The following is a 52,822-nucleotide window of genomic DNA, read 5'->3' on the forward strand; positions in this document are numbered from 1 at the left end:
TCAAGTAGCTCAAAATAAGAAAATGGCAAAAGGGTTAATAAGGCAACTCTTCCCGCCAACGACTGCGTGATTTTTTGTATGAGCAAAAAGTTCTGTGAGCCCGTCAAAACATACTCTCCTGTTCGGTTACGCTCATCAGTGAACACTTGTAAGTACGAGAATAAATCGGGGATATTCTGTACTTCATCCAAGATAACGCGGTTTTGGTACCGCTCCAAGAAACTACGCGGGTCATTTTGAGCCAAGGCTCTATTGTCAAGCAGCTCCAGGTTGACATACTGATAATCAGAAGCAAACAATTTAGAAAACGTGGTTTTTCCCGATTGTCTCGGCCCAGAGATAGATACCATCGGAAACTTAGTCAGCAGCAATTGTGCTTTATGGGTCAGTGCTCTCGGAATCATTTATGTAAATTTAAAATACAATTGTAAATTTACATAAAATTCTATAAAGTTCAAATAATCAATGTTTTAACTCTCGATTTATATTCTACTGGAAACGGATTGGCGCAGCAGTAAGGTTGTTACAAGTCCTTCCAAGTTTCAAAAACTTGGAAGGACTATCTTAATTCTTATTCTAATAGATACGGTGCTATTTTCATCATCAATAGGTTAAATGGAACACAAGATGGCAAGTTACAAGTTACTTTGTAATGATGTTAAAAGCGGTCTTAATAGTCAATTTGATAGTTCCCGACAGAGTAAGTATCCGTTTTGAGATAAAGCTTTTGTTTATGTGCCTCAAAGCGAAAAGTGATGGTTTTTCCGTCTAGGGTTACCGTTTTTGGGGCTTTGGCAGCATGAATGGCAAGGATGTGTGGCACGTGTTTTCCTGTCAACGAAAGGGTGAGACTAGTGGCATGTTGTGCTACTCGAAGTGTTGTAGGGGTTTGATTTTGAGGGTCATAGATACTAAACTCATTACTTCCTGCGGGATAAACCAGCCACGTGAGGTAGTTGCGGGAGGTAGAATCACCAATCCCCGTATATGCGCGTTCGATTCGCAACGGAATAATGCTGCCTTCTTTGATGTAAACGGGAAATTCTTCCAGTGGAAACCGTTTGGTAAACTTTGTATTGCCTTCCAACAGTTCATGGTCGTTAAACCAATACCGCCATTTACCAGCGGGCAAGGTTACTTCGTTGTCGAGTTGGTCTTGGTAAATGGGCGCTACCAACAAATGGTCGCCAAACATATAATGATACTTGCCTTCCGTAGGTTGTTGTAAGCGCGTACCTCCTCGGTGGGCCGATACAACATAGCTGTACATGTAGGGAACCAATTCGGTATGCAGCCACGAAAAACGCCGAATGATGTCTAATTCTTGGGCACTTCGTTTCCAAAGGGCTCGTTCGCCGTGGCCACCGTTGAGAAACAAGCCGCAAAAAGTCGAAAATTGAGCCCATCGAATGTACAGTCGCGGAGGGATGGAGTCGCCCGAAAAGCCCGCTATGTCAGAGCCAATGACGTTATAGCCCCTTTTGGCACTTCGTAAAATGCTTTGAATCGCCGACTCAAATCCTTGTACTCCGTCCAAAGCGATGTCTTTTTCTTTGCCGTTACTTGAAAGTGCTTCTGGACTTCTCCAATGGTGTTTTTGGTCGCCTACCCAGTTGACGGGGGAGGCGTCGATGGGGGCGAAGCCTTCGGGGTGAAACCAACGATCCATGGCGCGGCTCAACGTTACAAATTCAGGGTTGTGGCGGAGGCCATTGGTATATTCCTCCCGATAGTACCAGTCCATGTATTGGCGTGTACTCATCCAACCCGAGTGCGTTTTTTGGTACAAAAAAGGCAAAAAACCTATTTGTTGCCGAAACAAAGTAGCTGTTCCGTCCAATTTCCAGCCGTCTATTCCGTACTGAAGCACGTTTTTTTGCAACCCTTGCCACCAGTTCCGAGCGTCGGGGTTAGCGTAGTCGATAAAACCTCCTTTGCCCTTCCACCATTTGATTTCGTTGCCGTTTCCGACCAAATAACCGCGTTGTTTTGCGTTTTGGTAAAAATCTTGCGATGCCGTGAGGCGGGTGTCTTTGCTATAACTGTCCACCATCGAAGTCATCCAAAGTACCACACGGTAACCTTTCTCCTCTAAGCCCTTGAACCATTGGGCGGGTTTGGGATAACGCAGCGTATCGACCTCAAAATCATTGTATCTCAAACTCCACGGACTGTCAATCAACAGTGTCCGTACGGGGATGTCGTGCTTCGCGTAGCCTGCCAGCAACGAATCTTCGTAGGCGGCAGTGTTTTTATCGTCTTCCCAAAGCCAACATTCCAACGCCCAAGCGGGCGTAAGGGGAGGGTTGCCGTGACGTTGGGCATTAAAAGGGATTCCCCAAAAAGGAAGCACGAACAAAAAATAGGCAAGAATAAGCAGCACAACGGTACTGTATCCTACGATTTTGAGCAATTTTTTGACAAAAACCATCTTCTAAATGTGAAACAAAAACTCCGACGAATTGACAAGCGTATGGACAAGGGCCGCGTAAAATACGTTTTGGGTTTTGAGGTAGGTATAGCCATACGCCCAACCCGCCACACTGGCAAGCCCCACAAAAAGCATAGAACCCGCGTGAAAATGCACAAGTCCGAAAAACACACTGGTGATAGCAAGGGCAGTATAGGTGCCTAATTTTTCAAACTTCTGTCTTTCTATCAAATACGCCGCGCCAAACAGCAAGGCAGTGGTGAGCATGGGAAACCAAGTAAGTTTGGGCTCGACCAAACAGCCTGTGACAAACGATAGCACAAAAAAGAAGATAAAACCCCATTTCAAATAGGCATTCCAGCGGGGGCTGTTGGTGACTTTGCGGGTGATTAAGTTTTGCAAAATTCCCCGTAAAAATAATTCTTCAAAAAGCGCCGTTCCGCAAAAGATTCGCACAAAATCCTTGAGGTATTCGTACATGAAAGTAGAAGAAAGAATATCGTGCCCCGTTAGGTTTAAGAATTTGCCAAAATAACCAAGCACTGCCACCAACAGCAAAAACGATAACCAAGCACCGAGGGCAATGAAGAGGTAATTCCACCGAAAAGTGAGGTAAAAGCCGACGTTGGGCAAGCGACGAACGTACGAAAAGCCATATACGGCCGAAATCATAATCACCAACCGCATGGCGTTGCTAAAACCTGATCCTTTGAAGGGCAACGACGTCCCGACGCCAAACGAAATACTGGTGGCGGGAATCACAATCAGCAGCAAAAAAATGACATCCGACCAAGCTACGGGGGCATCAGCGCGTTGTAAGGCAATAAAGCCGAGCGTGGGGAATATCAAAAAAAAGATAAACAACCCCGCCGAACCTTGAAATGGACTGTGACCGTGGACGATGAGATAAGCATACAAAATGATAATCAGCAAAGCAGGAAAAAGCAGCGCCCGTTGTCCCGAAGCGGTAAGCCGAGGTTGCCAGCGTGCCACCACTGCAGGATGCCCAACGGTAAAAAGTAGAAAGAAAAGTACAACAAAAAAAGGACTGTCTAGGGCAAGTTCTGTGGCTGAGAGTTGACGGTTGAAAGTGAGGCAAAGCCCTAAAAATAAGGCAGTCAACAAGCCACTTTTGACCAAGGTAGGTGAGTAGGAGGTAGTAGGATTCATAATGATTCAATACTTTGAATGTACTACTTTCAAAGTATTGAAAAGACTATTCTACCGAGGCATATTTTGAGGGAAGACCGTAAAATAAGTTTTTTGATAAAACAGGTATTTTTACGCTAAATCATTTCAAGAAAAGTCCGCTATTTTGTAGCCTGAAAACTCTTAAACTTTACCACATTATGAAACCAGTAAAAAGCTACCGCATCATGGAAGAAAAACGAACCCCGTTGGTGTTGGACCAAACGATTTGGCTAGCTGGCTTAACTCTCTTGATTTTTGGTTACATCGTATTTCACTACTTGTACCCAATGATTAGCAAAGGGCTATTTTTCTAGCTTTTAGCAGCCAAGACAAACATTTTCCATAAAAAAAGCGAGCCTAAGCTCGCTTTTTTGTTTTGTGATTCAACAAAGGTTTTGCTTCTCCGAAGCTGTAAAATTTTATTTTTTGCCTTTCGTAAGATAATTCTCAAACAAATACACTCCGTTTTTATTGGCAATGACGATGTCTAAGGTCTTGTCGTTGTTCATGTCCTTTACCGTAACGTTCAATCCCGACCCCGAATCGTTGTCTATCAGGTGTTCTTTCCAGTAGGGGGCTTTACCTGGGGTAAACGCTAGCCAGAATAAAATAGAGGCGTCGGCGTCGCCTGGGTCGCGGCCGTGGTGGGCCAAAAAGCGTTTGCCCGTGATGTATTCTTTTTTGCCGTCGCCGTCTAAGTCGGCCATGATGGAAGAGTGCGTTTGGGCGGTGGTAGTACTGATGAGGTGGGTTTTAAAGTTGAGGTTGCCTTGGGCATCCGTGATTTGTTGGTGCCACCATACCCCCAATGCGTGTGCGGAGGCGCTTACCACGTCATTTTTACCGTCGCCATCCACGTCCAAAATCTGCATGTGCGAGCAGGGGTCGCCGAGGTTGGCAGGGTGAAATTTCCAGTTGCCCGAACCAAGGTCTTTGGTTCCTTCAAACCATCCTTCCCGTACCACAATGTCGTTCAGCCCGTCTTTGTTGAGGTCGCCGTAGCCAATTCCGTGCGAAAAATTTTCGGTTCCAGCTACTTTTTCGCCCGTTAGAGGAAATCGTTGCCATTTGGTTTCGCCTTTTTTGGTGGGGGCTTTAAGCCAAACAATTTGTTTTTTGGCGGGGTCGCCGCACAAAATATCAAGCCGTCCGTCTTTATCGATGTCCACAAACGCGGGCGATTCGTTGGATACACCCATCGAGTCGGCGATGATGTGTTTCGTCCAAGCTTTTACTGCCTTGTTCTTAGGGTTTTCAAACCAAAAAGCGGGTTTTCCTGGAAAATCAATGATGACCACATCGTCCCAGCCGTCCAGATTAACGTCCATTCCTAAATTCAGAAACGAATTGCTGTATTCTTTTCGAGGGTTAAACACGTTGGAAAACATCCCGAAGCCCACGGCGGGCGACTCAGTTTGTTTGGCGTCGGCGGGGTGCATTTGGTGGACTTTCCAAGTGGGAGCTTCAAACCAATAATACCCCGCCACAATGTCCATTTTACCGTCGCGGTTCAAGTCGGCGACGGTCGCCCCCTCCGAAATAAATTCGCGGGTGAGGGTGGTCTTCTTAAAACCCGAAGGCAGCATGGTGGTGACGGGTTGTTGTGCCCAACTACCAAAACTGACGATGAAAAGAAACAGTATAAAAGCCCTGAAAGTCATGTTTTTAGAGAGGGTAAGGGTTTGTAAATAAAAGGTTGATTCTAAAAGTGAACCCCAACCCGCTTTTACTTTATTGTCGCCGCGTGCCCCTAGGTTTTATGGCCTTTAAGTACAATTTCGTGGTCGCCTGCCCATTGAGCCATGTCTTGTTTACTGATGGCGGCGGCCATCATGTCTGGAAAAAGGTCGGGGGTACAGGCAAATACGGGAACACCCAGCGAAGCTAAAAATTTGGCGTTTCCTTTTTCATAGGAAGGTGTTCCATTGTCGTCTAAAGCAAGCAAAACAATTAACTGAACGCCATCGGCCACCAATTCTGTCATCCGCATTCGCATTTGCTTTTCGGGCTCTCCACCCCCTTCGTACAAATCACTTATCAAAACGAGGATGGTTTCGTCGGGTTTGGTAATTATTTTTTTGCAATAGGTTAATGCTTTGTTTGTGTCATTACCGCCTCCCAATTGGACTCCAAAAAGTAAGTCTATGGGATCTTTCAAATCCTCGGTTAAATCAACCACTTGCGTGTCGTAGGCTACTAATTGGGTTTTTATCTGGGGCAAAGAAGCCATTACCGCGCCAAAAATCCCTGTATAAACAACAGAAGTTCCCATCGAACCACTTTGGTCGAGGCAAAGAACCACGTCTTTGAGCGAGCGTTTGCTTTTGCGCCCATACCCAATGCGGGTTTCGGGGATAATCGTTCGGTACTCGGGTAGATAATGTTTTAGATTTTTACGAATGGTCGTGTTCCAGTCGATTTCATTGTAACGTGGCCTTTTGTTACGGCTGCTGCGATTCAACGCCCCCGTGATGGCCTGAACCGTTTTTTGTTCCAACTTTTGAATAAGCTCTTCTACGACTTTCTGAACTACCCGACGGGCGGTATCTTTGGTTTTTGAGGGAATAAGTTTGCCCAATTCCATTAAACTCGCCACGAGCGCCACGTTTGGAGTAGCTTGTTCTAAAATTTCGGGTTCGAGCATCAGTTTTTGTTGTAGAACGGGCTGCTTAAGGGCATCTCCCTGCATTACTTGGACCACCGACTGCGGGAAATAATTGCGGATGTCGCCCAGCCAACGAGCAATATCGGGTTGCGATTGTCCACGCCCTACTTTTGAATTATCCTTTTCAATGTATTCAAACCGTTGCTTTCGTTCAAATTCATAGAGTGCCGAAAGGGAAGCATCAATTTGTGCATCCATCCCGCTGAGTTGGCAGTCGGTTCCGTCGGCCTCGTCACCGCCGAGAATAAGCCGCCAACGGCGTAAGTTTTGAGAATCAGTGTTTGACATTGGCTTTTTCGTTGGATTGGCGTGTGTCATTTTCTTTAAAAAACTGCATATCAGACATTACTTCTGAATAAACGATGGGGGGGACATTTTCAAACGAGATAAGTCGTGTATCGTTTTTGTTGGAAGGCTCATCGTAAACGTAACTACCAAATTGTACGCTTTTTTTGCTCACAAACATCAGTCCACCAATTTCGGCATTGTCGTCCAAATAACCGACCCCAATACTTCCTTCCTGCATCAGAATGGCCGTAATTCCAAGTTCTGAAAAGTCTTTGTAATAACTTGAAATGCCGCCGCCGTCCACAACGGAGCCTCTAAACCAACCCGATTTTTCGAGTCTTGCCACAAAAGCGTAGCCTCCCATTTGGATGCCCTGAAATTGTAGCGAGAGGGTAATCCCCGTATCTTTTTCGTCAAATGGGATGATAGCTCGTTGAAGCTGAGGGAAAATCGGTGATAAGTCAGCGTCATAGAGGGCTTCCGTCCAGTACGTTAGTTGGTCTGGGCGCAACTGAAGGGGATGAACCATGCCAATAAAAAGGTCTTCGGCTAGGTCAATTTCGTCGCCTTCTTCGTTGATAAGGGTTTGGTCTTCATCGACTTTGAAGGTAAAAAGCAATTGCTGGTTTTCGTCGTACGCTCCCCAAATCAACCGAATCGCATAGACAAACATGACGGGGTTGGTCAAAAAAAACGCCTGCCATTTTTCAGAAGCCCATTTTCGTTGAATGACCAAATACTGTTCAAGACGGCTCGATTGGGATTTGACAATGTCCCGAATCTCTTTCCCAATTTCTTTGAATTCGTCTTGCACTTCCTTAGTGGTGCCTTTGGGGAGTGATTTGAAAACTTTGTTGTCTTCGTTTAAAAAAGCAAGTTTGAAATCGTTGCCGATGAAAGCCCGAAAAGTATCTCCCTGAACGTCAAAAGTTTTGAAAAGTCCGTCAAAGCCAAAATCAGGGATGATGGCATCGGCAAGGTCATAAGGCGAAACGCCAAGTTCGTCGGCCACCAGACCAAAGGATTCGTTGGCTGCCGCTCCGATGTTTTTGTTCTTGTTTTTGTACTTTCTGGAGAAAAACTCCACGCCTCGGAGGGCTTTGGTACTACCGTTGAGGGCAAGGGCTTTGACGGCATATTCGGCCATTTTTCCCCGACCTGCTTCGGCCCATTCGTTTACTTTTCGTTTGAGGAGGTCTATTTCATGATCGCCGCCTAAGATACTGCCGATGGTTAGGCAAAACTTTTGTTTGGAGTCGGCGCCCCCAAGGGAGAAATAGTTGTGAAGAATTGCTTTGGCAAAAGGCTGGGCTTGGGTTTTATCAAGGAAGTCCAAAAGTGCCTTGGCTTCGAGGTCGATACGAATTTCTTTGGCTCGACTCATGCGATAAAGCAAAAACCGCGTCGCGTCTTGCTCCAGCAACGTGCCGTCGAGGTAGCTTAGGGCAGGAAGCTGGGCATCATCAAGCCACGTTTCCAAAGGGCCGTCGATTTTACCTCTCTCTTTGGCTTTTTGAATTTTTTCCTGAATCTGCTTTTTAGTGGGAGGGGCCGACAATAACCCTTTTAAGCCTTCGAGCATTAGGTCGCGGGCATCGTCATTTTTTTCGGTTTCGAGCGCATTATTGAGAATGGCGATAGCTTCATCGGTTTTAATAAGTGATAAAATCAAAGCCCCCACTTGTCGAACATCGGCTTTTTTGTGTTGAAGCAAAACCGTCGCTTTGGAAATGGAGCTGTTACCTAGTTTGCTGAGGGTTACTGCGGCCAATTCGCGTATTTTCTTGGTTTTATGCGCGCTAAGTGCCCATACTTCCTCTTCGTATTTGCTAAAATCGAGGGTGCCTAGTAGCTTAAAATATTCTTTAAAAGAATGCGTGTTTTCCCAATTTAGGTTTTGAATATTCATTCTTAACCCTTCCATGATGAGGTCTAGGCCGTTTTGGCCTAAATGCAAGGCAATTACCTTGGTGACTTCAATGGGTATCCGATAACATTTTTTGAGAACGTTGTGAATAATCGCTTCGGCACCCTCAATGTTGTTTTTGAGAAGGTAGTCAATGCTCGTTTCAAGAAAAGTGACATGTCGTCCAAGTGATTGATGGTAGGTGCTGCTTGGATTGTAATGGAGGCCTGCCGATTGCATGATATGATGCTCTTTAGACAATACGTTGAACATCAATTCAGTTGTGCGAGGTTGGTATTTTTCGGGAAAATGAGCCAGCAGTAGGTTATTAATGGCGATTAGATTTTCCGACTTTTTGACCGTTTCTACCCGTTTTTCGATGAAAGGTTCGTAGAGTTCAGCATTGAATGCTAGTAATTTTTCAAAAACAGGAATTTGGTTCTCGAATTGTAGAAATGTACTAACGTGCCCGTGGACAAAGTCGGGTTGGGTCGCTAAAAGTAATGTTAGAAACGGCAGAAAGTCGGGTTGAAAAGCTTGAAAGTAAACTTGTTTTTTCTCCGTTAAATTTTCTAAAATAAATTGACCTAAACCAGTGGGCTTGGCCGAAGTATCTAATAGCTTAGCGTACCCAAACACGAGTCCATTGATGAAGAAAGGCAAGGTGATTTGGTATTTTTGGGCGTGGGCTTCGAGTTGTTTTACTAAATATAATTGATTTTCGCCTTCAAGTTGACGAACCATCCAGCGTACAAAATAATTGTAACAACCATAATGGTAGTCTTTAATAGATTTTGGAGCTTCCCAGATGGTTGGATGGGTCGCAATATCCATCACGCGGTCATGTAACTCGTTCCAATCGGTTAGTTTGGAAGGAAGAAGGGTAAGTAACTCAGAAAAATACCAATAACTGGTACTGCCTAAGTGGGGTTTTCGGTCGGTTTCGCCGTTTAGGTAGGCAAAAACCTGGTCAAAGGTCGCTTGGTTATAGCTATAGGAATAGCCTTCTTTGACAGAGTTGATGTAGTTTTGAAGCTGAACGTGTTGATTCATAGCTGTTTGTTTTAATTTAATCCCAATAATAACTGCAACATGGGTAAAACTTCCTCGGCGCGTTGGTGATCGAAATCCGTTGTATCGGTGGGTTCAAGAACTATTGTTTGTTCTACATTAGCTCCTTTTTTGGCTTTTTCACCCAGTTGTTTGCGCTCCGAGGGCTCAAATTTGGAAAAGGTTCGGCGGAGGATTGGAAGCAATTCAATAAAATAGTCTTCTGAAAGTTCAAAAACCCAACGGTAGAGCAGGTTCCAAAGCACGTTATCGTACAGCAGAATCATGCCACTTCCTTTAAGAAAACCTTCAACCCATCCTGCGGAGTAAATAGGGTCATTTCCCTTGGACAAGGCCAGTTCAAACCGTTGGGCAGTTTGTGCTTCGTTCAATTCGCTGGCATCAAACAAGAGTCGGCAGGTACAACCCAAAATGAGCGAATTGAGGCCCTCTTTGTCGAGTAAAAGGTGTAATGTACTTCGCCATTGTTGGGTAAGTGTTTCATTCTCAATGAGACGTGTGGCTTCGTTGACGCTTTTGATGTAATCAAAAACCTTTCTTGAGTTTTCGTCATCGAGGCCGTAGCAAGCATTGGGCAATCCGATGCAAATTCGGGTGAGAAGACCTTCTACCAATTGATTGATAGCCGACAAATCCGTTTTTCGAACGTTCCCGTAGCGACTCACTTCGACCAAAGGAGGAAGCGCCGTCATCAGTTCAATAATGTCGGATGAAACCGTGGCAACCTCGCTGATTTTACGCAATAGTTGCTCTATGGCTCCAAACAATTCGGCGGGAATGGCCTGCTGAATCAGGTCGGCAAGGTCTTTGATATCGTTGGTCTTTTGACTTTTGTCCACCAAAAACTTGGTACAGGCGTCTTCCACCGTATTTCCCCATATTCCTTTTTCGATTAGGTGGATAAACATTTCGGGCTGCCAACGAAGCGTCCACGCCTCCTTGAATGTTCCTTTGGTTCGAGCGGCCAACTGCGTGCCCCATTTGATGTCCAAAATGGCAAGTCGGTAGATGAGCTTACTGCGATTTAAATCGGTCTCTTTGCGCAGGTCAAGTTCATAGTCTTTCTTTTCGGCCGTAATGGGCAATCGGTAGCTTTTGGCTAGCTTTTCAAAGTTTTCTTGCAGAGGTAATTTAGGAAGCTCGTCGGGGACTTTTCCAATGCGTTGGGCAACAATCAACTCTTTTTTGACCAATTCGAGTAAGATTCCATCGCCCATGCACATGACGGTCTGGGTAGCTTCGTTGAGTTCGTGAAGTCCCACCCGCGACAGCGCCCGCAGACTCGCCAGCGTTTCTGCCAACCGAAAGGCTTCGATGACGTGCGCGGTAGAAATGTCCATTTTTTTCTGACGAAACAGCCAAGCTACTTTCGTTAGCCAGCGCGAGCCATCGTCTTTTTGGCCGTATTTCCAAAGGTGTTCGTACCATCCTGGAGAGGTAATTCCCGCCCCGTAGCCCGAAAACATCGAAAGGCGGTCGTTGGTCCAAGGAATCCACGTACAGCCAACTTTAATTTTTGTTTTGGGCAACGCTTTCAACAGTTTGGCGTCCTGCTTCGCCGTGGCTTCGACGTCGAGGAGGGCAGGAGCGTGCCAGGCACCACACACCACGACAATGTTGGTATAGAGTTCGTTTTGAGCTTTCCGAATCAGTTCTCGCATGTACGCTTCACGTGCCACGTTTTCTTGGTCTAATGCAGATTTTACCTGGGCGGCACGAAGTTCGCTCATCATCAACAACACCGCTTCAAAATGTTCTTGCGCGTTGTTGGGAATGTATTTTTGCTCAAAGTGATGTTCCCACCAAAGTTCCGAATTGTCGTAACCTGCTACGTCAGCAAAGTAAGAAATGGGGTCTTTGAAGGGAAGCAGGAACTCCTGTTTTTCTTCTTGTTGCTCCACTGTTTGCTCTTTTTGAGCCGCTCGTTGGTTGATTTGTTCTTGAAAAGAAATAGCCAGAGGCAAATCGACCATGCGAACGGGAAGCTGTTGGGCATGGGCGTACGAAATAGCTTGCCATTCGGGAGAAAATTCGGCAAAAGGATAAAACGTAGCTTGCTGAGGGTCGTCGAGATTATACCCCAGCACGGCCACAGGCGGTTTTAAACCACTTTTTCCCACCCACTGAACGATGGGGTCGAGTTCGGGCGGGCCTTCCACCAAAATAATATCAGGCTGTATCTGCGCCAATCGCTCAACGACATTCTTGGCCGAACCCACCCCGTGATGACGTATTCCTAAAATATGAAGCGGCATTTCGTAAGTTTATTAATTTCCCGTTTTGAGTAGTTAAAAGGTAATTTCTAAACGGCATTTATTAATCGGTAAATATCAAATAACACTTCTGAAAAGAAAACTGGGGGTATATCTTTCAATGATAACGTATCATTCCACGATTTTCCTCTAAATGAAATATTATTCATAGTAGCTTTGGCATTCCCACCTTGATACCAAGCATAGACACCTTCTATTTCGGCATTTGCCTGAATTGAAGCGGTTTGATGTTTTTTAATGAGTTCAAGATGTCCACCATCACCCGTACTTTTAATCCATCCATATTTTTCAATGGTACTGCTTGCATAATCAGCTCCTTTGGGAATATCCTGATTCTGGAAAATACGCGTATAGCTCAGTTCGAGTTCACCCGTAGATGGAGTAAAAGTTTTTCTTTCTAATTGACTAAAAACTGGCAGAATACTGAGCTCGTAAACTTTGCTCTGCCAAGCTTTGATTTGTTCTTGAGTTAGATAGATAGGGTGTAAAATAGAAATATAATCACCCTCTTCAAATTCTATTTCTTCGTCATCAAGGTTCAATAATGAAGTGTCTTCTTGGCAGTAAAATACCTCTTTAAATTCTTTCTCTTTGTTAAAAATGCCCCAAAGTAGCTTCATCGCATAAACAAACATGATAGGGCTTTCCAAAAAAGCAGCTTGCCATTGACCAATAGACCATTGACGTTCTTCAATCATGTATTTTTCAAGACGGCCACTTTGGGTTTTTATGACGTCTCTAATTTCTTTCTCAATTTCTTTAAATTCCTTTTTGAGGTCTGACGAAGCTGATTTTGGAAGGGATTTTCGCATTTTATTGTCTTCATCAAAATAGCAAAGTGTAAAGTCTGAATTGACAAATGCTCTGTATTCATCTCCATCAACCTCAAACGATTTAAAGAGCCCTTCAAATTCAAAATTTGGAATGATTCGGTCCGCTAGTTCGTCGGTTGTTATGTTTAATTCAAGAGCAGCAGCGTCCAAGGCTTTAATGGCGCGGTCACTAACTGTGGGTCTTTTACTTACATATTTTCTTGAAATTACCTCAATACTCCGAAGAGCCTTGTTGGTTCCGACTTGCATCATGGCATCAATGGCGTATTCGGCCATTTTATACCTTTTTTCATCCATGTTATATTTGAAAATACCTTTTAAGGTTGTCAAGGCTTCATCACCGCCCAACATTCCTCCAGTTGTTAAGTAGTACTTGAATTTTGAATTGGAACCAGAGTCAGCAAACGCTTTGAGTAGCGCTTTGGCAAACCCTCCTGATTGATTTCGGTCAATTAAAGGTAATAATTGTCTAAGTTCGATGTCAGAATTTAAACCCTTACCTCGTGGCATTCGATAGAATAAAAACCTTACCTCTTCTTTGGAAAATGCCCCCTGATTGTTTTTCCAATAAATAGGCGGGAGTTGAGACTCATCGATCCATTTTTCGGAAAATTTGGAAAGTTTGCCCCGTTTTGAAGCATTTTGAATAATCGTTTTTGCTTGTGTTAGAGAAATTGGATTCGCGAAAAGAGTTTCTTCTAGTGCCTCAAGGATAACATCACGAGTATCATCATTTTTCTCAACTTCTAATACCGCATTTAAAACTCGCTCAGCATCTTCTGTCTTTAATTTTGACAGTACAAGCGCTGCTACAATTCTTGTATCGGCGGTTTTAGCTTGTAAAAAGTTTTTGGCTGTTTCAAACGATTCGTCGCCCAATTTTGCAAGGGTACTCGCCGCTAAGTTTCGAGTGTTTTTGGTTGCATTATGAATTGCATACTCCCAAACTTTAGGGGCAATGGACGAAAAATTATATTGATCAATTAATGAAAAAACGACGTCGTGGAAGTTTTTTTTGAGGTATTTTGGATTTTTGGTTAAAGCAATAACAAGAAATTCAAGCGAATCACTTCCAAAATGTTCACTTAAAAATCGAGGGAATTCTGGGTAAAAAAAGTCACTAACTTCGAGGTAATTTCGTATCCGTTCTTTAGCTGTATTTTCGTCTTTTTTTAACAGCCATTTCGCGATAGCCACACTGGAAGGTTGTCCATTTGCATAGGATTCAATTAAATAACTGGAATAAACTTGCCCTTCTGCAATGCATTGTTGAGTATAATATTCATTTATAAACTGCTCAATTTTATCATTGTATTTATTAGGTATATATTCGTCCATTTTAATATACACACTAAATCGGTTATATGGCTCCGTGTGTATATCTTTCATAACCTCTACTACATCTTGCTCAAAATTAACTGCTTTTTTATCAATGAGATACAAGATATTTTCTATATCTAATTTTTTACAAGGTAGATATGCAGAAATTGAATTGTCATAAACACTATCCATTCTATACATAAATTTAACGTATTGATTTTCAAGTGCTTCTTGATGATAGGTGAACAAAAAATCTAAAATATGAGATTTTAAATTACGGTAACCTCCAAAAGCATTTTGAAAGACAATCTCTAAAAGTTGTTGTGATTCTTCTGTTTTTGTCGTTTTTAATTGTTCGAGAAGGTATTTTCCGTATATAGAAAGTTGTTTTATTCTATCTTGAAAATAAAATAAAACTGAGTGATTACCGTTAGAGAATAAAATTTGACATATATCAGTATCTTTAAATCCTTGTTTCTTAAAAAAGTTGAGATATTTGTTGAACTCTTCTTCAATTAGTTCACTGTAACTTGTCAATTTAGACCTTATAAAATTCCATATAATCCTCTTATAAATAGAATTGTCAGAGACAGGTCTGATGAGTTGATGAATCACAATATCCTCTATTGTCCAAAGCTCATTTTTTTTAATAATGGCCCAGTCTAAAAAATCTACACCTCTATATTCGACCGATTCAAGAATAGAAATGTCATTTTTTTGTAATAAAAAATCTAGGACTAAGCTGATTTGTTGGCTATACCTAAGGGCGTAATTTGGTTCACGTTTTTCTACATTTTCAATTCGCCCTTGAGCAGCATTAATTAAAATATTTGTTCTTGAATCCATGTCTTTATTAAGGTTTTTGTGTTTTAATATTAGTGTTTTGTTAATTTCTATGACTAACAAAACACTAGTTGATTGTCGGTAGTTACAAAGTGATTTCCTTACAAGCCCGATACACGTCTTTCCATTCGGCGCGAGGTTTGACGACGGTTTCGAGGTATTCGTTCCAGACTACTTTGTCCTGAACAGGGTCTTTGACAACCGCACCTACCAAACCTGCAGCAACGTCTTGGGCATTTAGGCGACCGTCGCCAAAATGAGCAGCCAGGGCAAGTCCATTGTTGACGACCGATATGGCTTCGGCGGTGCTCATGGTACTGGTGGGTACTTTGATTTTGGTTTTCCCGTCGGCTGTCACTCCCGCGCGTAATTCGCGGAAAATGGTCACAATGCGTTGAATCTCTTTCAAAGAAGGTGCTTCTGCGGGAAGTTCAAGGGCTTTTTGCAAACTTGAAACACGGTGCTGAACGATCGAAATTTCTTCTTCCATCGAATCGGGCACGGGAAGAATGACGGTATTAAAACGTCGTTTCAACGCCCCCGAAAGCTCATTTACTCCTTTGTCGCGGTTGTTGGCCGTCGCAATGACGTTGAAACCCGAAACAGCCTGCACTTCCATGTTGAGTTCAGGAATGGGTAAGGTTTTCTCGGACAAAATCGTGATGAGCGTGTCTTGGACGTCGGCGGTGATACGCGTCAACTCCTCGATGCGGGCAATTTGCCCCGTCCGCATCGCATACATCATGGGAGTGGTTACGAGGGCGTTTTCGGTGGGGCCTTCGGCCAATAGGCGAGCATAGTTCCAGCCGTATCTTATGGCTTCTTCGCTCGTTCCTGCCGTCCCTTGAATAAGTAAGGTCGAATTTCCTGAAACGGCCGCCGCTAAGTGTTCTGCCACCCACGACTTGGCCGTGCCAGGAAGCCCATAAAGCAACAACGCGCGGTCGGTCGTAAGGGTAGCCACGGCAATTTCCATTAATCGTCGGCTTCCGATGTACTTGGGGGAAATTTCAAACCCGTTTTTCAATTTTCCGCCCATTAAGTATTGCACCACGGCTTGGGGCGACAATTTCCAGTTGGTAGGGCGTTTGTGGGCATCTTGTTTGCCAATTTCTTCCAATTCAAGCGCAAACTGTTGTTCGGCATGTTGTCTTAGTACGTTCATAGTGCTGTTATTTGTTCTATTTCTTCTTTTATTTCTAGGTGTTTAAAGAGAATGTCGGCAACGTGGGTGTTCCAATAGTTTCGTTGCCAATCTTGGGATAATTCATTTTGAAGTGAGTAAAGCAGGTCTTTGGAACTGACGTGTAATTTCCGCCCCAACTGATTTAAAAAATTTCGGTCGGAAAAAACGTAGTAATAGTTTGAACCATCAAGCTCTTTCACTAACGCGGACAACGCCTTTTTTGAAAATTGAGATGACCAATTTTGCGGCGGACCTTCCGTTGTGAAGGCTTTTACCAACGCAAACGAAAGTTGGAAATGATGTAACAACAGTTCTTCTTGGTCGGGCCAAGGCAAACGTTGAAGTAGGTCTGTTTTTTGTACTTCTAAGTGGGCAGTTACTTTCAAAAAAGCATTGATTTCATCGGGCGACGCAAACGCCATTGCTTCACTGAAGGCGTATAAATACGCCGCTGTATTTTTGCTTTGAGTGTTGATAAAAAACTCGACCAATCGTGACAGGTTTCCTTCAAAAAAAGTGATTAAATGACTTGGATGTAGCCATCGAAGCAACGATTGTAGCCAGTATTCGGCGTCCGAAACGCCTTTTTGAGAGCTTAATTTGTCGAATCCAAAGCATTGGTTCATTTCGTCCCCGTTCCAAAAATCCACCTCTGACTCAGGAAGTTGAAGCTGATAATTGGCTGATGAAAAGCCAATTGCGGAAAATAAACCCTTCTTTTTTGTGATACACTTGGTAATTTGCTCGGCTACCACTTTGCCGAATCGACTCCCTTGAATGGAAAGCCGTAATTCGTTGATGAGGTGAATGGTCTCAAGGGTAACAGGTTTGGGCGAAGTCAGGTTTTTGGTCAGTTCCTTATGAATTTGTTCTAAAAAAGGTTCATCGTCGGCCGACAAACCAATTTTTAACGTGGACAATAGATTTTTTCGGTCTTTGGCCGATTCGTTGGGCCAAGCCTGAGCCAAAAGTGACAACGCCTCGGCTGGATTTTGGCGTCGAAGTTCGCTCAAAAATGCCTTTCGTTCGGTAGATTTTCCTTCTTCCCACTGCGTAATGCTCAGCGAAGCGTCCGCGATTTGCCAAGATTCATTGAACTTTGCCAGCCATTTTCCACGCACACCAAGGAGAAGGTGGAGCTGAGGAAGGAGCTGTTTGGGGGTATTGCTCAATGCGTTCACAAGCAAGTCATCGGTCAAAACCCACTGTTTTTGGTGGCATTTTTGAAGGAACAATTCCAGTAAATAGGGGTTCGCTGGCGATAAATCCAACACTTTTTTCCAAAGGGCAACCGTTTTGGGCGGACAGAAATTCGAGGTCTCAGTGTCCTCCAAAGCCAAATTGGGGAGGGTAATTTTGGTCGGATTTTGCCCCACACGACTGTAATTATATAGAACCGCCGCCGCTTTTAGGAAATAACCTTCAGCATCATTTTTATTGCTTTTGGCTAAAATTTCTTGAATGGAGGCAGGGAGTGATTCGGTAGGTAGGGGGTGCCTTTCGGTACCCAATAGGGCGGTTTTTTTTAATAATTCCCAATGAAACATCTGATAATGAATGGAAAAGGCTGTTAATGTTTATAATAGCTGATACGAAAAATTTTGAAAGATACCCAAAGGCCAAACCGACGTGGATTGCCGCAACAGAAAAAGAGAAGTAGGTTGTCCAGCGGTAAAAGCCAATAATTTCCAAATGATGGCTTCTTCAAACGAGTCATGGATACGCATCACTGCCCCTGTGGCGTCTTGAAGATACCAATGGGTTTGGTGCTTGGTGATTTGAAGGTGTTCGACCAATTGAGGGATGTCATCAGCCCAGGGGTTTTGGGCAATGGCACGGGTGTATTCTAGTTGCGAATGGTGCCAGCTTTCAAGTCCTTCCAGCGAGGTAGGAAGAAATGATTTACTTTCTAAGTGATGCTTTACCAATGCACGAAAGGGACTGTGGCTTGGATAAAACACCAAACGAGCTTTGGAGGTATTGCCAGGCACAAGCGGGGTTTCAATGGCAGCGGTTTTGTAAGCAAAATTGAGCACCAACGCAAAACGCTTGGAGTTACACCCGTATAACCAATTTCGTTGGAGGAGAATATCCTCTTCTTGGGTGCTACGTCTGCCAATCACAACCCATTCATCATCAATGGTTTCGGCTTCCTTGTTTTCAAGGAGTTCTTTTTGTTGAACATTCCACCCCACCCGACTTTTCACTTCCTCTTGTACAAGCGGAGGGAGCTGGTCGAGGTTTCTAAATGCCTCGATTTGTAAGTGTATTTTTGCCGCAATTTCGAGGGCTTGGGGTTGCCACGAATCGCCTTTGTAATAGTTGATTTTGGTAAATTCTTTGACCAACGAGGCAAAACCCGTCGCTTGGGCATCCACCATGCGGGCGGCCATTTTTTCAAAGTAGGTGCTACCTTTTTCGGGCAACGCCAATAACCCGCCTCTCACCATGTCTCGAAGCCAAAGGTCAAGCTCGGCAATGCCTGCTTCAACTTTCAGCAAACGGTCGTTTTGGCGCTTTTCCTTGTCTTTGGCTTGTTTGTCTGTTTTTTCTGAATCCTGTTCCTCACTTATTGGCGGCTGTATTTTGGCTTCGGCTTTTTCGGAACGTTTGTTGATCCATTCGCTGACCCAACTAGGCTCGGTCGTGAGCTGAGGAATGTCACCGTTGCGGCGTGCAACCAAAAACAACAGTCCTAAACCGTGTTTGCACGGAAATTTTCGGCTAGGGCAAGAGCATTTAAAGGCGGTATTTTGGAGGTCGATTTGGGTTCGGTAGGGGTCTTTTCCACTTCCTTGCACTTCTCCCCACAGTACCCGCTCGTTGGATTGGTAATTTAACCATTTGCGTTCATTGGCTAAGTCTTTTCCCGCTTTAAGCGATGAAGCATCGGGCGCAAGCTGGTTTACCTGGTCCTCGTTTAGAAAATTCATAGAAAACCTGATTTTTTAGGAAATGCAATTAACGAAAAAATAGGTTTATGTGAAATAAAAATAGATAATCTATCGGAAAAATTTTATTATTCGGTTTCTCTGCCTTCATTCAAATCACGAAATTCAGCCGAATAAATTGTGGGAAACAAAAAAAACGTAGTTGTTAAAATCAATTTTAACAACTACGTTTTACTCCCTCTAAAGGGAAATCAGGAAAAAGAGAGCCTATTTTTTCGTGCTCTTCATACTTTCATCAATCGCCATAATGACTTCGTGGGATTGGTGGTTGTGCTCTTTTTCGAGGCGGCTCTTCAAGTTGGTTAGTAGCGAGCGACTTTCATCGGTATTTAAGGCCGAAACTCTCCGTACCATAAACTCTAAGTGCTTGTCCATCACCGATTTTTCAGCAAGTGCTAGGGCGCGTTTGGCGTCAAGAGCGGCCAACGGCTCGACCGCATACCACAACATAAGGGGCATATTATGGTCGCCTTTGTCGCTGGTTTTTTGAACAAGTGCTTCCACTGCTTCCCAGCGCTGAGCGGGAGAAATTCGCAACAAAGCAGAGGTCAAGTACAACCGAACCAGTGGAGAATTATCGTTTTGGGCTATGCTTACAAACTGTTTGAGGGTTTCGTCCGAAATGGTTTTGCCTTCCGTCATCAATTGTAAAGCCCAGCTGCGTACGTACTCACTTTCGTGGCTGAGTAAGGCATTCATTTCTGGTTGGGTCAATCCCTTGGTCACGTGCAATGCCCACAACGCCCGAAGTTTGCGGGTGACGTCAGGGTTGTTAGTAAGAATTTCTTTCAATGCTTTGTGGACTTTTTTGTTTGGCCCGCGCTCTTGTAACAATGTTCTTGCCTGACGTACGTACCATTCGTTGGGGTGTAATTGGTAATTGACCAGCTCTTTATCTGAGGCTTTCGATAAGTCAACTTGTACCCATTTGTCGTTTTCGTGGGTGATTTTGAAAATCCGCCCCATTGTTTTATCGTGCACGTCGGGGTTAGAACTGTGGCATTGGTTTTTGTCGTACCAGTCAATGGCAAAGACTGAACCACTGGCGTCGTATTTGAAGTTCAACCACTGCGACCAGGTATCATTCATGGCCATAAAATCGTCGCGGTGGCGCACTACGTAGCCTGAGCCAGCGCGTTCGGGATGGTCACGGTTGAAGCGCGCACCGTTGATGTTGTTCATAAAAATATCGTTGCGGTACTCGCTAGGCCAGGTGTGCCCCAAATACACCATGGCTCCCGCGTGGGCGTGTCCGCCTCCCTTTGGTCCCGACCGAAAGTTACCCGCGTGCGGGCCGCGTTCGCCAATCCAGTGTACGTGGTCGCCTGCGGTTTTTATGTCATCGTACGTGTAAGGGTTAAAATGTTTTCCCGCTTGGCGCTGATAGCGGGCATTGTGAATGATGTGGTACATGTGCGGAATCACGCAAGCCGTGATAAAGGCGTGGCCATAATCATTGAAGTCAATACCCCACGGGTTGCTTGTACCTTCGGCAAACACCTCAAACGTGTGTGCTGTGGGGTGATACCGCCACACGCCCGCGTTGATTTTGGTACGTTCTGAGTCGGGAGCGCCTGGTTTTCCTACGTTTGAATGCGTAAAAACACCGTGCGTTCCGTAGAGCCAGCCATCAGGCCCCCAGCGGAGGCTGTTGAGGGTTTCGTGGGTATCTTGAGTACCCCAGCCGTCTAATAATTTCTGAATAGGCCCCGCAGGTTTGTCGTTTTTAAAATCGGCAGGAACAAATAACAAATAAGGAGCTGCGCCCAACCAAACTCCCCCCATGCCTACCTCAATACCGCTGACGAGGTTGAGCCCATCCATAAACACTTTGCGGCTATCGAGTGTGCCGTCGCCGTTGGTGTCTTCTAAAATAAGGATTCGGTCGCGGCCTTGTCCTTCGGGAGCAGGAACGGGATAGGTATGGCCTTCCACGACCCACAAACGGCCACGGTAATCAATAGTAAAACAAATCGGACGAACCACGTCGGGCTCGGCAGCGGCCAACGAAACTTTAAAACCTTTGGGTGGCGTCATGGCAGCGGCGGCTTTTGCCCCCGACAAACCCGCGTTGATAACGGGGTCGAGTGGCGGTAAAATCACAATGTCGCTTTGTTTCAATTCATTGGGAAACTCGGGGCGGGTGCTGTGGAATAAAAAATCGTCAAAATTGAGGTGAGCCCATTTGTCGTGGGGGATGTACGGAATTTGTGAAATACCCGTCTCGTTATCAATGAGTTTGATGTAAATATCTTTGTTGAGGTACGCCTGCAAATCCACTACCACGGGTTGCAACGTAGCCCGCCCCTGTCCTGTGATGGAGAAAATAACCACATCACTGCCCGTTTGACGAATCTCGACGCGGGTATCCTGCAACGCACCACCCGAAACTTTAAATGAAGCATAGGGCTGAGTAACTGTAAATGGAACGGAAGTAAGCGTACCGATTTGCTTGGCATTGGTTATCCCACCACTAGAAACGAAAAACTTGCCATCGAACCCAATGCGCATTTCTTTTTCGTGCAGGGGAGAAGGGTCGGCTGAGATGAGGCCGTTGGCGAAAGCATCGCCCGTGGCAGTCCAGTCTTGGAGGGTGCCCGTTTCGAAGTTTAGGTTAAGGGATTGGCCGTTTTTCTGGGGGATTTGTCCCGTAATAACCTTGGCAGTAACGTCATTTTCCGATACTTCCAATTTCCCCACCATGCCAGCCGCGCGGTGACCAGGCACGGAACAGTAGTAAATATCGTTTTCTTGGGCAACGAAAACCAGCGTGGCACTGGCTCCTTTTTCGAGAATGGTTTTACTTTTAAGTGCCAATTTCTCAAGGGCAATGTCGTGGGTCATTAACTCCCCATTGACAATTTTGAGGCGAATCCGTTCGCCTTTTTTGGCACGAAGCGTTGGGTTTTTAGCACCATCGGGCGCAAAGTACCCAAGCATGGTCGCTTCGAGGGTAAATTCACGGTCGATTTTTTCGGAATCTTGAGAAAAACTGGGGAGAGAGAGGCAAAAGAATGCGCAGTAAATAAATATCAAGAGGCGTGAGGCGTACATGAGGAAAGGAAACAGTTAGGTTTTATTTTATCTTTTCTAAAAATAATATAAAAAACAACTGTTCCCTAAAAATTACTCATTTATTGCTTTTCTATTCTTGTGCCTTCGTCGATGTAGATAATGTAAGGGATACCACCCTCGCTTTTAATGGCTTCGGCAACCGCTTCAGGATTTTCGGGGGCGTACATAAACATGCAGCCTCCTCCGCCAGAACCGTTGATTTTGCCACCCAATGCCCCCGCTTTCATGGAAGCTTCTACCATGCGGTTTATTTTATCGGTGGAAGTGCGCTTGTGGTCGCGCAAATTGGCAAAGTGGCGGTACAATAATTGTCCAAATTGTTGGTCGAAGTGGGGGGCTGTACCGTTTTGGGATGCCAACATCAATTGTTTTCCCTCAATCAAAATATCACGGTCTTCGAGGTTTGCCTTCAACAACCCCAATTCATCCAAACTCAAATGTGCTTTATAGTCATCGGCTTGGGCAAGGGGAGTGGTGAAGATGGAAAACGTCGGATCAACTTGCTTTACTTTGGCAATGATGGCTTCCATTCCGTACCGACAGCGGGCAAGGATGCCGAGGGTATCTTTGGGCTGCAAAGAATCGCCAAGAACAAACGCACCTAATTTGGGCTGAAGACCTTCAACGTGGATTTTTGGAACAGATTCTAAATAAATCACATTTCCGATTGCGGTCGAATAATGATCCATCATGCCACCAGGCTCGCCAAATTCGAGTACTTCTGCTTCGTTGGCAATTTCTCCCAGTTCTTTTGAGCTTAATTCTTTGGGATTATCGGCTAATCGGGTCAAAAAGTTGGCCCATGTCACAATCAAAGCCGACGAACTTGACGTACCCGAATTGATGGGAATATTGCCGTGAATAGTCACGTCAAAACCTTGTCCAAAGACAAAACCACGGCGACGAAGTACGTTGATGGTACTTCTAAAATAATCACGTTCTTTTACGTAAGGAAGAGGCTCTTCCAGTAAAAAAGCCTCTTCTTCATTCAAATCGGGGAGGTGTAAGCGAATCATATCGTCGCTACTTTTGCCCCCCTCAATGCTTATTCGTCTTGAAATCGCCGCTGCCACAACAGGTAACCCAAGGTAATCTTGGTGTTCCCCAAATAAGCAAATTCGGCCTGGTGTTGATATTTTCAAAATCGTAAATGTTTAATTGGTAATTACCAGCTACGTTTTTTGTAACCAATCAATGAATAATACAAAAGGAAAGCGTAGAGCGGTAAAAGCAGCCAGTAAGCTTGCTGTGTGCTGTGGATTGAATCGGCTAGTTTTCCGTAAACGAGCGGTAGGATTGCACCTCCTGAGATACCCATAATCAATAAGGCTGAACCGATTTTTGTGAATTTGCCAAGGCCATCTAGCGCAAGTGGCCACATGGCAGGCCAAACAAGGGCGTTGGCAAAACCTAAAATGGCGATGCAAATGACAGACGTAAATCCTGTGGTCATGATGGCTAATACCGTCACGATGAGTCCTAAAATAGCCGATACTTTCAAACACATACCTTGAGAAACGTATTTTGGAATCAAGACAATGCCGAGACCGTAGGCCGCAAGCATGAGCCAGAGGGTGTAAGTTCCAAAGGTACTTGCTTCGCTTTCGGGAAAACCGAGCGAAACGCCGTAACTAATGATGGTATCACCCGCAATTACTTCGGCGCCTACGTAGCAAAACAAGGCAATTACCCCTAAAACGAGGTTAGGAAACGCAAAAACACTGTTGTGCTTGGCGGTCGCCGAATTTCCTCCTTCGTCTTCTTGTTCTTCGCTTACTTCTGGAAGACCTTTTGACATTTTGATAACAACCGCCAACACCACAAGTACGGCCGTAAGAATCATGTACGGTACTTCAACTTTTTGGAGTTCATCAGTTGGTGCGGCTGCGGCGCCACCTGCTAGAAGTAACCCGCCAAAGGTCCATTGGCTGATGATACCCGCCAATTTGTTGGCAATTCCCAAGAAACTGATGCGTTGGGCGGCACTTTCACGCGGGCCGAGAATCGTTGCATAAGGGTTGGAAGCCGTTTGGAGCAACGTCAAACCGATACCAATGGTAAATAACCCGACCAAAAATAAAGGGTACGAGGCGATTTGTGCCGCAGGAATAAAAATAGCGGTACCAACGGCCATGATGGCTAATCCCAACGACATTCCATTTTTGAAACCTGTACGTTTCAACACTTCCGATGAAGGAATCGCCATCAACGTATAAGAAATGAAAAAGGCGAAGGTAACAAGGTAAGAGCTGGTGTTGTCCAAGCTAAAGGCTTTCTTGAAGAAGGTGATGAGTGTACCGTTTACCCAAGTAACAAACCCGAACACAAAAAACAATAAACCAATGATAATCAACGGCCCTACGTAGCTTTGATTTTGTTTTGACATGAGAAATAGGAGGTTTAGAAGGTAAATTCAGTCCCGAAAAAATGAAAAAAAACGCGGGATTAAAAATTTATGTTAAGTTATTTTTAAATTATTTTAAAAAATGGTAAAACTAGAATGCTGCTAAAAACCATATACTGTAAAACCACCGTCAACGGCTATTATCTGTCCACTAATATAACTAGCGGCAGGAAGACATAAAAAAACGATGGCATTGGCTACTTCTTCGGGCTGGCCCACCCGTTGCATGGGCGTTCGGCGTAAAATGTCGCTTAATGCCTCAGGATTAGATAGAACCGACTCCGTCAGTGGCGTTGCAATGTACCAAGGTGCAACGGCGTTGACCCGAATATGGTCCTTGGCCCATTCACAAGCCAAATTTCTAGTAAGTTGGTTCAACGCACCTTTGGTCATTCCGTAAATTGAACCGCTACGCAAGGAGGTTAATCCCGCAACGGAAGTAACGTTAACCACACAGCCTTTGGCCAATTGCAAAGCAGGATACAAGGCTTGAGTAAGCAGAAAGGCCGAACGGAGATTGGTGTTGAGGATATGGTCGTATTCGTCGTAAGAGTATGAGTCGGTGGGCTTACGAATGTTTGTGCCTACGTTGTTGATTAGAATATCAAGTTTTTTCCAATGGGTTTGAACAAATTGGCCAAGTGATTCGATGGCCTCCGTGTTTCCTAAATCCAGCGCCAAGCCCGTCACGGGAAAACCTTGCTCTTGATAATCACCCACTTGTTGGGCTACTTCCTCTGCGTTTCGGGCCACTAGCAAGACCTCCGCACCCATTTTTAGAAGAAGTTGGACCGTGGCGCGTCCGATACCCTTGGTTCCGCCCGTTACGAGGGCGCGTTTTCCACCTAATTGCCAGTCGTTAAGCATTTTTGATTTATGTAAAACTTTCGATTAAATTGGTACGTTAATATACATATAAAAAAACAACCAAATCGCCTATCACCTATGAACCGTCGCTCATTCATTCACACACTTATTGGTACGTCGTTAGTGAGTCCACTAGCATTTTCGCAACAACAATCCCAAGACCTCAAACGGGTGGTCAAAACCGATGCAGAGTGGAAAAAAATCCTGACGCCTATTCAGTTTTACGTAACCCGTCAAAAAGGAACGGAACGTGCCTTTACGGGGCCTTATTGGAACAACAAAGAAAAAGGCGTCTATAAATGCGTTTGTTGCGGAACTCCGTTGTTTGCTTCCGATACCAAATTTGACTCGGGTACGGGTTGGCCTAGTTTCTACGCGCCAATCAATAAAAAAGCTTTGAAAGACGAAAAGGACAAGAGTTTCGGCATGGAACGTGATGAGGTGATTTGTGCCGTCTGTGATGCGCACCTTGGACACGTTTTCGACGATGGCCCTCGTCCAACTGGTTTACGCTACTGCATGAACGGCGCAGCGCTGGCGTTTGAAAAAAAATAACGTTAGGGCCTCGAAAATAACTCAATCCAATACCCATCGGGGTCTTTGACAAAAAGTTGAAGAAGTCCATCTGGTCGAGGTTTTGGGGGGCGGAAGGTCGCTTGTTGCGCCTTTAAATGCTGTTCCCAAGCGGAGAGGTCTTCTACTTCGAGCGCAAAGTGATTGCTACGAGAGCCCGAGACAACATGATGCTCCGTGCGAATTCCGATTAGGTGTAATTCTTGGTGAGAACCAATTTGAAACCAAGCCCCAGGGAAATCGAAGTTGGGACGGGCTAATTGGGTCATTTGTAGGGTATTTGAATAAAAATAGCAGCTTTGCGCTACGTCTGCAACGTACAAAGCTACGTGGTTGATTTCTTTGATGCGTAAATTCATGGAGGTCTATTCCAACGTTTTTTGGTCGTTTCTCGTCTTTATCACAGTAGCAAGTAAGGTGCTTGCGTTGACAAAAATCGAATAAAGTTATGAAAAATGCACTGATTTTGTGCTTGGGCCTGATGGCAGGTTGTAAGTCGGAAAGCGTAGATTCGTTGACGCTAGGAAGTGATTTTCCTCTGACAACAAAACAATCAGTTCAGGTAGGGGATGTCCAATTAGCACTGGCTGGCGTTGAAGATAGTCGTTGCCCGAAAAATGTACAGTGTGTTCGAGCGGGAGAAGTGGTAGTTGACTTGGCGCTAAATGCCCAACAAAACGTAAAGATGTGCTTGGGTGACTGTCAGGTGGTAGGTCGCAAAACGTCTGTGACGCAGGATTCATTAGAGGTGACGGTCAACCAGCAGAAGTATTTGCTTATTTTAAAGCAAGTTAGCCCAGAATCTAAGACGGAGAAAATCCCTAGTGACCAGTACCAGCTTCAAATGCAAGTGCTGAAAAAGTGATTCATTACTTACCTTCCCGAAAGTTTTGAACTTTCGGGAAGGTGAAAAACTTTCGGGAAGGTGATGAAATCTTAAAACGGCAAGTCATCATCTCCGCCACCTAAGTCTGAGGCGATGGGCGTCGCAGGTTTAGGCTGAGGAGCAGGACGAGGTGCAGGCGCTGATTGTTGTGGCGCACTGTAGCCCGACGAATTGTCGTCGTTATTGTTTGAATTACGACCTCCAACGAGCGTCAACGTAGTTCCGCGTACCGTTTTTCCTTCGCGTTGTTTTCCTTCTTTGTCCACCCACGTTTCTGTACGAAGTTTTCCTTCAATATAAACAGTGTTTCCTTTGCGTAAATACTGTTCGGCAATTTTTGCCAAATTGTCCCAAAGTTCAATCCGATGCCACTCTGTTTGTTCTACACGTTCGCCGCTGCGATTGGTGTAACTTTCAGAGGTTGCGATGTTAAAACGTGCTACTGCTGAGCCATTTTCGAGGTGACGAACCTCTGGGTCACTTCCCAAATTGCCCAATAAAATTACTTTGTTTACTCCAGCCATTGTTATAAAAAGAATTGTAAGTTACGAGTCAAAACTGCAAGGTTTGAAGCCATGCGGATGACAAATTTACTCAAAAAACCGCGCTTTCCAATACGTCGAAACCAAGACGGGCTTGGGGAGTTCGTCAATTTCTTCTTGGGTAAAAAAACGAAGAGAGGAAGGAAGTTCCAAATCAAAACCCGGCGGAAGTGCTACTTGCCAAAACCTCGCTTGTATGCGCTGATGGGAGAGGATGTGGGTAATTGTTTCGCTGGGTTGGGAGACAACAGACTGAGAAAGTGCTTGTTGTAAAAATGAAGGAAGAGGAAGCGAATCAAGTGTTGCGTCGGAATGCTCGGTTTCAACCAAATAAAAATCATAGAGTTGCTGCCAAATGTCGCGTTCTGTTCGCAAGTTCATGGCCAATTGTCCATCTTTCATCAAAATAAAATAATGAAAATGCCGCACCCGTACCTTCGTTTTCTTGATTTTAACGGGCAATTGGGCAACTCTGCCCGTGAGATTAGCTTCGCAAACGCCCTGAAACGGACACAACAGACAATCGGGAGAGGTAGGCGTACAGTGCACAGCCCCAAATTCCATAATGGCCTGATTGTACAAGGCGGGTTGTTCAATAGAGATGAGTTCGGCGGCAAGTTGGGCAAACTTTTTTTGCCCTTGAGAACTGGCAATGTCAAGGTCAACGCCAAATACCCGCGCAAGCACCCGATACACATTTCCATCCACGACAGCGACGGCTTCGTCGAAGGCAAAGGAAGCAATGGCAGCGGCAGTGTATGGGCCAATTCCTTTTAGTTTTAACAGCTCATTGTAGGTGCTTGGAAATACCCCATTGAGTTGATATGCAATGTGTTTGGCCGTTTGGTGGAGGTTCCTTGCCCGGGAGTAATACCCTAAGCCCTGCCACAGCCGTATTACCTCTTGTTCGGGGGCGTTGGCAAGGTCAGTGATAGTCGGGTATGTGCTAACAAATCGTTCATAATAGGGCAATCCTTGAGCGACGCGCGTCTGCTGTAGAATGATTTCGGATAACCATATATAATACGGATTTCGTGTTTGTCGCCAGGGCAAATCACGGTGTTGGTGGGTGTACCAACGGATGAGGGTTTCAGCAAAAAACTTGTTATTCAATGAATTCGGGAGTTTTTTTTTCAAATTAAGACAGAAAACATTTTCAAAATTAGTCGAAAATGTACTACTTTTGTGCGCTCAAATTAGGCCGTACGCTTATCAACACATCGGCATGGTAGAATTTTTGAAACTAATTTCCAAAGAATAACAATTTTATAACCTTAAAGTTTAATAAAAGTGACGAAAGCAGATTTAATCGCAGCAGTTGCCGACCAAACCGGCATCGAAAAAGCAAACGTTTCTGAAACAGTTGAAGCGTTTTTCTCAGTAGTAAAAGATTCATTAGCAAAAGGCGAAAATATTTATGTCCGTGGGTTTGGTAGCTTTGTAAACAAAAAACGTGCAAAGAAAGTAGCTCGTAACATTTCTAAAAATACGGCTATTGTTATTGATGAGCATTATGTACCAAGCTTCAAGCCAGCTAAAGTATTTGTAGAGCAAGTAAAAGGCTCTGATTTGTAATCTAAGAAGTAAAGTATTGTTGAAAGATTTAAAGGTAACGTGCAATGAATCGCTCCATCTTATTAGTAATTGTGTTTGCTACTGTGCTCACTGGCGGGCTCTATAGTCTTCCAAAAGTTGTGGTAAATACCAAGGAGCGTAAGTTGGTTGAGGGGAAAGAAAGCACTAAAACAAACGAGACTGAAGCGCCTAAAGAGCGTGCTTCGAGTCCGACAGAACATAGTGCACCTTTGACATCTGAGCAACAAAGCACTGTCAATAAGTTACTTCAACAATATACCTCAACAGCAGATTCAAAAGCAAAATCGACTGCGGCACTTCAATTATCAGACTTCTATTCTCAGATTAGAAAGTTTGATAGTGCAGCCAAATACGCCGAAAATGTGGCTCTTTTAGTGCCCACCGAAGCCAATTTGTTGCGAGCAGGTGACCGTTATTATGATGCGTTTGGGTTTGCTGTTGACAACCAAAAATTGGCAAAATTGGGGGAGAAAGCCCGCGAGTGGTACCAAAAAGCCCTCGATAAAAATCCAAATTTGCTAAATGTCAAAGCGAACTTGGCTATGACCTACGTATCGACCGAAACACCGATGCAAGGAATCATGATGCTCAGAGAAGTTTTGGCTGCCGACCCGACCAACGAAGTTGCGTTGTTTAATTTGGGATTGTTGTCAATGCGTTCAAACCAGTATGAAAAAGCAGTAGAGCGTTTTCGCCAACTGTTGAAAGTGCGTCCTGAAAATATGAAGGCACGTTTCTACATGGGAGTCTCGTTGGCACAGACAGGCAAAAACAAAGAAGCGTTAGAAGAACTTTTAATCGTAAAGGAAAAAGAAAAAGACCCGACCATTCAGGCAGCAATTGCTGAACTAGAAAAAGAGCTAAAGTAGTGGTTGTTAGCTATTTACGATGAAAGCCTTACAACAGAATCATTCAATTTTTCAATAACATTTAAAACATTTACGATTATGCCTTGCGGAAAAAAAAGAAAAAGACATAAGATCGCTACGCACAAACGCAAAAAGCGCCTAAGAAAGAATCGTCACAAGAAGAAATAATTTCTGACTCCAAAACCAAGGTACTTTTTTACCTTGGTTTTGGGGTTTTATATACATCTTCGATTATGTGTCGGACTTTGTAGTTAGTTTTTAACCATTCGCGATTTCACGCGGATTGGTTTTCACCCTCTATCCTTACATAACATTGAGTAGCGAATTAGTCATTAGTGCCTCACAAAAAGGTACCCGCATCGCTCTCTTGCAGGAGAAGCGACTCGTTGAGTACCAAGTAGAGGAGTCGGAAAGTAGTTTTACGGTTGGTGATATTTATTTAGGTACCGTCCGAAAACTCGTGACTGGCTTGAACGCTGCTTTTGTTGACATTGGATACGAAAAAGATGCCTTTCTGCATTACCACGACTTAGGCCCTAACGTCCAATCATTAAATAAACTGACCAAAGATGTGATTGCTAAACGCCTCACATCGGGAAAGTTGAATAACTTTAAGATGGAGCCAGAGATTGATAAACTCGGCAAAATCGATAAAGTACTCGGAAAAAACCAGCCCATTTTGGTGCAGGTTGTCAAAGAGCCTATTTCTACCAAAGGACCCCGACTTTCGTGCGATATTTCTATCGCAGGACGGTACGCAGTGCTAGTTCCCTTTTCTAATTCGGTCAATATTTCCAAAAAAATTACGGATAAGACCGAACGAACACGTCTGCATAAGTTAATGACTTCGGTCAAACCAGCCAATTTCGGCATTATTGTCCGTACTGTGGCTGCCAATAAAGACGTTGAGGAGTTGGATAAAGACATTCAAAACTCCATTAGAAAGTGGGAGCAAGGAATGAAAGCCTTGAGTGAGGCCAAACCACGCGACCGTATCATTGGCGAAATGAACCGTGCGTCTTCTATCATGCGTGACATGCTCAACGATACATTTGATAGCATCACGGTTGATACCAAAGAGATGTACGACGACATCAGGGACTTTATTCATACGATTGCTCCCGATAAAGAAAAAATTGTAAAACTTTATTCGGGCAAAAGCAAATTATTTGAACAAGTAGGTCTTGAAAAGCAGATTAAGTCATTGTTTGGACGCTCAGTGAGCCTTCCTGGTGGAGGTTATCTCATTGTAGAACACACAGAAGCGCTCCATGTAATTGATGTCAACAGCGGTAACAAGTCCAACAACGAGGAAAGTCAGGAAGATACTGCGCTTCATACCAATACTGAAGCCGCCAAAGAAATAGCCCGTCAGCTTCGCCTTCGCGATATGGGCGGTATTATTGTGGTGGATTTTATTGATATGCGTAAGCCAGAGCATAAAAAAGAACTGTACGACGTGATGAAAGCCGAAATGAAGGCTGACCGTTCTAAGTTCACGCTCTTGCCACTTACGAAATTTGGATTAATGCAAATTACGCGTCAACGGGTTCGCCCAGAATTGAACATCGTCACGCGGGAAGTTTGTCCAACTTGTAATGGCGCAGGAACCATTCAACCTAGTATTTTGATTTCGGATATTATCGAAAACAACCTCGAATATTTGTTGACCAAACAAAACGAAAGAAAGGTGTCGGTAGCCCTTCACCCGTACTTGCACGCGTACTTTACGGCGGGATTCCCGTCGCCCCGACTCAAATGGTTCTTTAAATATAAATCATGGGTTAAACTCTTAAAAGATAGCTCGCTGCCGATTACTGAGTTTAAGTTTTATGATAAAGATGGCGAGGAAATTGAAATCGCCACCACTTGATTCTTTTAAAAACATGTTTAAAGGGTTAAGAGTTATTAGTGTAGGAAATTAACCGAAACTAATAACTTTTGACCCTTGATAGTTTAAATGGTGTCTCACTGAGTGAAATATGAAAATTACAACTTTTGCTATTCGCGTTTGGCGGGTATTTTCAATGATAACTGTATTTGTTGCTTCAATGTATAGTTATAGTTTGTTTGGGCAAGAAGTGGGAGTGCATTTTAATGCCCTTGGCCAAGCAGACGAGTTCATGCTCAAATCTGATATATTTTATATTTTGGTAGGGTTGATTTTAACCAACAACGTGTTGCTTCTGTCGGTTGGTCGGGCATTGCTAAAATTGCCTTCAAACGTGCTGCCGATTCCAAATCAACCACTTTGGGCCGAACACCGCGAAGAGTTGAACGAGCATATTCAGAATTGGATATATAGTTTGGTGGCCATGATAAATACGTCGATTGCACTGACGATTTTTGCGTTGGCGACAGTAAACAATGAATTCAAATTTAAAATCGGCGATTTTAATGGATTGTTATACCTAATCGTTGGATTCCTTCTGGCGATTGTAGTGGCGTTGCCGATTCGCCTTATGATGAAACCAAGCTCGAATGATTAATGACGTTGCCCGAAATTCTTCTAGCCGACTACGAGTACGATTTGCCCGACGAAAAAATTGCGCGGTATCCCATTGAGCCACGAGATACGTCCAAACTAATGGTGTATCGAAATGGTGAAATCTTACACCGACAATTTACGGATGTAGTCAACTATTTGCCACTGAAAAGCTTTTTGGTCTTTAACAATACAAAGGTCATTCCTGCACGGGTGTTTTTTACCAAACCAACAGGAGCGCTGATTGAAGTATTCTTATTACACCCCGAAGCCCCCACTAGGGTCATCAATGAGGCCATGCAGCAAACTACCCACGCGGTTTGGAGTTGCATGGTGGGAAATAAAAAAAGATGGAAAGCCCATGAGACGCTTCAGTGTAATTTGTTGATTAATCAGCTTACCGTTACCGTTTTTGCCGATTGGGCAGACATGGATAAAAACTGGGTAAATTTTCGCTGGCAAGTTGCCGATTCACAGTCCGAACCTATCGAGCTTACTTTTGTTGAAATAATTCGCGCTTTGGGGGAAATTCCTTTGCCACCGTATTTGAACCGAAAAACGGAAGCGCAAGACCTCGAAACGTATCAAACGGTTTATTCAAAAATTGAAGGGGCAGTAGCTGCGCCCACGGCTGGACTGCATTTTACCGAGCAGGTTTTTGAAAATTTAGCCAATGCAGGAATAACGCATGACTTTGTGACGCTACACGTAGGGGCGGGAACTTTTCAACCCGTAAAAGTAGCCAATGCCATAGAGCACACTATGCACGCCGAACAAGTGGTTTATCGACGAGCGTTTATTGAAAATCTTCTCGTTCACTTGGAAGGAATTGTTGCCGTTGGAACTACCTCCATGCGTTCCCTTGAAAGTCTGTATTGGTTTGGGGTAAAACTTTGGCAAAACAAGACCAAAGTTCAGGATGGATTTTTTATTGAAAAATTGACGCCTTATCAGGACTATACTTCATTGCCTTCGGCGGAAGAATCTTTGCAGACAATTTTGGCGTACATGGAGCACCATGAATTGAATGAGGTAATTGGAGAAACCGAAATTATGATTTTCCCAAGTTATACCTTCAAACTATGCAAAGGGTTGATTACGAACTACCATCAGCCCAAGTCAACGTTGATGTTGCTTGTTGCCGCTTTTGTCGGGCCGAACTGGCGAACAATTTACGACGAAGCTCTTGCGAACGACTATCGCTTTTTAAGCTATGGCGATTCTTCATTGCTTTTGCCGTGACTCAGGTTTCTCAAAACCTGAGCAAACGCAACTCTAAAAAAATCTGAAAGTGCCTCTGGTTTTGAGAAACCAGAGGTAAGAAGCTACTTGATACGTGATTGAATGACAAAGTTGTCGTTTCGGGTAATTCCCCAAACGACAACTTCTTTTTTGTGGGTTCGGTCAATGGCGAAGCCCTGTCCTTCACTGGGTGTCGAAATCGTTTGAAGATACACAAGCGTAGAACCTCTTTCGGGAAGTTGGAGTACATAAAGCTCTGGTTTGTCGTGGCCAGTGCAATACAATTTTCCGTCAGGCCCCCATGTTCCGCCCGATGTACTTTTGGGTGCAAATGACTGTAAGAGAAATTCGGGGAAACCCCACGACGCAACTTGCTGCCACTGGGGAGTAAACTTAACGAGAGTCGTCCAGCGATTGTCGCGGCCTCCGTCAGAATTTTTATCAGAATAGTTGGCAAAAGCCACCCACCAATGCCCTTCGTGAAAATCAATCCAAGTAGCCGAGCCAGGAAAAAAGCCAAAACTGTGAGAGTCGATATGCGCCAGCGTATTTTTGTCAAATACCTCAATAGAACTACTCATGGGTTTGTTGGGGTAATTGGAGTGGGCACAATACAGCCGATTGCCAATAATCAAACCACTGTTGAGGTGTTTGAGAATCCCCGTGGAGTCACTCCACGTTTTTACTAATTTCCCGTCGGTTTTAGTGTGTTTTGAAATGGAGGTATTGTTGATGACGTAAAAAAAGGCCGCATCAACGGCGACTCCTTGCTTGGCTTCTTTGACCTGAAAACGAGTCACTTCCGTTGCTTTCTGCGTTTGTGCCCAAAGCCCCTGTGCCAATAAGGTAAGAAATAGAAAAAAGTATGTTTTCATTTTCAACCGATGTTCTGAAAGTATTTTTTTAAACCTGCTGCCTTATAAGGGCAATACACATACATTCTAAATAACATTTTATGCGATTTTTTACTTCTTTTCGAGCCGTTTTGTACGTTTTATTTTTGGGACTTTTAAGTTTTGGTACCCAGGCCCAATCTGGCGCTTTGTCGGATGTTGCCTTTATGAAAGGTCATTGGTTGGGTACGTTTAACGGAGGCCCAATTGAAGCATTTTGGGCAGCACCTGCGGGCGACAACCTAACGGGCTTCATGCGGATGATGAAAGACAACAAAGTAACGATGTACGAAATGTTGGTTTTTGAGCAAACGGAACAAGGGCCTATCGTTTTGGTAAAACATTTTAAACCAGGTTTGGTCGCAATGGAAGAAAAAGAGATTTCGGATCGCTACCGTTTTATCGAGGCTAAAAAGAACCAAGCTTTGTTTGAAAAGTCGGATGGAGCTGTTCGGATTATTTATGAACTTAGAACCCCTAATCAACTGGTCATTCAGCGGGGAAAACAAGAAGGTGGCAAATGGGTTTTTGCTGACTTATTTGTTTTTGCGCGTCAATAATTTCAAAATAAGGGCGTTGCTTACGGAACGCTCACCTTCATGGTCAAATTTTTTGTTATCGCTGGGGTAGTTTACTACCCCTTTTTCTTTGAGCCATAAAGTGGTTGAGCCACCGCCGTCGAGGTTGAGGGCGGATGAGCAGCCAAGCTGGCGAGTCAAAAAAGTAAGTTCTGATAAATTCATGCCATAGGATTCGGCTGATCGACCATCGACGGTAATCAGGAGTGTTTTGCCCGATTTGGTTGTACACACACACGAACGAGGGTGGCGGTTGTCGTTGAAAGCATTTTTTGGTAAAACTTCGTCTTTGTTTTCCCACCGCAATAAGGGGCCCGACAGCATTATATTATTATAAGGTAGAAGATATTCCCAACCCACCAAAGGTTCACCCCGTAAAATTTGAAATTTTTTTTTGTCAACGGCAATTCCTGCCTGACCATGAAAAGCAGCTTTTGACCCTTTTAAGGCACGGGTTGTATCGGGAGTTTGGCCGTTTATTTTGATAAAATCGACCGAACCACCGTTTTTAACGTCAAAAAAACCTCCGTTGATGGCCAAAAAAGCGTCATTTTCTTGGGCAAGTTGACTTGTTTTTCGCAATTGTCCTCTTTTTTTATCTCGTTTGTTCAACGAATCCGCAGTAATAATCTCCCAAACAAACTTCCGAGCCTTTCGAGAAACTTCGACAATATTGATACTTTGGTTGGCTTCAAACAACTCTTTTTGCTGAAAATGAGCGTATTTCCAAATCACACCTTTGGCGAGGGTTTCTGTTTTCCAAGGAGCATTGGCAAGTGCTAATGAATCTTTTGTGGTTTGCGCCGACGCAAACAGTACATTTAGGCAGAGCAAAAAAGTTAGCCGTTTCATTTTATTTTCTAATTTTGCGAGTCTTTAAAATATCAATCGAATTATTCTTCAAATATGGCAAAAGTTCCGGTTAATAAGCACCAGCCAATGTATCAAATGCCTACTTCACCATTGTCGGTGAAGACGAAAAAGTTTGCACTGGACAAAAAAGAGTACGTACGTATCGCATTGCGCCAAACGTGGGAACAACAAAAGATGTGGGTACTCCTTCCGTTGGGTCTTTTGTTAGTGAATGCCATTTTGGGAATCACGGGTGTGTATCCCAACATTTGGGCGTACATCGTTATTGTTCTTGGGGCAGCACTTTACGTCGGTTTTTGGTGGGTTCAATTTACAGGGGTTACTCAGTTAGAACAATATAAACAATTGTTTGAAAAGTATTTCTACGAAATTGATAGTCGTCAAATTTTGGTAAAAATTAACACCAAAGAAGGTGGTGTGATGCAATGGGACCAAATTCAGAGCGCGTACAAAGACAAAGAAGCCTATATCTTGGTCATGTCTCGTGGGCAGTTTTTGCATTTCCCAACGTCAGCCTTTAATTCTGAACACGACTTAAAATTATTTGAGCGTATTTTGAAACAAAAGAATTTGTTGGCAGAAACGAAATAAAGGTCGTTGACATCGAACAAAAAAAGTGACTGAATTTCCTCAGTCACTTTTTTTGTTTTAAAAAATGAAAAATTAAAATGCAAAAGGTGAATCAAAAAAGTGCAATTTTGTTATGTTTGCATACCGTAAGATAAATTGTAGTAAAGGCTTTATTTACAAACAGTTGACTATTTTGACTTTCGGATAGAAAGTGTGGTACTATTCCTTGTTTCTGAAAATAGTATAAAAACATTGAAAAGAATTATTCTATATTTGCGTTATAGACGTCCAAAAGTCAGCCAATTATTTTTATTTTTCCTTTGATTTATCCCATAAAAACGAATCTTATCCTTTGATTATGAGCTACTTGATTAAAGAATCCGACGGTTATCGCTACATTGATGAAGGCCAGGGAGATGTGCTATTGCTGTTGCACGGTCTTTTTGGTGCATTGAGTAACTGGGATGGGGTAATCACTCATTTTAGCAAAAACTACCGTATTATTATTCCGATGCTCCCCATTTATGAAATGAGCCCGCGCGAAGCAGGTTTGGAAGCACTGGTAACTTTTACGGAAGGTTTTGTGGCTTCTCAAAAATTGACAGACATGACCCTGATTGGAAATTCACTCGGTGGTCATATTGCTATTTTATATACGCTTACCCACCAAGACCAAGTAAAGCGTTTGGTGTTGACAGGTAGTTCGGGGCTGTTTGAGAATGGGATGGGAGGTTCGTATCCTAAGCGGGGAAGTTACGAATACATTTCGGAACGCGTGGCTTATACTTTCTATGACCCTAAGGTAGCGACGAAAGAATTGATTGATGAAGTGTTTGAAACGACATCCAGCATTCCTAAGTGCATGAGCATTGTCGGAATTGCCAAATCAGCACAGCGTAATAATGTGGCCAAAGATTTACACAAAATTCAGGTGCCTACCTTGCTCGTTTGGGGACTGAATGATACCATCACGCCGCCGCACGTAGCACACGAGTTTAATCGACTCATTTCAAAATCGGAATTATACTTCATCGATAAATGTTGCCATGCCCCTATGATGGAACATCCAGAACGTTTTAACGAATTGCTGGATCAATTCTTAGTGGAAAATCCCGTGGCTGAGTTAGCCTAATTTTTTTAACTTAGCACAATACAAAGTCGTCAATGGGGTAATAGCTGTTGGCGACATTTTACTTTTATTCGATATGGCTTCCGAACGACCTATTTCTCGGTATAGTTTTTTGCCTAAATGGCTTTCGTGGCTTGATTTTTTGGGGTTTCTCGAAAAAGACCCTTTTGGCAATTCGTTGTTTATTAAACGATTACTGATTTCAGGGATTGGCTGGTTTACCTATTGGCGATTTACGGTAGTCAACAAAACGGTGATTGAAGGCATTGAGCACCTTGAAAACCTTCCCGATAATAATGTCCTTTTTCTGTCGAATCACCAGACGTATTTTGCGGATGTTATTTCGTTTTACCATATTTTTTCGAGCGTAAAGTGGGGTTTTAAAAGTACCATTGTTCCGCCCTTGTACTTGATGGCACCTCGGGCTAGAAGTTATTATGTGGCTGCGAGTGAAACCATGAAAGCGGGTATAGTTCCCAAATTGTTTGGTTTAGGTGGAGCGCTGACAGTGGAGCGCTCGTGGAGGGCAGAGGGGAAAAACGTAAAAAGAGAACGTGACTCTAAAGCGGGTGATAAAGTGTATCAAGCATTGGGGCACGGTTGGGTAGTGAGTTTTCCGCAGGGTACAACCAGCCCGTATGCACCCATCCGAAAAGGAACGGCGCATTTGATTTTAGAAAACAACCCGATTGTTATTCCAGTGGTTATCAATGGTTTTCGACGTGCCTTTGATAAAAAAGGATTGCGTTTTAAAAAACGTAATACGACATTGACCGTTCGTTTCAAAGCACCCATTGAGTTTGATCAATCAATGTCGGTAGAGGAAATGGTTGAGCGAATTCGAAAGGAAATCGAGCAAGAAATTCCCTACGATAAAATGAAATGGATGCAGGGAGAAGAGGAAGGGTAACTGCCTACTTCTCAAAAATAGTGAAAAGCAGGCAGTCGCAGTTTTAAGAAAATAAATCTTCGATGCGTTCGAGCATCAAAATAGATGCCTGTGGGACAATGACGTATTTCTCATTGTTAAAAACGACATCAATCGCATTTCTCTGAAGGTAAATGGCAACATCACCTTCTTGGGCTTGAAGTGGCATGTATTTTACTTTTTCTTCAGTTTCTTTCCAAGGCTCATCATCGGTGGGAGTTGGGATAGGATAGCCAGGGCCCACTTTGATTACATAGCCACTTTGAACTTGTTCTTTTTCGGTAACGGTTGGGGGTAAATACAAACCTGTCGGGGTCTGATCGACTGGATTTTTAGGACGAATCAACACGCGGTCGCCTACGACGATGAGGCGTTTTAATTTGTTATCGGAGGTAATTTCGAGCATAGGTCGATTTATAAAAAGTTGTTATATTTTAATACTTCGTCGAAAGGGTGGTTTACTGAGCACAAATGCGGCATCTTCGTCGCCAAGCTTGACGGCTTTTTGGAGGTCTTTCTCCGCTTGTGAATGTTGGTGTAATTTGAGTCGAGCTAAGGCTCTCCACCGCAGAGACTCTGGCTCTTCTCCCCTTGAAAACCATACGGCTTTGTCAAAAGACAAAAACGCATTCTCAAATTCTCCCAGTCTAAACTGCGTTATTCCTCGATCAAGGTGAACATCAGGGAGGGTATTGTCAAAACTAATGGCCTCCGAAAAATCATACAAGGCCGAATACAAATTGTCTTCTTTCAAATTGCACTTGCCACGGTAGGCATAAGCCACTGCCGATTTTCGGTGGGTCTTTAACGCTTCGTTAAAAAAATCAAATGCCTTGCTATACTCTTGACGTTGAAAGAGTTCGATACCTTCCGAAAACCGCTTTTTGTCTTTTTCGCTGGGGGTGTCGTGATCGGTGAGATGGTACCGCAACACCAAATACGGGATAAAAAGTAAGATAAGCAGTAAGGTTTCCATACGCAATCAAGGTGTCAAGTGTGTATCAAATTTACAATTTATTAACGCGTATTTTAGAATTTGGGTTTAAGGAATGTAGAAAAATTCCGCCAAAACTTACAAACCTACTACCTATAAATGACGTTTGTTGCTTGATTATCCTTGACGCATTGTGGTTTTGGGTTGATTTTGTGGTATTTTTGATGCCAATTCTTCATTAACAAAGCAACTTAATTTTGTCACGCTAAACACCTGTCCAAAAATCATGAGTACTACTTCATCAACATCGACAAGCTACACAGATTTTTATCAAATTGATGATTTATTGACCGAAGAACATATTCTTGTCCGTGATGCGGTTCGCCAAATGATGGCGCGCGACGTGCAACCTATCATCGAAGAGTATGCGCAGAAAGGAACTTTCCCCGCCCATTTGATTAAGAATTTTGCAGAAATTGGTGCGTTTGGTCCAACCATTCCTGTTGAATACGGTGGTGGAGGGTTAGATTATATTTCGTATGGATTGATTACCCAAGAAATTGAACGTTGCGATTCGGGTATGCGTTCGACGGTTTCAGTTCAAAGCTCGTTGGTGATGTGGCCAATTTATGCCTATGGTTCAGAAGAGCAGCGAACAAAATATCTGCCAAAATTAGCATCGGGTGAAATGATTGGCTGTTTTGGTTTGACCGAACCCAACCATGGTTCTAATCCTGGCGGAATGCTGACCCGTATTACGGAGGCGGGCGATCACGTGATTCTCAACGGGTCAAAAATGTGGATTACCAATTCTCCCGTAGCGGATATTGCGGTGGTGTGGGCCAAAAATGAACAAGGACGTATTCAAGGGTTGATTGTAGAACGCGGCATGGAAGGTTTTACTACGCCCGAAATTCATAATAAATGGTCGTTGAGAGCGAGTGCAACGGGTGAGTTGGTGTTTGATAATGTAAAAGTTCCGAAAGAAAATATTTTGCCAAACGTCGATGGGCTGCGCGGGCCGTTGGGTTGTTTGGACAATGCCCGTTATGGGATTGCGTGGGGAGCGATTGGGGCAGCCATGGATTGTTACGAAACGGCGCGTCGCTATGCGCTTGAGCGGGTTCAGTTTGGGAAGCCCATTGGCGGGTTTCAATTACAGCAGAAAAAATTGGCCGAAATGCTTACCGAAATCACCAAAGCGCAATTATTGGCGTGGCGATTGGGAACATTGAAAAATCAAGGCAAAGCAACAACGGCCCAAATTTCGATGGCCAAACGTAACAATGTAGAAATGGCATTAAACATTGCACGGGAGTCTCGGCAAATGCTTGGCGGAATGGGCATTACGGGTGATTTTCCGATGATGCGCCACATGATGAACTTGGAGTCGGTCATTACCTACGAAGGTACGCATGACATTCATTTGTTGATTCTAGGAAATGAAATAACTGGAATACAGGCGTTTAAGTGATGATTTTAAAAACCATATAAGACATATAAGGGATTATAAGAAAACCTTCTATGCTCTTATATGTCTTATATGGTTCAAAAATAACCCACAAATCTAAATTATGAATTACAATCGTTTATTGCCATTTGCGGCGTTGCTAGTGGTGTATTTAGTAGGAGCATTTGGTGTTGATATTATGGATATTGATGCCGCCCAATATGCCTCCATTGGTCGCGAAATGGCCGATAATAACGAATTTTTAGAAGTACAATTTCGAGAAAAAGACTATTACCTTGATAAACCACCGTTGCTTTTCTGGGTGACAGCGATAGTTCTCAAAATCTTTGGGGCGACCAATTTTGCCTATCGTTTGGTTCCTATTCTGTCCACCTTGTTGGGAATTTATGCCATTTACCGTTTTGCCAAAATATATTACTCAGAGCAAACGGCCTACATTGCCGCCTTGGTTATGGGGAGTTGTCAGGCGTTTTTTTTGATGAACCACGACGTTCGTTGCGATACTTTGTTGACCAATTGCGTGACAGTTGCGATTTGGCAATTGGCAGAATACCTGAAACACCGAAAATGGTCTCATTTTATCGGTGCGTTTGTATTTGTCGGACTGGGAATGTTGGCCAAAGGCCCCATCAGCGTCATTGTTGTTGGGGCTGGTTTTTTTGTTGATTTTGCGTTAAAACGTCAATGGAAAAATATTTTTGACCCTCGCTGGCTCATCGGAATCTTCATTGTCGGCATCGTTTTGGTGCCGTATTGCATTGGTTTGCAACGTCAATATGGCTCGCACGGCTTGTACTTTTTCTTTTGGGAACAAAGCTTTGGGCGAATTACGGGCGAGAATGAATGGAACAATAGCCCAGGGTTATTTTTCCAATCGCACAATTTCCTTTGGAGCTTTTTGCCTTGGGTGTTGGCTTTTATTCCAGGGCTGGTTGATTTTATTCGAGAAATAATCCGCAATAAATTCCGCCTAGACGCCTCACAAGAGGCCATTTCTTTGGGTGGTTTTGTGTTGCCTTTTATGGCGCTTTCCACTGCCCAATACCAACTGCCGCATTATACATTTGTGGTATTTCCTTTGGGTGCCGTCATCACGGCGAGGTATTTGAGCAAGCTTATCGAAAACCCTTCCATTGGCGCATTTCGCTGGGTAAAAATTGGGTTGATTGTAACAACTTGCGTCATGGCATTGGCCATTTTGATTTTGTCAACCTGGGCTTTCCCGCTCGAAAATATTTTTTTGATAATCGTTTTTGGACTGTTGGCAGTACTGATTGTTCAGTTGTATAATAAAAAACGCCCCGCATTTTCGCAGCTCGTTTTTGCGCCACTACTCACTGCCATCGCCGCAAACCTGGTGATGAATGGTCATTTTTATCCATCTCTTTTACGTTATCAAACAGGCTCAGTCGTTGGGCAAGAAGTGGCAAAAATACACAAAGCCGAACTCCCAAATTTTGTCATTTATGACTTAGCACCCGAGGGAGAATATAACATTTTTCACAGCGCGCTGGACTACTACACGAGCCGAATTACTCCCGTGATTCGTACGGCATCTGCCCTTAAAACGGAGACCTCAAAACAGCCGAAACTGGTCTATACAGATGAGCAAGGATACACGTCAATCAAGGCTTCTGGTAGCGTTTTTGAAGTAGTAAACCAGTACCAAAATTTTCACGTGACAGGCTTAACTTTACCCTTTTTAAATCCAGCGATGCGCTCTACGGAGACTCGCCCGAGGTATTTGATTCGGGTAAAATCTTAATGCTTTCGTTCGTAAACTAAGAACGCATACGAATACAAATGTGACGAGTCGGCAGGAAATTCTTGCCGACTTTTTATATGAAAATCGGTTTCATTGAACGCAGGGAAAAACGCATCTCCTTCAAAAACGCCGTGTACCAAAGTGAGATGGATGCAGTCGGCGAGCGGGAGAGCTTGACGGAATATCTCTTCACCACCAATGACAAAAACTTCCTTATCTTCCTTGCAAAGTTCCAGTGCTTCTTCCAAACTACTAGCCCTTTCAAAGCCCTCATCAAGGGGGAAATCTGCTTGGCGAGTAATGACAAAATTCCCTGCTTTGGACCAAAGTCGGTCGGGTGTATCATAACTTTTTCGGCCCATAATCATTCGACAACCTTCCGTAACCTTAAAAAAATTAGCCCAGTCATTGGGTAAATGAGGCCAAGGAAGTCGGCCTTTTAATCCGATAGCACGGTTTTCGGACATGGCAGCAATGAGTGAAATTCGCATCGAAAGTAAGTTTAAAATCGTTTGGTAAAACTCAGTAAAATACAAAAACTAACAGTGTTAAAAAATAGAATACTTGTAAAATAAAATAGGGTAATAAGCTGATAATAAAACAAATGATGTTTGGCGTCTATATATAAACAAAACGGCGAGGCAAAATGTTGCCCCGCCGCTTGCTTCCTGTACTTAACTAACACTTTTTTATCTTTGTGTCTCTATTGAGCGCTTATTTACCAATGGCTTCTTCGCCCGTTCCTTTCACTGACAGAATCTTAAATTCGGTACGGCGGTTGAGGCGGTGGTCAGACTCAGCACAATCAACTCCGTTGCTGCAATCATTGACAAGTTCAGACTCTCCGTAGCCGCGTGCTTCCAAGCGTGAAGGAGTAATTCCTTTGCGAACCAGGTAATCAAAAGCAGCTCTGGCACGGCGTTCCGACAAGCGCAAATTGTAGGTGTCACTTGCGCGGCTATCGGTAAACGAACGCAATTCAATCATCATCGTTGGGTACTTTTTCATCAGCGCAACTACCTTGTCAAGTTCGCGGGCAGCTTCTGGTCGGATGAAGAATTTGTCGAGGTCATAGTAGATGTTATCAAGCGTAAAAACGTCGCCCGTTCCATACATACTCAAATCGCTTTCTACTACTTTGCGTTTGTTTTTCTTGTTTTTATTAATCGGTTGTTCGTTGGTTGCCAACTCATCACCTTCGGCGCGAAGGGCGTAGTTACGGTTAGGGTCAACCTCAAATTCGTAACCCCCATCTGGCCCCGTTACGACTGTTTTTTCTTTGCCTGTTTTCTCATCACGGAGTGTCACTTTTACCCCTTCTTGCGGTGACTGATTTACCTCGCGTTTTACAGTACCACGAAGGATTGTATTCTCACTTTTGTTAAGATAAATCGAAACGCTCATCTGTGGTTTTGACGACTGCGTCATGGTTGAAAACAACACATTGTTGGTGGCGTATCCTTCCTTGATGGCTTTGAAGTCATAATCTGTTTGGGCTTCTAAGCAGATTTTAGTTGAGCCATCAATTCCTGTTTGTTGAATGTCTTGGTTCGAGCCATTTTTTACAATTCGTACGTCAGCACCTTCAATGGGAGCACCCGTTTTGGCATCATACACTAGGATGTCGAGTGGGCGGCAAGTGCGACGGAAACTGTAAAGGTTGTCATCCGAAACACCTTTGGCACGGTTCGAACTAAAGTAGCCTGTGCCACGGTCTTTGTCAGTAATCAGACCAAAGTCATCTTTCTCAGAATTGATGGGAGCACCTAGGTTTTGAACACCTTTATAGGCAATTCCGTCCTTCAATTCGGCGTAGAAAATATCAAGTCCACCCAAGCCTTCGTGGCCATCAGAAGCAAAATAAAGATTACCACCACTATCAATGAACGGGAACATTTCGTTGCCTTCGGTGTTCACTTCTTTTCCAAGGTTGACAGGCGTACTCCACTGCCCTCCGTTGTATTCTACCACGTAAATATCGGTACCGCCGTAGCCACCTGGCATGTCAGAAACAAAATACAATTTAGTGTCGTCGGGAGAAAGCGCAGGGTGGCCGCATGAGAAGTCGTTGTTGTTGAAAGGCAATTCTTTTACATTTCCCCAATCTTTGTTCTTTTGGTCAGCGATGTAAAGTTTCAATTTATTTACGCCATCGCTACTTTTCTTTGCTTTACCGCTGTTATAGTTGTTGCGGGTAAATACCACTTTTGTATAATCTTTGAAAAAAGAGGCGGGGCCTTCGTGGTATTTCGTGTTGAGCGTACGGCTAAATTTCTCTGCTTTTGTTGTGGGCAAAGGTAAATCCTCACTTGTCGAGGCCGCTTCCGAGAGCGTACCAGAATTACCTTCTTTGGCAGCACCACTCAACGAGGCCGTTGAATTGCGATATACTTCGCGAACGCCCTTGAGGGCTGAAGTATCGGGTGCAAAATACAAATCTAAGAATGGTGTTTGGTTCCAGTTGAAAACGCGTTTGATCACACCCGATTCAGCGCGGGCAGAAACAAACACCAAACCACCTTTGTAATACATGGGGCTAAAATCAGCCTGACGTGAGTTCACGGGGAGGTATTCTACCCGATACATGGCCGAATCTTTGTAAAAACGATTCATGTCCATGTACGTGACCGTAAACTTGCGTCCTCGTAAGTCGGCTGATTGTGCCTCCGCGTATTTGCTGTACATACGCTGCGACTCGCGGTATTTGCTGTTGCTGGCGAGGGCTTGTGCGTAGTAGAGATAATTGCGGCTGTCGGCGTCAGGGAATTTTTCGACCAATTCCGCATAAATACGTTCAGCATTTCGGGTGTCTTGAAGACGTCGATAGCTGTAAGCTAATTTTTCGAGCGCTTCTTTTCGCTCGACGGGGTCAGCTTTTTTGTCGTTTCGAATAAACTCTTCATACCCACGCACCGCGTCGGCATAACTGTAGTCGTCGAATGCTCTGTTGGCCGAGCGTAGTCGGGCACTTTGGGCGAATAAATTGAGCGTTAGCAGGGTTAGAGCAAATCCCAACGCCATTTTAACTACGGTTTTCATTGTGTGTTATTAGTGTTACAGTAGCAGGAAAACAGGATTTCGCAAAGGGTACTCCAAATACTGTGCCAAAAGAAGTGAGCGTAGGGGCTAAGTTACAAAAAAATAAAAAAATATTTTTAGATAGTACTTGTAAATAGTTGTTTGTTAGGTGGTTGTGTCAAACTGAAATGCACAAATTGTTAAACTGTTTTCCGTTGCTTTGTACCGCTCATCAACGCGATGGCCCACCAGCCACACAATGTCATTGGCAGATTCCAGCACCCATACCTTTGATTTTAGGCTGCGGGGAATTTTAGAATCTATCAAAAAATCACTCACTTTCTTTCGTTTTCCCTGCATCCCCGACGGACAAAACCAATCGCCGTTTCCCCACGGTCTGAGCCGCAAAGGGAAGGTTAGTTTGTTAAAATCAAGGTAGGCGCTTTGGGCATAACCAAGAGAAATTGTTGCAAGCGAGTTCAATTTATGCCATTGTAGTTTTCCTTCCTGAAACGCCACTTCACCCGAATCAGCGGGAAGCAAAATAGGAGAGGGGGCAGCAGAAGGTCGTGGGGTAAGGAGCCAATGGAGGCGGTCATTGACCAATTGATGCGAAGCAGATAAAAATTGTTTTCCAACCGACTGATTTCTTTGTTGCCAAATGAGGACAGCTTGGGTGTAAGAAAAGCCATATTCTGCTAAATGATAATTCAGGTGCTCCGTCGGGCTACTTACATTTTCAAGAACCGCTTTGTTCAGCCACACGGCGTCATTTTTTGTTGAAACAAAGAGGCGACTGGTAGCGTCGATACTTTGGGCCACTATTTTTTCTACTTCTTGGATTCGTTCGGCCATTTGAAAAGCCGCCGCCGCTACTTGTGGATTAAGGTCACGAAGAACTGGTATCACATCATGCCGTAGCCGATTGCGCACATAATCGACCGACGTATTGGAACTGTCTTCTCGCCACGTAAGTTGTTTGTTAATTAGAAAAGCGTTGATTTCTTTTCTAGTAGCAAACAATAAAGGTCGGACGATGACGCCATTTTTGGGAAGAATACCATGAAGACCCGCTAAACCTGTCCCACGGGTAAGGTTGAGTAAAATTGTTTCTAGCACATCGTCTTGGTGGTGCGCGGTCAGAATAAAGTCATATTGGTGTTGAGCTCTTATTTTTTCAAACCAATCATACCGCAAATCACGGGCGGCCATTTGGGTTGAAATTCCGTTGTCATCGGCGTATTTTTTGGTTTGAAAGCGTGTAGTATAAAAAGGTACTTGATAGGTTTGGGCAAGGGTTTTGACAAAATGCTCGTCTTGCTCTGATTCCTCACCGCGCAACTGAAAATTGCAATGAGCAATAGCGAATGAATAACCTGCATCGTGGCAAAGCTGAGAAAGTACGACGGAGTCTATGCCGCCACTAACCGTCAACAACAGCCGATTTTCGTGGGTAAAAAGTGCTTTGTCCTGAATAAATTGTTCAAAGGCTTGTTGCATACAGCAAATGATTAGAATGACAGTGGCAAAGGTAAATGAGATTTGGCTAGGAATCTTCTTTGTACCTAAACGCTCATTTATTATTACTTGATACAAATGGAACCACTGGCCCGTGAAGCATTGACCGAATGGAAACGAATTCTTGCCTATTGGGAAAAATACGCTCCCGATTACGAACGTGGTGGATTTCATGGCAGGGTCAATTATGACAACAAACCTGTGGTGGATGCCGCTCGCTCAGTCATTCTTACTAGCCGTATTTTGTGGACGTTCTCGTCGGCGTACCGTTATTTTCACCGTCGAAAGTATTTGGTTTTGGCTGACAGGGCATACCATTACCTGTACAATCATTTTCGGGATGTGCAAAACGGCGGTGTTTATTGGTCAGTTACTGCAACGGGTGCTCCCCTCGATACCCGCAAACAACTTTATGCCCAAGCGTTTGCCATTTATGGAATCAGTGAGTATTACGCTGCTTCAAAATTTCAGCCTGCGCTAGATTTTGCCAAAGAGCTTTTTCAGGTGGTTGACAAGCACGGGTACGATGAAGAATTTGGCGGGTATTTTGAATCATTTGGCACAAAATGGGAAGCTGTTGATGACTTGATTCTCAGTAAGATGCCTTGGAATAAATCTCAAAACACGCATTTGCACCTCATCGAAGCCTTTACCAACTTGTATCGGGTTTGGCCCGATGTAGTATTAAAACAACGTGTCGGACACTTGCTCGATATGTTTCTCGAAAAGCTCATTGATTCTGACACCCACCGACTACGGCTTTTTTTTGACCAACGGTGGTCACCCCAAGCGCAAACGATTTCATACGGCCACGACATTGAAGCGTCATGGTTGCTGTGGGAAACCGCTGAAGTATTGCATGACCCCTCTCGCACGGAATTGGTAAAACAAAAGTGTATTAAAGTAGCCACGGCAGCTTGTACAGGACTGGGAGCGGATGGGGCTTTGCATTACGAATTTGACCCTGCAACCAATCACCTCAATCAAGAGCGTAGTTGGTGGGTATTGGCAGAACAAATGGTGGGTTTTTATAATGCGTACCAGTTAACAAAGGAAACTCATTATAAAGAGAAAGCAGAAAAAAGCTGGACGTTTATTAAAAAGTACTTCATTGATAGTCAGCGAGGAGAATGGTATGGGTCGGTGACGCCCGAATTGACATCAATCAAAGGGGACAAAATAAACTTCTGGAAATGTCCCTATCATAACAGTCGGGCTTGTTATGAAATGGTAAGAAGGTTGAGCGAAAAATAGCCTAGAATAAGCGCCCGAAACTAGAAAAGTCTCGGGCGCTTGTAAGTAAAAAAAATTAGCTACCCAATGGATGAAGATGTTTGAATGCCTCTAAGACAAAAACGTCATAACCCACCGCACGTCCACCTTCTTTTTCTTCAAGGGTAAACTGTACGCGGTCGCCGACGGTGAGGTCATTAAAATCAAATTCACGAAGACTTGTATAATGAAAAAATACATTGTTAGGAGGGTATTTGATAAACCCAAAACCATCTTTTAATGATAAGATAGTGCTTTCTTGGCGTTGCTCAGGGTCAAATTCTAGCGCTTCGGAAGTTTCTCTGATTCCTTCATCGGAAGCACCATCGTGTTCATTCCCCTGCTCGCCATCTACAGCGGAGTTTTCTTCTTGTTTCGGGAAAAACTTGATTTTGTTTCGAGGTACAAACAGCTGATTGGTGAGGGCTTCGTTGCGGCCATTGATGATGTCGTGCATCGCAATAGGATAGGTAACTTCCGAAAGGAGGTCTTGGGAGGTACGCGTAAAAAAGCGATTGCCTTCTTCATCGGTATATTCAAAATCCCAACCCAATACCAAAACGCGCGTACCAAGCGTATTTAGTTTACGGACCAAAGGAACGTAATCGCCATCGGCAGCAATAAGCACCAAAATGTCAAAACGTTTGTAAAAAGCCATCTCAAACGCTTCGAGAGCCAACCAAACATCAATGCCTTTTTCATATTTTTTGCCAAGTACACTTCTGACGGGCAAGTAATGGGTCGTAACCCCTTCAGACATAAGAATATCGTCAAAAACCCGCTCATAGTACAGCAAATCACCACGTTGGCTGGCTTCCCCTGCCGTCAGACGACCTCTAAAATAGTGAGCATCAACAATCTGGCAGAGTCTTGGAGTACTTCCTTCTAAATCCGCTACTTTTTGTCGAATAAAATCGTGTAAGCCATTAATACTAATACGACTGCGGCGTTCGTGCGTGTAGTTATAATAATTACTTACGTGTAAAAAATAATTTCCGTCATAAAAGACTCCGATTCTAGTGAGGTCTTTAGGGGTTTTGTAAGGCATACTTTTTAGTGATTAAATAGGTATAATTGATACATTTTTTTGCTAAGGAGAAAGTCTTTCTAGTTTCCATTCGTTTGATTCATAAGTATAGCATAAACGGTCGTGAAGACGACTAGGGCGTCCTTGCCAAAATTCAATTTGATGAGGAAGCACACGATACCCACCCCAATGTGGTGGACGAACAACGGCTTGGTCGGCAAATTGAGCTTCTAACTCCGCCCATTTTTCTTCTAACACCTTACGGTCGGCGATTGTTTGGCTTTGTTCCGATACCCAAGCACCGATTTGACTCCCACGTGGCCGAACGGCAAAATAAGCATCAGACTCCGCCGTTTCTACTTTTTCAACCTTTCCAATAATCCGAATTTGTCGTTCTAATTCAGGCCACCAAAAAGTAAGAGAAGCGACAGGGTGCTGGGCCAAATCATCGCCTTTGTGGCTAAGATAATTGGTATAAAAACTAAAACCGCGTGCGTTCACATCTTTTAATAAGACAACACGACCGTGGGGATACCCATCCCGACCAATGGTACTTAACACCATTCCGTTTGGCTCAAGGACTTGAGAAGCTAAAGCTTCGGCAAACCAACGCTTAAATTGATCAATTGGGTTTTCTAAAACATCTTCTTTACGCAATCCGTTTAGCGTATAATCTTTGCGAAGATGAGCAATTGTTGAACTATCCATTTGGAAGAAAAATAACTATAAATGAAAAACAGGCTTTAAAACACCGAAAAACGGCTATAATTATTATTTTTGCAAATCTAAGCGATTACGACCAAATTTACGATGATTAACGACGGAGCAGAACTTAGCGAAAGCGAACAACTCACTCAAGCGAGTGTAGAGGCCATGGAAGCGTTAGAAGTGGCTGATGAACAGGTAGTTGACTATGGTCAACTAAGCAGAAAAGACTTTGTTAGTTTGTTGGAAAGTCAGCTTGCATTGGCCAAAGGCGAAAATGCAAAACCTGCTGATTTTAAACGTACCGATGAGGTATTGAAAGAAGCGAAGGTCCATTTTGACCAAAGTAAAAAAACAGAGCGTGAGGAAGCCTTAAAAAAATATTTGGCTGAAAACGAGTCTGAAGATGGCTTCGAATTCAAACCTGACGAACTGACGTTGCAATTTGATGCGCTGTATCGCCAAATTAAGGACGTAAAAAATCATTACTTCCAGGACCTCGAAAAATCAAAGGATAAAAACTTTGCCTCAAAAACTCAGTTGCTCCAACGCTTGCGCGAATTGGTAGAAAACGATGAGAGCAATACTACGAATCCTGGGTCAAGCTGGCAAGAGTTCAAAAAAATTCAGGACGAATGGAAAGCTGCGGGAAACATTGCGTCGCCACACAACAGCACGCTTTGGGCAACCTTCCACGCGTTAATTGACCGATACTACAGTAATCGTAATATTTACTATGAGTTGAAGGAGCTTGACCGTAAGAAAAACTTACAGCAAAAAACTGAACTCGTAGAAAAAGTAGAGTCTTTGGCGAAGTCGCTCGAAAATGCGACCTTGTCTAAAGCCGTATTAGAAGAGGCAAATGCGCACTTTGACGAGTACAAGCACATTGGCCCAGGCCCTAAGGCGGAGCAAGAGGTGTTATGGCAACGTTTAAAGTTGGCCTTGGATGCTATTCATGACGCTCGTCGTGCCCAAGCGGATGCTCAGAAACACGTATTGGCTCAGAATTATGAAGTAAAATCGAAAATATACGAAACACTCGTTCCTTATACTTCATTCACATCAAGTAGCATCAACGAATGGAATGAAAAGACCAAAGAAGTGGTGGCCTTGCAAGAACAGTGGGTGAACACCAAAGGGCAAATGCTTCGAGAAGAAGGACGTGAGTTGAGTAAAAAATTCTGGGCAACGCTCAAAACTTTTTTCCATAATAAAGGCGAGTTTTTCCGTCAGTTAGAAGCTAAGCGAGAGCAAAACTTAAAATTAAAAACCGAGTTGTGCGAAGCAGTTGAGGCTATCTTAGAAACTTCAGAAGATTCGTCGGCAAATACGGATAAGGTAATTGCGTTACAAAAACAATGGAAGCAAATTGGGCAAGTTCCTGAGAAATTCAAAGATTCAATCTTTGAACGCTTCAAAAAAGCATGTGATGCGTATTTTGACCGTAAGCGTGCCAAAAACTCTGAGATTGAGCGTGAGTTTACCGAAAACTTGAGCTCGAAGCAGGCGTTGTGCGAAAAGATAGAGGCGGGTGCCAAAATCGAAGGTGCTAATTTGAAAGAATTGAACGCATTCAAGTCAGAATGGTCAAGCATCGGATTTGTGCCTAAGAAAGACATGCAAGCCATTAACAAACGTTACATCGACGCGGTTAATTCGTATGTAAGCGCTATTGGTAAACTTTCACCAAAAGAGCGCGACCAAGTGATGATTGATAATGATTCTTCAAACTCGAACGAAGGAGACTCGCGTAGCCTTCAGCGCAAAGAATCAGATATTCGTCGCCGCATGACCCAAATTGAAAACGATTTGACCATCTGGCAAAATAACATCGAATTCTTCGGCCGCTCTAAAAACGGAGAGAAAGTTCGTGCAGAATTTGAGAAAAAAATCATTGTTGCCCAAAAGCAACTCGCTGATTTAAAGCAACAACTAAAAATTGTTCGTGAAGCACTCTAAAATTTTTTAGAAAAAAGTAGCGTTGTATTATTAAAAACGCTACTTTTGCACCACGAAAAAAATGGAACGCCTCCATAGCTCAGCTGATAGAGCAACTGACTTGTAATCAGTAGGTCGCTGGTTTGATCCCGGCTGGGGGCTCTAAAGAGAATATCAACGAGATGATCTCTCTTGGGTAACACCAAATTTTTAATACAATGCCTCCATAGCTCAGCTGATAGAGCAACTGACTTGTAATCAGTAGGTCGCTGGTTTGATCCCGGCTGGGGGCTCTTTAAAGATTTTCGACGAGACTATCTTTTTTCAATTTTTAAGGTAATGCCTCCATAGCTCAGCTGATAGAGCAACTGACTTGTAATCAGTAGGTCGCTGGTTTGATCCCGGCTGGGGGCTCGCAAAGGCTACGAACTTCGTAGCCTTTTTTGTTTTAAAATTGATTTGATGAAATAAACGCCTCATAGCTCAACTGATAGAGCAACTGCCAGGAACGCCTGCCGCTTGTAATCAGTAGGTCGCTGCGGAGTCGCCCCTGCGATTTGATCCTGGCTGGGGGCTCGCAAAGGCTACGAACTTCGTCGCCTTTTTTGTTTTAAAATTGATTTGAAGAAATAAACGCCTCATAGCTCAACTGATAGAGCAACTGCCAGGAACGCCTGCCGCTTGTAATCAGTAGGTCGCTGCG

General features: G+C 43.8%; 43 protein-coding genes and 3 tRNA genes. 19 read left to right on the forward strand and 27 right to left on the reverse strand.

What is annotated here, in order from left to right; genetic code table 11:
• The 3 genes from AC23N5_RS26190 to AC23N5_RS26200 form a co-directional block, all read right to left on the reverse strand.
• The coding region (locus AC23N5_RS26190; protein WP_487757810.1) for an ATP-binding protein at window positions 1-404 on the reverse strand (404 nt) is incomplete at its 3' end.
• 266 nt (window positions 405-670) lie between these two features.
• Window positions 671-2,413, reverse strand: a complete 1,743-nt coding sequence (locus AC23N5_RS26195; protein ID WP_487757811.1) for a TIM-barrel domain-containing protein — start codon at window positions 2,411-2,413, stop codon at window positions 671-673.
• A 21-nt stretch (window positions 2,414-2,434) separates the two neighbouring features.
• Window positions 2,435-3,601 (reverse strand): CPBP family intramembrane glutamic endopeptidase, encoded by a 1,167-nt coding sequence (locus AC23N5_RS26200; protein ID WP_487757812.1) that lies wholly within the window; start codon window positions 3,599-3,601, stop codon window positions 2,435-2,437.
• 179 nt (window positions 3,602-3,780) lie between these two features.
• Here AC23N5_RS26200 and AC23N5_RS26205 point away from each other — a divergent pair, with 179 nt between their 5' ends.
• Window positions 3,781-3,936, forward strand: coding sequence for a hypothetical protein (locus AC23N5_RS26205; protein ID WP_183972785.1), 156 nt, complete (start codon window positions 3,781-3,783; stop codon window positions 3,934-3,936).
• Between the two features lie 105 nt (window positions 3,937-4,041).
• On the opposite strand, the gene AC23N5_RS26210 is transcribed toward AC23N5_RS26205, so the two are convergent.
• The 12 genes from AC23N5_RS26210 to AC23N5_RS26265 all read right to left on the reverse strand — a co-directional run bounded on the left by AC23N5_RS26210 (window position 4,042) and on the right by AC23N5_RS26265 (window position 25,304).
• Window positions 4,042-5,283 (reverse strand): FG-GAP repeat domain-containing protein, encoded by a 1,242-nt coding sequence (locus tag AC23N5_RS26210; RefSeq protein WP_487757813.1) that lies wholly within the window; start codon window positions 5,281-5,283, stop codon window positions 4,042-4,044.
• A gap of 89 nt (window positions 5,284-5,372) precedes the next feature.
• The gene (locus AC23N5_RS26215) at window positions 5,373-6,575 is read right to left on the reverse strand and encodes a VWA domain-containing protein (protein ID WP_183972789.1); all 1,203 of its coding nucleotides are present in this window, start codon (window positions 6,573-6,575) and stop codon (window positions 5,373-5,375) included.
• Window positions 6,562-9,534 (reverse strand): DUF4132 domain-containing protein, encoded by a 2,973-nt coding sequence (locus AC23N5_RS26220; RefSeq protein ID WP_487757814.1) that lies wholly within the window; start codon window positions 9,532-9,534, stop codon window positions 6,562-6,564. The genes AC23N5_RS26215 and AC23N5_RS26220 overlap by 14 nt, the downstream gene beginning before the upstream one ends.
• Before the next feature lie 11 nt (window positions 9,535-9,545).
• Window positions 9,546-11,807 (reverse strand): DUF5682 family protein, encoded by a 2,262-nt coding sequence (locus AC23N5_RS26225; RefSeq protein WP_487757815.1) that lies wholly within the window; start codon window positions 11,805-11,807, stop codon window positions 9,546-9,548.
• 47 nt (window positions 11,808-11,854) lie between these two features.
• A complete protein-coding gene (locus tag AC23N5_RS26230) occupies window positions 11,855-14,824 on the reverse strand; it encodes a DUF4132 domain-containing protein (protein ID WP_487757816.1) in 2,970 nt (989 codons plus the stop codon).
• Window positions 14,825-14,906: 82 nt separating this feature from the next.
• A complete protein-coding gene (locus AC23N5_RS26235; protein WP_183972798.1) occupies window positions 14,907-15,986 on the reverse strand; it encodes an ATP-binding protein in 1,080 nt (359 codons plus the stop codon).
• Window positions 15,983-17,554, reverse strand: coding sequence for a DUF5691 domain-containing protein (locus AC23N5_RS26240; RefSeq protein ID WP_487757817.1), 1,572 nt, complete (start codon window positions 17,552-17,554; stop codon window positions 15,983-15,985). Before AC23N5_RS26240 ends, AC23N5_RS26235 begins: the two co-directional genes overlap by 4 nt.
• A gap of 30 nt (window positions 17,555-17,584) precedes the next feature.
• On the reverse strand, window positions 17,585-18,940 hold the full coding sequence (locus AC23N5_RS26245) for an SWIM zinc finger family protein (RefSeq protein ID WP_487757818.1): 1,356 nt from the start codon (window positions 18,938-18,940) through the stop codon (window positions 17,585-17,587).
• Between the two features lie 225 nt (window positions 18,941-19,165).
• Window positions 19,166-22,012: a PVC-type heme-binding CxxCH protein gene (locus AC23N5_RS26250; protein WP_487757819.1), complete on the reverse strand. Its 2,847-nt coding sequence runs from the start codon at window positions 22,010-22,012 to the stop codon at window positions 19,166-19,168.
• A gap of 80 nt (window positions 22,013-22,092) precedes the next feature.
• Entirely contained in the window at window positions 22,093-23,175 is a 1,083-nt protein-coding gene (locus AC23N5_RS26255) for a GHMP family kinase ATP-binding protein (protein WP_487757820.1), read from the reverse strand.
• 23 nt (window positions 23,176-23,198) lie between these two features.
• Window positions 23,199-24,419 (reverse strand): sugar MFS transporter, encoded by a 1,221-nt coding sequence (locus tag AC23N5_RS26260; protein WP_183972808.1) that lies wholly within the window; start codon window positions 24,417-24,419, stop codon window positions 23,199-23,201.
• A gap of 120 nt (window positions 24,420-24,539) precedes the next feature.
• A complete protein-coding gene (locus AC23N5_RS26265; RefSeq protein ID WP_487757821.1) occupies window positions 24,540-25,304 on the reverse strand; it encodes an SDR family oxidoreductase in 765 nt (254 codons plus the stop codon).
• 78 nt (window positions 25,305-25,382) lie between these two features.
• Between AC23N5_RS26265 and msrB the strand changes: the two genes are divergently transcribed.
• Window positions 25,383-25,859, forward strand: coding sequence for a peptide-methionine (R)-S-oxide reductase MsrB (gene msrB / locus AC23N5_RS26270; protein WP_487757822.1), 477 nt, complete (start codon window positions 25,383-25,385; stop codon window positions 25,857-25,859).
• A 2-nt stretch (window positions 25,860-25,861) separates the two neighbouring features.
• Here the strand turns inward: msrB and AC23N5_RS26275 are convergent, their stop codons facing one another.
• On the reverse strand, window positions 25,862-26,236 hold the full coding sequence (locus AC23N5_RS26275; protein WP_487757823.1) for a VOC family protein: 375 nt from the start codon (window positions 26,234-26,236) through the stop codon (window positions 25,862-25,864).
• A gap of 89 nt (window positions 26,237-26,325) precedes the next feature.
• On the opposite strand from AC23N5_RS26275, the gene AC23N5_RS26280 reads away from it, so the two are divergent.
• Window positions 26,326-26,742 carry a hypothetical protein gene (locus tag AC23N5_RS26280; protein WP_487757824.1) on the forward strand — a complete coding sequence of 139 codons (417 nt, stop codon included), beginning with the start codon at window positions 26,326-26,328 and terminating at the stop codon, window positions 26,740-26,742.
• 71 nt (window positions 26,743-26,813) lie between these two features.
• Here the strand turns inward: AC23N5_RS26280 and AC23N5_RS26285 are convergent, their stop codons facing one another.
• Together AC23N5_RS26285 and mutY are read right to left on the reverse strand one after the other, a co-directional pair.
• Window positions 26,814-27,287 carry a single-stranded DNA-binding protein gene (locus AC23N5_RS26285; protein ID WP_028525550.1) on the reverse strand — a complete coding sequence of 158 codons (474 nt, stop codon included), beginning with the start codon at window positions 27,285-27,287 and terminating at the stop codon, window positions 26,814-26,816.
• A gap of 66 nt (window positions 27,288-27,353) precedes the next feature.
• A complete protein-coding gene (mutY, locus tag AC23N5_RS26290; protein ID WP_487757825.1) occupies window positions 27,354-28,418 on the reverse strand; it encodes an A/G-specific adenine glycosylase in 1,065 nt (354 codons plus the stop codon).
• Between the two features lie 177 nt (window positions 28,419-28,595).
• On the opposite strand from mutY, the gene AC23N5_RS26295 reads away from it, so the two are divergent.
• The 5 genes from AC23N5_RS26295 (at window position 28,596) to AC23N5_RS26315 (ending at window position 33,497) form a co-directional block, all read left to right on the forward strand.
• Entirely contained in the window at window positions 28,596-28,880 is a 285-nt protein-coding gene (locus AC23N5_RS26295; RefSeq protein ID WP_028525548.1) for an HU family DNA-binding protein, read from the forward strand.
• Window positions 28,881-28,924: 44 nt separating this feature from the next.
• Window positions 28,925-29,770, forward strand: coding sequence for a tetratricopeptide repeat protein (locus AC23N5_RS26300; RefSeq protein ID WP_487757826.1), 846 nt, complete (start codon window positions 28,925-28,927; stop codon window positions 29,768-29,770).
• A 313-nt stretch (window positions 29,771-30,083) separates the two neighbouring features.
• Window positions 30,084-31,643, forward strand: coding sequence for an Rne/Rng family ribonuclease (locus AC23N5_RS26305; protein ID WP_028525546.1), 1,560 nt, complete (start codon window positions 30,084-30,086; stop codon window positions 31,641-31,643).
• Between the two features lie 109 nt (window positions 31,644-31,752).
• Entirely contained in the window at window positions 31,753-32,259 is a 507-nt protein-coding gene (locus tag AC23N5_RS26310) for a hypothetical protein (protein WP_487757827.1), read from the forward strand.
• A complete protein-coding gene (locus AC23N5_RS26315; RefSeq protein WP_487757828.1) occupies window positions 32,259-33,497 on the forward strand; it encodes an S-adenosylmethionine:tRNA ribosyltransferase-isomerase in 1,239 nt (412 codons plus the stop codon). The genes AC23N5_RS26310 and AC23N5_RS26315 overlap by 1 nt, the downstream gene beginning before the upstream one ends.
• Window positions 33,498-33,580: 83 nt before the next feature.
• On the opposite strand, the gene AC23N5_RS26320 is transcribed toward AC23N5_RS26315, so the two are convergent.
• Window positions 33,581-34,372: a hypothetical protein gene (locus AC23N5_RS26320; RefSeq protein ID WP_487757829.1), complete on the reverse strand. Its 792-nt coding sequence runs from the start codon at window positions 34,370-34,372 to the stop codon at window positions 33,581-33,583.
• Between the two features lie 80 nt (window positions 34,373-34,452).
• Between AC23N5_RS26320 and AC23N5_RS26325 the strand changes: the two genes are divergently transcribed.
• Window positions 34,453-34,950 carry a DUF6265 family protein gene (locus AC23N5_RS26325; RefSeq protein ID WP_487757830.1) on the forward strand — a complete coding sequence of 166 codons (498 nt, stop codon included), beginning with the start codon at window positions 34,453-34,455 and terminating at the stop codon, window positions 34,948-34,950.
• Here AC23N5_RS26325 and AC23N5_RS26330 read toward each other — a convergent pair.
• Window positions 34,927-35,820: a phosphodiester glycosidase family protein gene (locus tag AC23N5_RS26330; protein ID WP_487757831.1), complete on the reverse strand. Its 894-nt coding sequence runs from the start codon at window positions 35,818-35,820 to the stop codon at window positions 34,927-34,929. The two genes, AC23N5_RS26325 and AC23N5_RS26330, sit on opposite strands and share 24 nt — an antisense overlap.
• Window positions 35,821-35,874: 54 nt before the next feature.
• Between AC23N5_RS26330 and AC23N5_RS26335 the strand changes: the two genes are divergently transcribed.
• The 3 genes from AC23N5_RS26335 to AC23N5_RS26345 all read left to right on the forward strand — a co-directional run bounded on the left by AC23N5_RS26335 (window position 35,875) and on the right by AC23N5_RS26345 (window position 38,450).
• Window positions 35,875-36,432: a YcxB family protein gene (locus AC23N5_RS26335; RefSeq protein ID WP_487757832.1), complete on the forward strand. Its 558-nt coding sequence runs from the start codon at window positions 35,875-35,877 to the stop codon at window positions 36,430-36,432.
• Window positions 36,433-36,769: 337 nt separating this feature from the next.
• Window positions 36,770-37,543, forward strand: a complete 774-nt coding sequence (locus tag AC23N5_RS26340) for an alpha/beta fold hydrolase (RefSeq protein ID WP_028525539.1) — start codon at window positions 36,770-36,772, stop codon at window positions 37,541-37,543.
• A 73-nt stretch (window positions 37,544-37,616) separates the two neighbouring features.
• Window positions 37,617-38,450 (forward strand): lysophospholipid acyltransferase family protein, encoded by an 834-nt coding sequence (locus tag AC23N5_RS26345; RefSeq protein WP_487757833.1) that lies wholly within the window; start codon window positions 37,617-37,619, stop codon window positions 38,448-38,450.
• A 43-nt stretch (window positions 38,451-38,493) separates the two neighbouring features.
• Here AC23N5_RS26345 and AC23N5_RS26350 read toward each other — a convergent pair whose 3' ends face one another.
• Window positions 38,494-38,874, reverse strand: a complete 381-nt coding sequence (locus AC23N5_RS26350; protein WP_487757834.1) for a co-chaperone GroES — start codon at window positions 38,872-38,874, stop codon at window positions 38,494-38,496.
• A gap of 21 nt (window positions 38,875-38,895) precedes the next feature.
• Window positions 38,896-39,444, reverse strand: a complete 549-nt coding sequence (locus AC23N5_RS26355; RefSeq protein ID WP_487757835.1) for a tetratricopeptide repeat protein — start codon at window positions 39,442-39,444, stop codon at window positions 38,896-38,898.
• Between the two features lie 244 nt (window positions 39,445-39,688).
• Here AC23N5_RS26355 and AC23N5_RS26360 point away from each other — a divergent pair, with 244 nt between their 5' ends.
• Window positions 39,689-40,876, forward strand: a complete 1,188-nt coding sequence (locus tag AC23N5_RS26360; protein WP_487757836.1) for an acyl-CoA dehydrogenase family protein — start codon at window positions 39,689-39,691, stop codon at window positions 40,874-40,876.
• A 100-nt stretch (window positions 40,877-40,976) separates the two neighbouring features.
• A complete protein-coding gene (locus tag AC23N5_RS26365; protein WP_487757837.1) occupies window positions 40,977-42,638 on the forward strand; it encodes an ArnT family glycosyltransferase in 1,662 nt (553 codons plus the stop codon).
• On the opposite strand, the gene AC23N5_RS26370 is transcribed toward AC23N5_RS26365, so the two are convergent.
• From AC23N5_RS26370 to tilS, 3 genes are all read right to left on the reverse strand, one after another.
• Complete coding sequence (locus tag AC23N5_RS26370) at window positions 42,635-43,129, reverse strand: dihydrofolate reductase (protein WP_487757838.1); 495 nt, start codon at window positions 43,127-43,129, stop codon at window positions 42,635-42,637. The two genes, AC23N5_RS26365 and AC23N5_RS26370, sit on opposite strands and share 4 nt — an antisense overlap.
• Window positions 43,130-43,352: 223 nt before the next feature.
• A complete protein-coding gene (locus AC23N5_RS26375; RefSeq protein ID WP_487757839.1) occupies window positions 43,353-45,677 on the reverse strand; it encodes an OmpA family protein in 2,325 nt (774 codons plus the stop codon).
• Between the two features lie 144 nt (window positions 45,678-45,821).
• Window positions 45,822-47,156 carry a tRNA lysidine(34) synthetase TilS gene (tilS, locus tag AC23N5_RS26380; protein ID WP_487757840.1) on the reverse strand — a complete coding sequence of 445 codons (1,335 nt, stop codon included), beginning with the start codon at window positions 47,154-47,156 and terminating at the stop codon, window positions 45,822-45,824.
• A 96-nt stretch (window positions 47,157-47,252) separates the two neighbouring features.
• Between tilS and AC23N5_RS26385 the strand changes: the two genes are divergently transcribed.
• Window positions 47,253-48,428, forward strand: a complete 1,176-nt coding sequence (locus AC23N5_RS26385; RefSeq protein WP_487757841.1) for an AGE family epimerase/isomerase — start codon at window positions 47,253-47,255, stop codon at window positions 48,426-48,428.
• Between the two features lie 55 nt (window positions 48,429-48,483).
• On the opposite strand, the gene AC23N5_RS26390 is transcribed toward AC23N5_RS26385, so the two are convergent.
• The gene (locus tag AC23N5_RS26390; RefSeq protein ID WP_487757842.1) at window positions 48,484-49,494 is read right to left on the reverse strand and encodes an NYN domain-containing protein; all 1,011 of its coding nucleotides are present in this window, start codon (window positions 49,492-49,494) and stop codon (window positions 48,484-48,486) included.
• 42 nt (window positions 49,495-49,536) lie between these two features.
• Window positions 49,537-50,181 (reverse strand): pyridoxamine 5'-phosphate oxidase, encoded by a 645-nt coding sequence (gene pdxH, locus AC23N5_RS26395; protein ID WP_487757843.1) that lies wholly within the window; start codon window positions 50,179-50,181, stop codon window positions 49,537-49,539.
• Window positions 50,182-50,283: 102 nt separating this feature from the next.
• Between pdxH and AC23N5_RS26400 the strand changes: the two genes are divergently transcribed.
• The 4 genes from AC23N5_RS26400 (at window position 50,284) to AC23N5_RS26415 (ending at window position 52,533) form a co-directional block, all read left to right on the forward strand.
• Complete coding sequence (locus AC23N5_RS26400) at window positions 50,284-52,140, forward strand: DUF349 domain-containing protein (RefSeq protein WP_221225583.1); 1,857 nt, start codon at window positions 50,284-50,286, stop codon at window positions 52,138-52,140.
• 68 nt (window positions 52,141-52,208) lie between these two features.
• Window positions 52,209-52,281, forward strand: a tRNA-Thr gene (locus AC23N5_RS26405).
• 58 nt (window positions 52,282-52,339) lie between these two features.
• Window positions 52,340-52,412 (forward strand) — tRNA-Thr (locus AC23N5_RS26410).
• 48 nt (window positions 52,413-52,460) lie between these two features.
• Window positions 52,461-52,533, forward strand: a tRNA-Thr gene (locus tag AC23N5_RS26415).
• The last annotated feature ends 289 nt before the right edge of the window (window positions 52,534-52,822 follow it).

It is taken from the genome of Runella sp. R5_40, assembly GCF_057652295.1.

What these genes read in the sequence shown, in the direction of transcription:
- AC23N5_RS26370 (WP_487757838.1), bottom strand. Translation starts at nt 43,129, where the DNA reads ATGCGAATTTCACTCATTGCTGCCATGTCCGAAAACCGTGCTATCGGA.
- AC23N5_RS26360 (WP_487757836.1), top strand. Translation starts at nt 39,689, where the DNA reads ATGAGTACTACTTCATCAACATCGACAAGCTACACAGATTTTTATCAA.
- AC23N5_RS26345 (WP_487757833.1), top strand. Translation starts at nt 37,617, where the DNA reads ATGGCTTCCGAACGACCTATTTCTCGGTATAGTTTTTTGCCTAAATGG.
- AC23N5_RS26200 (WP_487757812.1), bottom strand. Translation starts at nt 3,601, where the DNA reads ATGAATCCTACTACCTCCTACTCACCTACCTTGGTCAAAAGTGGCTTG.
- AC23N5_RS26280 (WP_487757824.1), top strand. Translation starts at nt 26,326, where the DNA reads ATGAAAAATGCACTGATTTTGTGCTTGGGCCTGATGGCAGGTTGTAAG.
- AC23N5_RS26220 (WP_487757814.1), bottom strand. Translation starts at nt 9,534, where the DNA reads ATGAATCAACACGTTCAGCTTCAAAACTACATCAACTCTGTCAAAGAA.
- AC23N5_RS26285 (WP_028525550.1), bottom strand. Translation starts at nt 27,287, where the DNA reads ATGGCTGGAGTAAACAAAGTAATTTTATTGGGCAATTTGGGAAGTGAC.
- AC23N5_RS26355 (WP_487757835.1), bottom strand. Translation starts at nt 39,444, where the DNA reads ATGGAAACCTTACTGCTTATCTTACTTTTTATCCCGTATTTGGTGTTG.
- AC23N5_RS26335 (WP_487757832.1), top strand. Translation starts at nt 35,875, where the DNA reads ATGGCAAAAGTTCCGGTTAATAAGCACCAGCCAATGTATCAAATGCCT.
- AC23N5_RS26235 (WP_183972798.1), bottom strand. Translation starts at nt 15,986, where the DNA reads ATGAACGTACTAAGACAACATGCCGAACAACAGTTTGCGCTTGAATTG.
- AC23N5_RS26325 (WP_487757830.1), top strand. Translation starts at nt 34,453, where the DNA reads ATGCGATTTTTTACTTCTTTTCGAGCCGTTTTGTACGTTTTATTTTTG.
- AC23N5_RS26320 (WP_487757829.1), bottom strand. Translation starts at nt 34,372, where the DNA reads ATGAAAACATACTTTTTTCTATTTCTTACCTTATTGGCACAGGGGCTT.
- AC23N5_RS26400 (WP_221225583.1), top strand. Translation starts at nt 50,284, where the DNA reads ATGATTAACGACGGAGCAGAACTTAGCGAAAGCGAACAACTCACTCAA.
- AC23N5_RS26205 (WP_183972785.1), top strand. Translation starts at nt 3,781, where the DNA reads ATGAAACCAGTAAAAAGCTACCGCATCATGGAAGAAAAACGAACCCCG.
- AC23N5_RS26330 (WP_487757831.1), bottom strand. Translation starts at nt 35,820, where the DNA reads ATGAAACGGCTAACTTTTTTGCTCTGCCTAAATGTACTGTTTGCGTCG.
- AC23N5_RS26265 (WP_487757821.1), bottom strand. Translation starts at nt 25,304, where the DNA reads ATGCTTAACGACTGGCAATTAGGTGGAAAACGCGCCCTCGTAACGGGC.
- AC23N5_RS26375 (WP_487757839.1), bottom strand. Translation starts at nt 45,677, where the DNA reads ATGAAAACCGTAGTTAAAATGGCGTTGGGATTTGCTCTAACCCTGCTA.
- AC23N5_RS26390 (WP_487757842.1), bottom strand. Translation starts at nt 49,494, where the DNA reads ATGCCTTACAAAACCCCTAAAGACCTCACTAGAATCGGAGTCTTTTAT.
- AC23N5_RS26300 (WP_487757826.1), top strand. Translation starts at nt 28,925, where the DNA reads ATGAATCGCTCCATCTTATTAGTAATTGTGTTTGCTACTGTGCTCACT.
- msrB (WP_487757822.1), top strand. Translation starts at nt 25,383, where the DNA reads ATGAACCGTCGCTCATTCATTCACACACTTATTGGTACGTCGTTAGTG.
- AC23N5_RS26215 (WP_183972789.1), bottom strand. Translation starts at nt 6,575, where the DNA reads ATGTCAAACACTGATTCTCAAAACTTACGCCGTTGGCGGCTTATTCTC.
- AC23N5_RS26245 (WP_487757818.1), bottom strand. Translation starts at nt 18,940, where the DNA reads ATGAATTTTCTAAACGAGGACCAGGTAAACCAGCTTGCGCCCGATGCT.
- AC23N5_RS26250 (WP_487757819.1), bottom strand. Translation starts at nt 22,012, where the DNA reads ATGTACGCCTCACGCCTCTTGATATTTATTTACTGCGCATTCTTTTGC.
- AC23N5_RS26225 (WP_487757815.1), bottom strand. Translation starts at nt 11,807, where the DNA reads ATGCCGCTTCATATTTTAGGAATACGTCATCACGGGGTGGGTTCGGCC.
- AC23N5_RS26310 (WP_487757827.1), top strand. Translation starts at nt 31,753, where the DNA reads ATGAAAATTACAACTTTTGCTATTCGCGTTTGGCGGGTATTTTCAATG.
- tilS (WP_487757840.1), bottom strand. Translation starts at nt 47,156, where the DNA reads ATGCAACAAGCCTTTGAACAATTTATTCAGGACAAAGCACTTTTTACC.
- AC23N5_RS26315 (WP_487757828.1), top strand. Translation starts at nt 32,259, where the DNA reads ATGACGTTGCCCGAAATTCTTCTAGCCGACTACGAGTACGATTTGCCC.
- AC23N5_RS26385 (WP_487757841.1), top strand. Translation starts at nt 47,253, where the DNA reads ATGGAACCACTGGCCCGTGAAGCATTGACCGAATGGAAACGAATTCTT.
- AC23N5_RS26210 (WP_487757813.1), bottom strand. Translation starts at nt 5,283, where the DNA reads ATGACTTTCAGGGCTTTTATACTGTTTCTTTTCATCGTCAGTTTTGGT.
- AC23N5_RS26230 (WP_487757816.1), bottom strand. Translation starts at nt 14,824, where the DNA reads ATGGATTCAAGAACAAATATTTTAATTAATGCTGCTCAAGGGCGAATT.
- AC23N5_RS26240 (WP_487757817.1), bottom strand. Translation starts at nt 17,554, where the DNA reads ATGTTTCATTGGGAATTATTAAAAAAAACCGCCCTATTGGGTACCGAA.
- AC23N5_RS26365 (WP_487757837.1), top strand. Translation starts at nt 40,977, where the DNA reads ATGAATTACAATCGTTTATTGCCATTTGCGGCGTTGCTAGTGGTGTAT.
- AC23N5_RS26260 (WP_183972808.1), bottom strand. Translation starts at nt 24,419, where the DNA reads ATGTCAAAACAAAATCAAAGCTACGTAGGGCCGTTGATTATCATTGGT.
- pdxH (WP_487757843.1), bottom strand. Translation starts at nt 50,181, where the DNA reads ATGGATAGTTCAACAATTGCTCATCTTCGCAAAGATTATACGCTAAAC.
- AC23N5_RS26275 (WP_487757823.1), bottom strand. Translation starts at nt 26,236, where the DNA reads ATGAATTTACGCATCAAAGAAATCAACCACGTAGCTTTGTACGTTGCA.
- AC23N5_RS26340 (WP_028525539.1), top strand. Translation starts at nt 36,770, where the DNA reads ATGAGCTACTTGATTAAAGAATCCGACGGTTATCGCTACATTGATGAA.
- AC23N5_RS26350 (WP_487757834.1), bottom strand. Translation starts at nt 38,874, where the DNA reads ATGCTCGAAATTACCTCCGATAACAAATTAAAACGCCTCATCGTCGTA.